This is a genomic window from Arcobacter rhizosphaerae (assembly GCF_049472155.1).
Classification (GTDB): Bacteria; Campylobacterota; Campylobacteria; order Campylobacterales; family Arcobacteraceae; genus Arcobacter_B.
Genome location: NZ_JBMOVW010000003.1, coordinates 173014 through 230684, shown reverse-complemented (window position 1 = coordinate 230684; position 57671 = coordinate 173014). Strand labels below are relative to the sequence as shown.

55 protein-coding genes (2 of these 55 only partly in view) are annotated in these 57671 nt (G+C 28.3%); 19 read left to right on the top strand and 36 right to left on the bottom strand.

What is annotated here, in order from left to right:
* The 4 genes in view from ACH5BH_RS07035 to ACH5BH_RS07020 are tightly spaced (at most 11 nt apart) and all read right to left on the bottom strand, a layout consistent with a single transcriptional unit that may run on beyond the window.
* Positions 1 to 223, bottom strand: partial view of a low molecular weight protein-tyrosine-phosphatase gene (locus tag ACH5BH_RS07035; RefSeq protein WP_423297891.1) — the beginning only. The gene continues 227 nt to the left of window position 1, outside the view; 223 of the gene's 450 nt are visible here — the first part of the coding sequence; it begins with the start codon at positions 221 to 223; its stop codon lies off the left edge, out of view.
* Positions 216 to 941, bottom strand: coding sequence for a carbon-nitrogen hydrolase family protein (locus ACH5BH_RS07030; RefSeq protein WP_423297890.1), 726 nt, complete (start codon positions 939 to 941; stop codon positions 216 to 218). Before ACH5BH_RS07030 ends, ACH5BH_RS07035 begins: the two co-directional genes overlap by 8 nt.
* Complete coding sequence (locus tag ACH5BH_RS07025) at positions 916 to 2325, bottom strand: phosphomannomutase/phosphoglucomutase (RefSeq protein WP_423297889.1); 1410 nt, start codon at positions 2323 to 2325, stop codon at positions 916 to 918. The genes ACH5BH_RS07030 and ACH5BH_RS07025 overlap by 26 nt, the downstream gene beginning before the upstream one ends.
* Positions 2326 to 2336: 11 nt before the next feature.
* Positions 2337 to 2870, bottom strand: coding sequence for a methylated-DNA--[protein]-cysteine S-methyltransferase (locus ACH5BH_RS07020; RefSeq protein ID WP_404305084.1), 534 nt, complete (start codon positions 2868 to 2870; stop codon positions 2337 to 2339).
* 41 nt (positions 2871 to 2911) lie between these two features.
* Here ACH5BH_RS07020 and ACH5BH_RS07015 point away from each other — a divergent pair, with 41 nt between their 5' ends.
* Both ACH5BH_RS07015 and ACH5BH_RS07010 read left to right on the top strand, forming a co-directional pair.
* The gene (locus tag ACH5BH_RS07015; RefSeq protein ID WP_423297888.1) at positions 2912 to 3592 is read left to right on the top strand and encodes a response regulator; all 681 of its coding nucleotides are present in this window, start codon (positions 2912 to 2914) and stop codon (positions 3590 to 3592) included.
* Positions 3585 to 4895, top strand: a complete 1311-nt coding sequence (locus ACH5BH_RS07010) for an ATP-binding protein (RefSeq protein ID WP_423297887.1) — start codon at positions 3585 to 3587, stop codon at positions 4893 to 4895. The genes ACH5BH_RS07015 and ACH5BH_RS07010 overlap by 8 nt, the downstream gene beginning before the upstream one ends.
* A 155-nt stretch (positions 4896 to 5050) precedes the next feature.
* Here ACH5BH_RS07010 and ACH5BH_RS07005 read toward each other — a convergent pair whose 3' ends face one another.
* On the bottom strand, positions 5051 to 5335 hold the full coding sequence (locus tag ACH5BH_RS07005) for a hypothetical protein (protein ID WP_423297886.1): 285 nt from the start codon (positions 5333 to 5335) through the stop codon (positions 5051 to 5053).
* 245 nt (positions 5336 to 5580) lie between these two features.
* A complete protein-coding gene (gene ccoG / locus ACH5BH_RS07000; RefSeq protein ID WP_423297885.1) occupies positions 5581 to 6930 on the bottom strand; it encodes a cytochrome c oxidase accessory protein CcoG in 1350 nt (449 codons plus the stop codon).
* Positions 6931 to 7046: 116 nt separating this feature from the next.
* On the opposite strand from ccoG, the gene ACH5BH_RS06995 reads away from it, so the two are divergent.
* A complete protein-coding gene (locus ACH5BH_RS06995) occupies positions 7047 to 7676 on the top strand; it encodes a LysE family translocator (protein ID WP_404305072.1) in 630 nt (209 codons plus the stop codon).
* Between the two features lie 3 nt (positions 7677 to 7679).
* A complete protein-coding gene (locus ACH5BH_RS06990; protein WP_404305070.1) occupies positions 7680 to 8081 on the top strand; it encodes a c-type cytochrome in 402 nt (133 codons plus the stop codon).
* A gap of 34 nt (positions 8082 to 8115) precedes the next feature.
* On the opposite strand, the gene ACH5BH_RS06985 is transcribed toward ACH5BH_RS06990, so the two are convergent.
* The 3 genes from ACH5BH_RS06985 to ACH5BH_RS06975 are packed head-to-tail and all read right to left on the bottom strand — an operon-like array spanning position 8116 to position 10724.
* Entirely contained in the window at positions 8116 to 8442 is a 327-nt protein-coding gene (locus ACH5BH_RS06985; protein ID WP_423297884.1) for a putative quinol monooxygenase, read from the bottom strand.
* Positions 8442 to 9674, bottom strand: a complete 1233-nt coding sequence (locus tag ACH5BH_RS06980) for a glutamate-5-semialdehyde dehydrogenase (protein WP_404305067.1) — start codon at positions 9672 to 9674, stop codon at positions 8442 to 8444. Before ACH5BH_RS06980 ends, ACH5BH_RS06985 begins: the two co-directional genes overlap by 1 nt.
* A gap of 60 nt (positions 9675 to 9734) precedes the next feature.
* Complete coding sequence (locus ACH5BH_RS06975; RefSeq protein ID WP_423297883.1) at positions 9735 to 10724, bottom strand: YhdH/YhfP family quinone oxidoreductase; 990 nt, start codon at positions 10722 to 10724, stop codon at positions 9735 to 9737.
* Positions 10725 to 10835: 111 nt separating this feature from the next.
* Here ACH5BH_RS06975 and ACH5BH_RS06970 point away from each other — a divergent pair, with 111 nt between their 5' ends.
* The 5 genes from ACH5BH_RS06970 to ACH5BH_RS06950 all read left to right on the top strand — a co-directional run bounded on the left by ACH5BH_RS06970 (position 10836) and on the right by ACH5BH_RS06950 (position 20549).
* Complete coding sequence (locus ACH5BH_RS06970; protein WP_423297882.1) at positions 10836 to 11189, top strand: winged helix-turn-helix transcriptional regulator; 354 nt, start codon at positions 10836 to 10838, stop codon at positions 11187 to 11189.
* Between the two features lie 77 nt (positions 11190 to 11266).
* Positions 11267 to 16282 carry an MBG domain-containing protein gene (locus ACH5BH_RS06965; protein ID WP_423297881.1) on the top strand — a complete coding sequence of 1672 codons (5016 nt, stop codon included), beginning with the start codon at positions 11267 to 11269 and terminating at the stop codon, positions 16280 to 16282.
* A gap of 22 nt (positions 16283 to 16304) precedes the next feature.
* A complete protein-coding gene (locus tag ACH5BH_RS06960) occupies positions 16305 to 17948 on the top strand; it encodes a ShlB/FhaC/HecB family hemolysin secretion/activation protein (RefSeq protein ID WP_423297880.1) in 1644 nt (547 codons plus the stop codon).
* Between the two features lie 55 nt (positions 17949 to 18003).
* The gene (locus ACH5BH_RS06955) at positions 18004 to 18681 is read left to right on the top strand and encodes a response regulator transcription factor (protein WP_423297879.1); all 678 of its coding nucleotides are present in this window, start codon (positions 18004 to 18006) and stop codon (positions 18679 to 18681) included.
* Positions 18678 to 20549: a 7TM diverse intracellular signaling domain-containing protein gene (locus ACH5BH_RS06950; protein WP_423297878.1), complete on the top strand. Its 1872-nt coding sequence runs from the start codon at positions 18678 to 18680 to the stop codon at positions 20547 to 20549. The genes ACH5BH_RS06955 and ACH5BH_RS06950 overlap by 4 nt, the downstream gene beginning before the upstream one ends.
* Here ACH5BH_RS06950 and ACH5BH_RS06945 read toward each other — a convergent pair.
* The 11 genes from ACH5BH_RS06945 to ACH5BH_RS06895 all read right to left on the bottom strand — a co-directional run bounded on the left by ACH5BH_RS06945 (position 20530) and on the right by ACH5BH_RS06895 (position 32453).
* A complete protein-coding gene (locus ACH5BH_RS06945; RefSeq protein WP_423297877.1) occupies positions 20530 to 21222 on the bottom strand; it encodes an ABC transporter permease in 693 nt (230 codons plus the stop codon). The two genes, ACH5BH_RS06950 and ACH5BH_RS06945, sit on opposite strands and share 20 nt — an antisense overlap.
* 20 nt (positions 21223 to 21242) lie before the next feature.
* Positions 21243 to 21641 carry an ExbD/TolR family protein gene (locus ACH5BH_RS06940; protein WP_423297876.1) on the bottom strand — a complete coding sequence of 133 codons (399 nt, stop codon included), beginning with the start codon at positions 21639 to 21641 and terminating at the stop codon, positions 21243 to 21245.
* Positions 21625 to 22164, bottom strand: coding sequence for a MotA/TolQ/ExbB proton channel family protein (locus ACH5BH_RS06935; RefSeq protein ID WP_423297875.1), 540 nt, complete (start codon positions 22162 to 22164; stop codon positions 21625 to 21627). The genes ACH5BH_RS06940 and ACH5BH_RS06935 overlap by 17 nt, the downstream gene beginning before the upstream one ends.
* Positions 22165 to 22173: 9 nt before the next feature.
* Positions 22174 to 22887, bottom strand: a complete 714-nt coding sequence (locus tag ACH5BH_RS06930) for a TonB family protein (protein WP_423297874.1) — start codon at positions 22885 to 22887, stop codon at positions 22174 to 22176.
* 58 nt (positions 22888 to 22945) lie between these two features.
* Positions 22946 to 23839: an NAD(P)H-dependent glycerol-3-phosphate dehydrogenase gene (locus tag ACH5BH_RS06925; protein WP_423297873.1), complete on the bottom strand. Its 894-nt coding sequence runs from the start codon at positions 23837 to 23839 to the stop codon at positions 22946 to 22948.
* A gap of 11 nt (positions 23840 to 23850) precedes the next feature.
* Positions 23851 to 25278 (bottom strand): Asp-tRNA(Asn)/Glu-tRNA(Gln) amidotransferase subunit GatB, encoded by a 1428-nt coding sequence (gene gatB / locus ACH5BH_RS06920; RefSeq protein ID WP_423297946.1) that lies wholly within the window; start codon positions 25276 to 25278, stop codon positions 23851 to 23853.
* Positions 25279 to 25328: 50 nt separating this feature from the next.
* Positions 25329 to 26153: a peptidylprolyl isomerase gene (locus ACH5BH_RS06915; RefSeq protein WP_423297872.1), complete on the bottom strand. Its 825-nt coding sequence runs from the start codon at positions 26151 to 26153 to the stop codon at positions 25329 to 25331.
* A gap of 71 nt (positions 26154 to 26224) precedes the next feature.
* Positions 26225 to 29065, bottom strand: coding sequence for an FAD-binding and (Fe-S)-binding domain-containing protein (locus ACH5BH_RS06910; RefSeq protein ID WP_423297871.1), 2841 nt, complete (start codon positions 29063 to 29065; stop codon positions 26225 to 26227).
* Positions 29066 to 29287: 222 nt separating this feature from the next.
* On the bottom strand, positions 29288 to 30661 hold the full coding sequence (locus tag ACH5BH_RS06905) for a TRAP transporter large permease (RefSeq protein WP_404305045.1): 1374 nt from the start codon (positions 30659 to 30661) through the stop codon (positions 29288 to 29290).
* The gene (locus ACH5BH_RS06900; RefSeq protein ID WP_423297870.1) at positions 30658 to 31254 is read right to left on the bottom strand and encodes a TRAP transporter small permease subunit; all 597 of its coding nucleotides are present in this window, start codon (positions 31252 to 31254) and stop codon (positions 30658 to 30660) included. Before ACH5BH_RS06900 ends, ACH5BH_RS06905 begins: the two co-directional genes overlap by 4 nt.
* A 125-nt stretch (positions 31255 to 31379) precedes the next feature.
* Entirely contained in the window at positions 31380 to 32453 is a 1074-nt protein-coding gene (locus tag ACH5BH_RS06895; RefSeq protein ID WP_404305041.1) for a TRAP transporter substrate-binding protein, read from the bottom strand.
* 195 nt (positions 32454 to 32648) lie between these two features.
* Between ACH5BH_RS06895 and ACH5BH_RS06890 the strand changes: the two genes are divergently transcribed.
* Positions 32649 to 33167, top strand: coding sequence for a GNAT family N-acetyltransferase (locus ACH5BH_RS06890; RefSeq protein ID WP_423297869.1), 519 nt, complete (start codon positions 32649 to 32651; stop codon positions 33165 to 33167).
* Here the strand turns inward: ACH5BH_RS06890 and ACH5BH_RS06885 are convergent.
* The 7 genes from ACH5BH_RS06885 to ACH5BH_RS06855 all read right to left on the bottom strand — a co-directional run bounded on the left by ACH5BH_RS06885 (position 33164) and on the right by ACH5BH_RS06855 (position 39856).
* On the bottom strand, positions 33164 to 33814 hold the full coding sequence (locus ACH5BH_RS06885) for a response regulator transcription factor (protein ID WP_404305038.1): 651 nt from the start codon (positions 33812 to 33814) through the stop codon (positions 33164 to 33166). The genes ACH5BH_RS06890 and ACH5BH_RS06885 overlap by 4 nt on opposite strands.
* A 2-nt stretch (positions 33815 to 33816) precedes the next feature.
* On the bottom strand, positions 33817 to 36009 hold the full coding sequence (locus ACH5BH_RS06880; RefSeq protein ID WP_404305036.1) for a sensor histidine kinase: 2193 nt from the start codon (positions 36007 to 36009) through the stop codon (positions 33817 to 33819).
* Positions 36010 to 36037: 28 nt separating this feature from the next.
* A complete protein-coding gene (locus ACH5BH_RS06875; RefSeq protein ID WP_423297868.1) occupies positions 36038 to 36628 on the bottom strand; it encodes a LutC/YkgG family protein in 591 nt (196 codons plus the stop codon).
* Positions 36621 to 37991 (bottom strand): lactate utilization protein B, encoded by a 1371-nt coding sequence (locus ACH5BH_RS06870; protein WP_423297867.1) that lies wholly within the window; start codon positions 37989 to 37991, stop codon positions 36621 to 36623. The genes ACH5BH_RS06875 and ACH5BH_RS06870 overlap by 8 nt, the downstream gene beginning before the upstream one ends.
* Positions 37988 to 38737, bottom strand: a complete 750-nt coding sequence (locus tag ACH5BH_RS06865; protein WP_423297866.1) for a (Fe-S)-binding protein — start codon at positions 38735 to 38737, stop codon at positions 37988 to 37990. The genes ACH5BH_RS06870 and ACH5BH_RS06865 overlap by 4 nt, the downstream gene beginning before the upstream one ends.
* A gap of 80 nt (positions 38738 to 38817) precedes the next feature.
* The gene (locus ACH5BH_RS06860; RefSeq protein WP_490372059.1) at positions 38818 to 39156 is read right to left on the bottom strand and encodes a hypothetical protein; all 339 of its coding nucleotides are present in this window, start codon (positions 39154 to 39156) and stop codon (positions 38818 to 38820) included.
* A gap of 259 nt (positions 39157 to 39415) precedes the next feature.
* The gene (locus ACH5BH_RS06855; protein WP_404305028.1) at positions 39416 to 39856 is read right to left on the bottom strand and encodes a deoxycytidylate deaminase; all 441 of its coding nucleotides are present in this window, start codon (positions 39854 to 39856) and stop codon (positions 39416 to 39418) included.
* A gap of 171 nt (positions 39857 to 40027) precedes the next feature.
* Between ACH5BH_RS06855 and accB the strand changes: the two genes are divergently transcribed.
* From accB to ACH5BH_RS06840, 3 genes are all read left to right on the top strand, one after another.
* Positions 40028 to 40489, top strand: a complete 462-nt coding sequence (accB, locus tag ACH5BH_RS06850; RefSeq protein ID WP_423297865.1) for an acetyl-CoA carboxylase biotin carboxyl carrier protein — start codon at positions 40028 to 40030, stop codon at positions 40487 to 40489.
* Positions 40490 to 40502: 13 nt separating this feature from the next.
* Positions 40503 to 41855: an acetyl-CoA carboxylase biotin carboxylase subunit gene (locus ACH5BH_RS06845; protein WP_423297864.1), complete on the top strand. Its 1353-nt coding sequence runs from the start codon at positions 40503 to 40505 to the stop codon at positions 41853 to 41855.
* A 247-nt stretch (positions 41856 to 42102) separates the two neighbouring features.
* Positions 42103 to 43608: a DEAD/DEAH box helicase gene (locus ACH5BH_RS06840; RefSeq protein ID WP_423297863.1), complete on the top strand. Its 1506-nt coding sequence runs from the start codon at positions 42103 to 42105 to the stop codon at positions 43606 to 43608.
* Between the two features lie 12 nt (positions 43609 to 43620).
* On the opposite strand, the gene ACH5BH_RS06835 is transcribed toward ACH5BH_RS06840, so the two are convergent.
* A complete protein-coding gene (locus tag ACH5BH_RS06835) occupies positions 43621 to 43836 on the bottom strand; it encodes a hypothetical protein (RefSeq protein WP_404305020.1) in 216 nt (71 codons plus the stop codon).
* 238 nt (positions 43837 to 44074) lie between these two features.
* On the opposite strand from ACH5BH_RS06835, the gene ACH5BH_RS06830 reads away from it, so the two are divergent.
* Positions 44075 to 45676 carry an inorganic phosphate transporter gene (locus ACH5BH_RS06830; protein WP_404305018.1) on the top strand — a complete coding sequence of 534 codons (1602 nt, stop codon included), beginning with the start codon at positions 44075 to 44077 and terminating at the stop codon, positions 45674 to 45676.
* Between the two features lie 9 nt (positions 45677 to 45685).
* Here ACH5BH_RS06830 and ACH5BH_RS06825 read toward each other — a convergent pair whose 3' ends face one another.
* Entirely contained in the window at positions 45686 to 46069 is a 384-nt protein-coding gene (locus ACH5BH_RS06825; protein ID WP_423297862.1) for a response regulator, read from the bottom strand.
* Positions 46070 to 46100: 31 nt separating this feature from the next.
* Between ACH5BH_RS06825 and ACH5BH_RS06820 the strand changes: the two genes are divergently transcribed.
* The 5 genes from ACH5BH_RS06820 (at position 46101) to ACH5BH_RS06800 (ending at position 50962) form a co-directional block, all read left to right on the top strand.
* Positions 46101 to 47051, top strand: a complete 951-nt coding sequence (locus tag ACH5BH_RS06820) for an AEC family transporter (RefSeq protein WP_423297861.1) — start codon at positions 46101 to 46103, stop codon at positions 47049 to 47051.
* A gap of 1 nt (position 47052) precedes the next feature.
* Positions 47053 to 48843 (top strand): asparagine synthase (glutamine-hydrolyzing), encoded by a 1791-nt coding sequence (asnB, locus tag ACH5BH_RS06815; protein WP_423297860.1) that lies wholly within the window; start codon positions 47053 to 47055, stop codon positions 48841 to 48843.
* Between the two features lie 53 nt (positions 48844 to 48896).
* Positions 48897 to 49199, top strand: a complete 303-nt coding sequence (locus tag ACH5BH_RS06810; protein ID WP_404305006.1) for a hypothetical protein — start codon at positions 48897 to 48899, stop codon at positions 49197 to 49199.
* A complete protein-coding gene (gene bluB, locus ACH5BH_RS06805) occupies positions 49199 to 49822 on the top strand; it encodes a 5,6-dimethylbenzimidazole synthase (RefSeq protein WP_423297859.1) in 624 nt (207 codons plus the stop codon). The genes ACH5BH_RS06810 and bluB overlap by 1 nt, the downstream gene beginning before the upstream one ends.
* 72 nt (positions 49823 to 49894) lie before the next feature.
* Positions 49895 to 50962, top strand: coding sequence for a TRAP transporter substrate-binding protein (locus tag ACH5BH_RS06800; protein ID WP_423297858.1), 1068 nt, complete (start codon positions 49895 to 49897; stop codon positions 50960 to 50962).
* A gap of 34 nt (positions 50963 to 50996) precedes the next feature.
* Here ACH5BH_RS06800 and ACH5BH_RS06795 read toward each other — a convergent pair whose 3' ends face one another.
* The 7 genes from ACH5BH_RS06795 to ACH5BH_RS06765 form a co-directional block, all read right to left on the bottom strand.
* Positions 50997 to 51731, bottom strand: coding sequence for a succinate dehydrogenase/fumarate reductase iron-sulfur subunit (locus ACH5BH_RS06795; RefSeq protein ID WP_423297857.1), 735 nt, complete (start codon positions 51729 to 51731; stop codon positions 50997 to 50999).
* Positions 51728 to 53329 carry an FAD-dependent oxidoreductase gene (locus tag ACH5BH_RS06790; RefSeq protein ID WP_423297856.1) on the bottom strand — a complete coding sequence of 534 codons (1602 nt, stop codon included), beginning with the start codon at positions 53327 to 53329 and terminating at the stop codon, positions 51728 to 51730. Before ACH5BH_RS06790 ends, ACH5BH_RS06795 begins: the two co-directional genes overlap by 4 nt.
* 1 nt (position 53330) lies before the next feature.
* Positions 53331 to 53738: a hypothetical protein gene (locus tag ACH5BH_RS06785; protein ID WP_423297855.1), complete on the bottom strand. Its 408-nt coding sequence runs from the start codon at positions 53736 to 53738 to the stop codon at positions 53331 to 53333.
* 165 nt (positions 53739 to 53903) lie between these two features.
* Complete coding sequence (locus tag ACH5BH_RS06780; protein ID WP_404304994.1) at positions 53904 to 55301, bottom strand: PhoH family protein; 1398 nt, start codon at positions 55299 to 55301, stop codon at positions 53904 to 53906.
* Positions 55301 to 55825 carry a protoporphyrinogen oxidase HemJ gene (hemJ, locus tag ACH5BH_RS06775; RefSeq protein WP_404304992.1) on the bottom strand — a complete coding sequence of 175 codons (525 nt, stop codon included), beginning with the start codon at positions 55823 to 55825 and terminating at the stop codon, positions 55301 to 55303. The genes ACH5BH_RS06780 and hemJ overlap by 1 nt, the downstream gene beginning before the upstream one ends.
* A 2-nt stretch (positions 55826 to 55827) precedes the next feature.
* The gene (locus tag ACH5BH_RS06770) at positions 55828 to 57012 is read right to left on the bottom strand and encodes a replication-associated recombination protein A (RefSeq protein WP_423297854.1); all 1185 of its coding nucleotides are present in this window, start codon (positions 57010 to 57012) and stop codon (positions 55828 to 55830) included.
* Positions 56993 to 57671: the 3' portion of a pseudouridine synthase gene (locus ACH5BH_RS06765; RefSeq protein WP_404304988.1), read on the bottom strand. It continues 146 nt past the right edge of the window; 679 of the gene's 825 nt are visible here — the last part of the coding sequence; its start codon lies beyond the right edge, outside the window — the gene reads right to left on this strand; it ends in the stop codon at positions 56993 to 56995. The genes ACH5BH_RS06770 and ACH5BH_RS06765 overlap by 20 nt, the downstream gene beginning before the upstream one ends.

Sequence of the window (57671 nt, the reverse complement as noted above, 5' to 3'; positions counted from 1 at the left end):
CTTGTTGTGCTCTTTGTTTTGAAATATCAAGACCATTTTGTTTACAAACTTTTATAGAGTTTTCACAAGGAGGCTCACCTATGTGCCAATCACCTGTTCCTGCACTTTGAACGTTTAAATCTAAATTGTTTTGTTTTACGTATCTTTGCCCTACTCCTTGAGCTATTGGAGATCTACAGATATTTCCAAGACAAACAAAGATAATTGATTTTATATTACTCATTTTCATCTAATCCTATATTTATATATTTTCTAACTTTTTTTATTTCACTTAAATTGGCATTTACTTTGATAATCTCTTTATCATCATCTTTTAATACATTTCCAAAAGGTGAGATAATAGCACTTCCCTTTGCCATATTATCATCTGCACTGTTACTTGCTATTACAAAACATTGATTTACAAGTGCAAGGGATTTTGAGATAGTTTCATAGTGGTCTTTTCTTTTAAGACCCCACATAGCTGGATTTAAAATAATATCAGCACCTTTTACTTTTTCCCAAAGTTGTGGAAATCTAAGCTCAAAGCAAATCAAAGTGGCTACTTTTAAACCATTTATATCAAGGATTTTTATATTTTCTTCTTTTCCTGCTTCAAAATGCTCTAGTTCATTTCCTAAAGGGAAAAGTTTTACTTTTGATTGAGTATGTAAAATCTCTTGATTATGGAATACATATAAAGTGTTGTAGAATTTATCATTTATTTTAGTGATAAATGTTAAGGCTATAGTTTTGTTAATAGCTAGTTCTTTTATCTCTTTTATAGCTTTTATACTAAATTGTGAGGCTTCCTCCATTCTATCATAACAAAATCCACTAAGAACTATCTCTGGTGCTAAAATAATAGAGTTTTCTTCACATTGTAAAATCAAACTTTTTAAATGCTCTAAATTCTTTTGAAAAGTTTCACTTGTTTTAACTTGGAGTGTAATTAAGTTCATCTAATACCTCTTTTATTAAATTCTCAACTGCTGTTTGGTAGCTAATAGCTGTAGCATGAGATGTAGCTTCATATTTTGTAACTATTTTGGGTTCAGTATTTGAAGCCCTTACTAATGCCCATCCATACTCAAATACTATTCTAATACCATCAACTTTTATGATGTCTTTTATTATAGGAAAACCTCTTTGAGGTTTCTTTATTTTTTGTTTTAGTTTCTTAATTAAATCAAATTTTATATCTTCTTTTATAAACATTTCTATATTAGCACTTGTATAAACACCTGGAAGTTTTTGTATCTCTTTATCAAGATTTACACCTTTAAATACAAGTTCTAATACCCTAAGTGTTGCATAAATAGCATCATCATAACCATAATATCTGTCATTAAAGAATATATGTCCAGATACTTCTGCTGCTAAGTCTGCATTTAGCTCTTTTAGTTTTAATCTAAGATTTGAGTAACCTGTTTTATCCATAATAGTTTTACCATGGTTGTTTATTTCATCAAAAATATTTTGAGAATATGTAACCTCTCCTATAATCACAGGGTTTTTCATAGTTTTTGAGAAAAGATAAGCTAAGGTATCTCCTTTTATATTATGCTTTTGAGTAAGAACTGCAATTCTATCTGCATCTCCATCATAAGCAAAGCCAAGGTTGGTATCTTTTTTTAGAAGTTTTTTTAAACTAGCTAAGTTTTTCTCCTTTGATGGATCTGGATGATGGTTTGGAAAGTTTCCATCTGGGATGGTATGAAGTGCTTTGTATTTTAAATCAAGTCTATCAAGTATCTTACAAATAACAGTGTTAGCAACGCCATTTCCACAATCTATGGCAAACTTTTCTTTAAAGCCTTGTAGGTGTGAAAACTGTTTAACCATATAATCTACATACAACTTTCTTGCATTGATTTTTTCATAACTTAAATCTTTTTTGATTTTAATATCGGGATTCTTTTTGATTTGTTTATAAACTTTTATTAAATCATCTGCAAAAAAAGGTTCATTGTTTACTGTAATTTTAAAACCATTATATTTTTTAGCATTATGACTTCCTGTAATCATAATAGAAGCATTTGGTTTTATCTTTTGTTTTTTTATCTTAAAAGTTTGAAAAGACGCAAAGTAGTTAACTCCAGTTGCGACTAAGCCACAGTTTAAAACTCTACAGCCAGAAGCATTAAGACCACTAATCAAAGAGTTAAAAAGCATTTTTGAATGCTTTCTTATATCATACCCTACTACGACATAGGCATTTTCACAGCTTTTTTTTTGTATTTGTAAACCTAAATGATAAGCTATAAGTTTTGTATTTTCTTTTGTAAGTTGCTTATTTACAACTCCTCTAATATCATACTGTCTAAAAATATTTTTATCTATCAATTCTTCACTTCTTAATAATTTTTCTTTTCTAAATTAAGTAAAAACTCTTTTTTACTATCTCCACCTGCATAGATATTTGAAATACCCTCTTCTTTCATCACTCTATGACAAGGAACTATAATATTTAGCATATTTTGAGCACATGGGCTTTCTAGTGCTTTTTTAGATTTAAGACCTTCTATTTGTGAAGCTATTTGTTCAAAAGTAGCAGTTTTTCCATAGGGAATCTTTAGAAGTTCTTTCCAAACTTGTACTTGAAAGTTTGTACCAACTAATTGCATAGGTAATTCAAAACATTCTCTTTTGTTGTTAAAGTACTCTTCAAGTTGTACTCTTAGCATATCAAAATATTCACAATTTGATGGGATAACATCCACATCAAAACTTTTTTTTAATGTATCTATTCTAGCTTCAATATTAAAAGGTGTGAAGTAACATAACATCACAATACCTTTTTTTGAAGCTGCTGCAAACATTTGTCCTAATGGCGTATCAATCGTTGTTGTTAAAATAATCTCTTTAGATTGTGTTTTATATTCTCTCATAGTTGGATTTTATCATAAAGAAATTAAGATATAATACAAATATGCAAAATATTGATACTAAAAATATAAAAGTTTTATTTGTAGAAGATGATGATATAGCAAGACAAAATGGTGTTGAGTATTTAGAAAACTATTTTGATTTTGTATTTGAAGCTTCTAATGCTTTAGAGGCTTTAAAGCTTTATGAAAAAGAACAACCTCATATTATAATTACTGATATTCAAATGCCAAAGCTAAATGGTTTAGAGTTTATACAAAAAATAAGAAAAAAAGATAAGAAAGTACAAGTTATAGTAATCTCTGCTTTTTGTGATAAAGACTATTTATTTAAGGCTATTGAGTTACAGCTTGTGAAGTATTTAGTAAAGCCTATAGATGATAAGAAGTTTGATGAGGCACTTAGTCTTTGTATAAATGCTTTAAATGATGACATGTCAAATATAATAAAGCTAGATGAACACTATAGTTTTGATACGTTTAATTTGAGTTTATTTAAAGATGATGAGCTTATAAAGTTAAGAGCTAAAGAGCTTGATTTTATTTTTTTACTTCTTAAAAATAAAAATAGATATGTAACTTATAATGAGATTGAAAACTATGTTTGGAAAGATGACTCTATGAGTAAAGATGCTTTAAAAACTTTAGTAAAAAATCTAAAGACAAAAATCCCTAAAGAGTTTATCTCAAATCAATGGGGTGTGGGTTATAAAATAGATGTATGATTTAGCTCTTGTTTTAACTTATGGTATAACTTTTGGTATTGTTTTGATGACAATAGTTTATACTTTGATTAGGTATATATATTCAAGAGAAATATTTTATATAAGTTACTGCATAATGCAAGTAGCTTCTTTAGTGTTTATAGTAGCTTATAGTGCTTTGTTTGAAATAAGTGTTTTTATTCAAGAGTTAGCTTTAGTTATTGCTAGTTTAAGTGCTTTGGTTTTTGCTATAAACTTTTATGAAGGTAAGTTTTTACCAAGTATCACAAATTATAAAGAGCTTTTATTAAATACCTTTTTATTAAATATAGTTATTCTTACAGCTTTTTATCATTATATGCTTTTTGAGTATTTGCCTTATACTATTATTTATGCTGTTTTATTTATATCAGTGATTTTTAATTTAAAGCAAGGTTTTAAACCAACTTTAGTTTATGTTTTAGGTTGGTCAGTTTTTTGTTTAATCCTTTTTGTAGGAGACTTTAAAGGCTTTTATACTACAAATGGCTATATGGATTTAGTTTTAGTAGCTTTTGCTATTGAAGCTGTTTTATTTACTATGTCTGTGGCATATAGATATAATAGTTTGAAATTACAAAGTAGAAACTATGAAGAAATGCTTTTTCAGCAATCAAAACTTGCCAAAACAGGACAGATGCTTCAAAATATTACCCATCAGTTTAGACAACCTTTAAATAATATTTCTTATATTTTAATGAACCTAAAAAAAAGATATGAAAACAATAGGTTGGATGAAGAGTTTTTTTATAAAAAAACACAGCAAGCAAATGAACAATTACAATATCTATCAAAAACAATAGAAGATTTTAGAGACTTTTATACTCCTTCAAAAAATAAAGAAAACTTTTTTGTAAAAGATGCAATACAAAAAGCTATAACTATAATAGAGCCAGATTTAAAAAAACACAATATTCAATTAGATTTTACTATAAAATCAAATGAAAATATGCAAGTTTTTGGTATTTCAAATGAATTGTCACAAGTGATTTTATCTCTTTTAACTAATTCAAAAGATGAACTTATCAACTTAGAAGAACCAAAAATCAATTTAGAACTTGTTTTATCAAGTGCTGAGGTAGTAATAAAAATAGCTGATAATGCAGGGGGTATAAAAAATATAAATAAAATTTTTGAACCTTATTATACTACAAAAGATAAAGGCTTAGGTATAGGTCTTTATTTAGTAAAGCAAATAATAGAAGATAGTTTTGAGGGAAAAATAGAAGTAGTAAACGAAAAAGAGGGAGCTTTATTTACCCTCTTTTTGGAAAAAGCAAATTAGTTCTTTTCTTTGAAAAAATATATTCATCAATGATTTTAAAAAAAGGTGAGAACTTCTGTAGTGTTTATTGAGCTTAGCTATATTTTGAGAAGATAGATTGAATTTTGTTAGTTCGCGTATCAATCATATAAAAGATACTAAAAAAAGAAGTTAAATTAATTATCTTCTCTTTTCTCATTGATTTTTTCTTTATGTTTTTTTTCCATTTTTTTTGAAAAACAGTAAAGTAAAACTAAAATAAATTTATATACATTTAATAAATATAAAAAACTTAATAATAAAACAAGTATCACTGTAAAATCATCATCTCTTGATTCTATAAATGTTGCAATAAAATAAATCACAAATGGAAATATGATTAATACCATTAAATAAAACTTCTTTTTATTACAATACATTTTTTCATCTTTTTTTATTGCTCTTAATATTTCATCAGACATTATCTTCATTCTCCCTTATTTTTATCGAAATATATAATTGATAAAACATTAGTTTTTATAATTATCATAATTAAGGAACCCCACCAGTAAGAGTATAATTTAAATTATTTGCTTAATTATAATTACTTAATGATTAATTAATAATTAAATTATTGAATGATATTTTTATTGATTTTTTGTCTTAAAATATTTTAAAAGTGATTTAAAAAATATTCTAAGACTATTTATTCCTATAATATATTAAATTAATTCTTTTCTTTAAAAAGTGAGTTTCTAGGATAAATAAAAGATAATTCTTTTGTTTGTTTTGCTTCTTTATTTTCTAGAGCTGTGATATTTAACTTTATATTTAAAGCAGTGTCTTTTTTATCAGAGATAAAAAGTCTCTTTTTAGTCTCTAAAATCACAACTTTTTTTACTCTTTTATTTGCTTCTAGTTTAAAAGGTTTAAATCTCTTAATATAAAAGTTTTCATCTTCTGCTTCAAGATTAAATGTATAAGCTTTATCACTAGTATTATGGAAAGTAAATATATAATTATTTGAAACTTTTCCTTCATCTTTTATGCTATATAGTTTTGTAGTTTTATTTATGTTTACTAAAAAATACTCTTTCGTTGATGCAAAAGAAGCAGTTAGTACAATACATAAAAGTAAAGAAATAAAATATGCCATATTTCTTTTAGAGAAGATTGATGTTTCTTTCTTTTTTATTACTTCATTTGTACTCCCCCAATTAATAAGTGATTTTTTACCCATTTTACCCATAACAGTATCACAAGCATCACTACATTCTAAACAGTTGATACATTCAACTTGTAAACCTTTCCTAATATCAATATGTGTAGGACAGACTTTAACACAGGCTTCACAAGTAGTACATTCATCGTTTTTATCAAGTTCTTTCATTTTAAAAATAGATTTAACATTGTTTTTGTAGATATCTCCACCTCTATTTGTATCATAAACAACTTGTTTTGTATCATCATCATAAAGTACTGATTGAATTCTTGAATAAGGACATACATATACACAGAAGTTCTCTTTCATAAACACTATATCATAGATTAAGAACATGGCAATACTTAGAATAAACATTATTAATATAGAGTGATTTATAGGATCTAGTAAATATGTAAAGAAATCTTCAGGTGGAACAAAATACCACATAAAGTTAGATGCAGCAACTAAAGATAAGACCCCCCAAATAAAAATAGCTAGATATTTTTTAAATTGATTTGATTTTTTTGAATAGTCAATATCTTTTTGCTTATTTTTATGTCTTCTTAATCCTAGTAGTTTTGTTTCAATTAAGTCTCTATATATAACTCTAAAAATTGTTTGAGGACAGCCCCAACCACACCATAATCTGCCAAAGATAGATGTAATAGCAAAAATACCTATGAATAAAAACATTAATAAAAATGGCATTATATAAAGCTCATTTACATTAAAAGCAAATCCCATAAAATGAAATTGCATTTTTTCAAAAGATAAAAGCAATAAGTGGTTACCATTAATTTTAATAAATGGCAAAATAAAAACAACAATACTTATAATAGAATAAGTAAGATATCTTTTATTTGTATATTTCATAAAAACTCCTTTTAAAAAATTTTATTAGGAATTGGTGTTCATTTGGTGGTATAAAAAACTTTTTTCCATTATTTAGATATAATTTCACATTAATTTTATAAAGCAAGGCTTTTTTTATGATAGAAATAACAGAAATTTATATGTTTATAGTAGCTTCATTTTTACTTTGTTTAGCACCAGGTCCTGATAATATTTATGTGCTAACACAAGGTATGACAAGAAGTAAGAAAGCCGCGATTGTTACTACTTTAGGTTTAGCAACAGGTCTTATTATCCATACATCTGCTGCTGCTTTAGGAATATCAGTTATTTTCCAAACTTCAGAACTTGCTTTTAATATTGTGAAGTTTGTAGGTGCTGCTTATTTACTTTATATTGCATATCAAGCCTTTAAATATAGAAATGAAAAACTTGATTTAAGTATTCAAAACTCTACAAAAGAGCTTAAAAAGCTTTATTTTAAAGGTTTTATTATGAATATTTTAAATCCAAAAGTATCTATTTTCTTTTTAGCTTTTCTTCCTCAGTTTGTAAATACACAAGCAGGGAATATACCTATGCAAATGCTACTTTTAGGTGCTATTTTTATGGCATTAACTATAATTGTTTTTTCAAGTATTGGAATAGCTGGGAATTTATTAAGTAAAAGACTTATGGAAAATCCAAGTATTGTAAAGTATATGAATATTTTAACTTCTATTGTTTTAGTTTCTTTAGGAATTAAACTAGCTTTATCTCAAAGGTAAAAAATGAGGATTTTAGTAGTATCACTAGTTTTACTTTCCTTTGCTTTTTCCCTTTCTCTAAAAGAAGAAATAGAAAAGTGTTCATCTTTTGAAGGCTCAAAAAAAAGATTAGCTTGTTATGATAAAATAGCAAAAGACATAAAACCTTCTTCTGAATTTATAACTCAAGGATATATGCTTGTTGAAGATTGTAAGACCTGTCATGGTAAAAAGTGGAATGTTTCAACAGATGGAGAAAGATTAGTAAAAGATATGAGTGAAAAAGAGATTGAAACACTACTTTTTGCATATAAAAATAAACAAATTAAATCTTTAGCAATGAATTATCAGATGAGTAAATATACAAAAGAACAAATAAAACAAATATCAAAATATATTAGTTATGAGATTATGACTTCAAAATAAGAAACTACAAAGTTTTGTAGTTTCTTGTTTTTATTTAATTTACTTCATCCGTATAAACACATACATTGAAATCTTCTACTAAACCATTAGGATTTACGCAGTGAGTTTCAAAAAATTCTGTGATGTATGATTTTTGACAATGCTCTTCAAAAGCTTCAGTTGAAGCCCAAATTTCATTAAAAACTATAGGAAAAGATTTTCCCATAGCATTTGGATGTTCAAAATGTTTTGTAACTATGTATTGAATACATCCATCTTCTCTTGTAGTTTTAGGCTCTAAAGCTTGTAAAACTTCGATTAGTTCTTTGTCTTTTCCCTCTTTTGCTTTAAATGAAGCAACACAATATACTTTTTTTGACATTATCTTGTTTGTCCTTGTCCATAAATTTTGTACTTAAATGTAGTTAAGTCATTTATACCCATTGGCCCTCTTGAGTGAAGTTTATTTGTAGAAATACCAACTTCAGCCCCTAGTCCAAAAGCTCCACCATCCGTAAATCTTGTACTCGCATTTGCATATACACAAGCTGCGTCTACATTATCTAAAAATTTATTTACAACACTATAATTTTCACTTAAAATAGCTTCTGAATGACCAGAACCATATTTCGCAATATGTGATATAGCTTCATCTACATTTTCAACTACCTTAATATTTAAAATATTTGCTAAATATTCTGTATCATAATCTTCATGTGTAGCACACTGAATATCAAGATGTTTAACAGTCTCTTTACACCCTTTAAGTTCAGTTCCATACTCCATAAATGCGTCATAAAGTCCAGGTAAAATATAAGGAGCAATTTCTTGATGAACTAGTAGTGTTTCCATGGCATTACAAACACCTGGTCTTTGAACCTTGGCATTTAGTGCAATATCAATAATTCTATTATGAGCAGCGTCTTTATCAATATAAATATGGCAAAGTCCCTTATCATGTTTGATTACAGGAACTGATGAGTTTTCACTTACATATCTTATAAGTGTTTCTCCACCTCTTGGTACGATTAAATCTACATATTTATCTTGTTTGATAAGTTTAGCTACACCTTCTCTACTTGAATCAGGAAGTAATGAAACAGCTTGTTCAGGTAGTTTATTTTTTGCTAATACTTGTCTTAAAACATTTGCAATAGCTTTATTTGAATATTGAGCTTCTTTACCACCTTTTAAAACACAAACATTTCCACTTTTAAAACAAAGTGCTGCTGTGTCAGATGTAACATTTGGTCTACTTTCATAAATAATCCCAATTACACCAATTGGAATTGATACTTTTTGAATGTTAAGTCCATCTTCTGTAACCCATCCATCAAGCATTCTTCCTACTGGTTCTTTTTGTGAGGCAATTTGTCTAATCGCCTCTGCCATTGCTTCAACTCTCTCTCCTGTAAGAAGAAGTCTGTCAAGTAAGGCTTCACTTAAATCATTCATATTTGCTTCATGCATATCTTTTCTATTGTGATCTACGATATAATCACAATGTGCCATTAATGCATCAGCCATTTCATTTAGTACTTTATTTTTTGTTTTTGTACTAAGGTTCGCAATAGTTCGGCTAGCTTTTTTAGCCTCTTCTAAAAATTGTTGCATTATATATCCCTATACTTTATTTTATTAGCGATATTATAGCAAATTTTACTATTAATTATTTTAATTACTAATTTTAACTACGTATCTTCCTACAGCTTTCCCTTCAAGTAACTGTTCATAGGCTTTTTTTATTTCATCTAAATTTATTTCATTTGTTATATTTTTTAGATTTTCAATTTTCCATTTACTAGCTAGTTTTTCCCAAGCTGCTTGTTTTTTCTCTAATTTACACTCAACAGAGTCTATACCAATAAGTCTAACACCTCTTAAAATAAATGGGAATACATTTGTATTTAACTCATGAGAAGATGTAAGTCCACAACAAGTAGCAACACCATCATATTTGATAAGTTTTAAAGCGTTTGCTAAAACTTCACCACCAACAGTATCCACAACACCTGCATATTTTTCACCTAAAAGAGGTCTTTTTGAGCTTTCTTCATTAAAATCATCTCTTAATATAACTTCACTAGCACCAATTCTTTTTAAATAATCAACTTTTTCTGATTTACCTGAAATAGCAACTACTTTATACCCCGCTTTACTTAAAATAGATACAGCAATAGATCCAACTCCACCAGTTGCTCCTGTAACTAAAATAGAGCCACTTTCTGCTTTAATGCCATTATCAATTAATTCATTGATTGAAAGTGCTGCTGTAAGACCTGCTGTACCAAATGTCATAATATCTTTATCTGAAATTGAATCAGGTGTTCTAGCAACCCAAGAAGCTGGTACTTTTGCATATTGTGCGTGTCCACCATCTGTATTCATTCCTAAGTCATAACCAGTTACAAGTACTCTTTCTCCTGCTTTAAAAATTGGAGATTTTGATTCATGAATTTCTCCAGCTAAATCAATACCTGTAATATGTGGAAAGTTTCTTGTAACTCCTGGATTTCCAACTGAACTTAATGCATCTTTATAGTTTAATGACGAATAATTAACCTTAATAATTACTTCATTATCTTCACATTTTGGCATAGACACTTCTCTAAGTTCTGTACTAAACTCTTTATCTGCTATTTTTTCTACAACTAATGCTTTCATGTATTAATCCTTAGTTTTGATATTTTTAAAAGTTTAGCTAAAATATATCTAAAGAGCAAGAACTAACAAAAAAGATAGGTACTTACTAAAAAGATACTATGGAGTATTAGAATGACTAAAAAAATAGATAAAAATATAGAACAAAGTATTGATAAGTGCCCAGTAGAAACGGCACTTGATGTACTTGCAGGAAAATGGAAAATCTTAATTTTGTGGTACTTAAGAAGTGAGAAAAAAAGATTTAATGAATTACAAAAACTTCTTCCAAGAACAACACAAAAGATGTTAATTCAAAAATTAAGAGAATTAGAAGAGGATGGAATAGTTCATAGAGAAGTCTATCCAGTGGTTCCTCCAAAGGTTGAATACTCTTTGACCAAATATGGAGAGAGCTTAAAACCTATTTTAAAACAGATGTATTTATGGGGTGAGATACATAAGGAAAAATTTGAAAAAAATAAATAATTAAGTTTCACGTTGACTTTCATTTGACTTTACAAAGATAAAATCTAGCTAAAAATAATAATTAGTGAGGATTTTATATGAAGAGGTTATTTGATTTTAGTTCACGATTTAGAATATTAAAAGGTGGAAAGATAAGCTTAGTAGTAAGTGCCATGATTAGTAGTACTACTTTAAGCTTTGCAGCTCCAAGTGGAGGAGTTGTAACAAGCGGAAATGCTTCTATCTCTCAAAGTGGCAATATCACAAATATTGTCCAAGACTCTCAAAAAGCCAGTATTAACTGGAAAGACTTTTCAATAAATAAAGATGAAATAGTAAATTTTAAACAGCCAAATGTAAATAGTATCACTTTAAACAGAGTTATTGGAAATGAAAAATCTGTAATTAATGGAGCATTAAATGCAAATGGTCAGGTTTGGATTTTAAACTCAAATGGTGTTCTATTTGGTAAAAATGCAAAGATAAACACATCAGGTCTTTTAGCAACTACAAAAGAGCTTTCAGATCAAGATTTCCAAGCTGGAAACTTTACTTTCAAAGGTGACTCAAATCAATCTGTAATAAACTTAGGTGAAATAGATATTTCAGACTCTGGATATGCAACACTTCTAGCTAATAGCGTTTCAAATGAAGGAGTTATAAAAGCTATAAAAGGAAGTGTGAGATTAGTGGGAGCAAAAGAAGTAACTATTAATTTCAATGGAAACTCTTTAGTAGATTTAACTGTAAATAAAGGAGTTTTAGACTCTCTTGTGGAAAATAAAGGAGCGGTTTATGCTGATGGTGGAGAGATTTATTTCACAACAAATGCAGTAAATGAACTTTTAAAAGGTGTTGTAAATAATGAAGGTATTGCAGAAGCTAACTCATTAGATGGAATCACAGGATATATAGAAATGTTTGCCCATGGTGGAGAGGCTAAAATATCAGGAGAGATTACAGCAAAAGATGGGTTTGTAGAGACATCAGCAAAAAAAGTAGATATTGATTCAGATACAAAAGTAAAAGCTGATAAATGGTTGATTGATCCTACAAATATAACAATAAATGACTCTACAGCTTATGAAACTTCTTTAAATAGTGGAACTGATGTAGAGATACAAACAGATTCAAATGGTAACGATGAAGGAAATATCTATGTTGAAGATGAAATCACTTGGGATAGTGAAAGTAAGTTAACTTTAAATGCACATAATGATATTTTCATAAATAAGTCTATAACTGCTACAAATGAAAATGGTAAGTTAGCTTTACACTATGGGCAAGGTGGCCAAAATGCTGATAATACATCTAAATATTATATTGGGAAGAATGGGAAAGTAAATTTATCAGCCGGACAGAACTTCTTTACTAAGCTAGGTAATGATGTAAGTCAAACTGAATGGATAGTTATAACTCTTGATAATTTAGCAACGGCAATTGGAAATGGAGGTCTAAGTTCTAATTATACTTTAGGTAGTGATTTGGATTTAAGTTTTATTCCTAATTGGGTTCCAATTGGTAGTCAAGATACTCGATTTACTGGAAAATTTGATGGATTAGGCCATACTATTTCAAATTTAAATATAGATCGTGAAGGTGATTCTAATATTGGTTTTTTTGGTTATTTAGATAATGCAGTAGTAAGAAATATTGCTTTAACAAATGCTAATATTTCAGGAAATTCAAATGTAGGTATTCTTGTAGGTTCAGCTTATAATTCAAATATACTAGAACAAGTATATACATCAGGAACTATAAAAGCTAAAATGTCAATCTTAGGAGGAATAGCTGGAATTTTAAGTTCTAATTCTACATTAAAAAATTCTTATTCTGAAGCAAGTGTTTCTGGAGAAAAGAACTTTGTAGGGGGTCTTGTTGGGATAAATCAAGGAACTATAATTAATTCATATTTTAATGGAACAGTAAGTGGTGGAAGTTATACAACATCGGCTACAATTGAAGATGATAGCTTGCCATGTTCTCAATATCCAAACAGTTGTGGAGATAAAATTTATTATTCAAAAGTTGGTGGTCTAATTGGTAGTAATTTGGGAACTATAAATAATAGTTTTTATAATAGTACGAAAGAGTCTGAAGGTAATAGCATGTATGCTAAAACAGAAGAAGAATTGCAGAATAAAAATACTTTTTACAACTGGGATAAAAACATTTGGGGACTTGGAAAGGATATTGAAGGTTATGGTATAGGAGTATTTCCTTTCTTAAAAGGTATTATTTCTTTAGAAGATATAACAGTAAGTAGTAAACTTTTTGAAAGTGGATTTGGTACAGAAGATAATCCTTATGCTATTACTGATTGGAAACAGCTTTTTAATATCAATCATGGTGGGGTTTTAAGTGAAAACTATTATTTTAGTCTTTTAAATGATTTAAACAATAAAACTAGTTATTACTCAGATTTAGCAAGTCAAAATGCAAATGATGGAAAAGGTTGGGCTATAATAGGTTCAACAAGTCTGTTTACAGGTACTTTTGATGGTAAAGGTCATACGATTGATAACCTTTATATAAATAGACCGGATGAAGCTATGGTAGGTTTATTTAGAATGGTTGATAGTTCAAATATAAGAAATGTTGGATTAACAAATGCTTATGTTAAAGGAGACCAAATTACAGGGGGTTTAATAGGTCATTCTATAAATTCTACTACTGAAAATGTCTTTGTTGAAGGAACTATCGAAGGAGGTATGGGTGTAGGTGGAATAATAGGATTCTTAGAGAAAAGGATTGAATCAGATGATGACTATAATGTGGTTACTTTAAAAAACAGTTACTCAAAAGGAGTAGTTAAAGGTAATGATTATGTAGGTGGTTTAGTTGGTGCTATGAAGAACGAGAGAATTTTAACAAGTTTTTCAGAAGCAAAGGTTGAGACAGAAAGTGAAAATAGAGGTGGAATAGTTGGAGCTCAAATCTTAACTGATGGTGATGAGGGAGAAAATAAAAATATCTTACAAGATGTTTTTTATAATAAAGAGTTAAATCCAGGTATGAATGATGAAGAAGCCTTTGGTAAGACTACAAAAGAGTTACAAAAAGTAGGTACTTTTACAAACTGGAATATTGTAGAAGATAAAACACTTGGAAAAGTTGCTCCTAAACTTTCATGGCAGTTTGATGAAGATGGTAAGTATCAAACAGTTTGGGTTGTAGGAAAAGGTATTACAACTTTAAACTATAATTTACAAAATCTTCAAAAAGAGTACAAAGGTAGTGATTATTTATTAAATAATCTTTATTTAGCACAATCTATTTTTGGTCAAGATGGAGCAGGTTTAGTTCTTGGTGAAGATTATCAGTTTATAAAAGGTGAAAGTGTTGTAACTTCATTTAAAAATGCAGGAACATACGATGGTATTTCTATTAAGCTTTTAAATAATGAAGATTTTGAGTTAGGAATTGATAATACAAATGGTAAATTAATAATCACACCAAAAGCAATAACAGTAAGTGCGAATGATTTAGAAAAAGTATATGGACAAAATGACTCAGAGTTAACATATAAAACAGATGGATTAGTAGGAAATGATACATTAGCAGGAAGCCTAGTAAGACAAAGTGGAGAGAATGTAGGAGCTTACACAATTTCACAAGGAAGTTTAGCAAACTCAAACTACACAATAACATTTGAAAATGGGACATATAAAATCACACCAAAAGCAATAACAGTAAGTGCGAATGATTTAGAAAAAGTATATGGACAAAAAGATGCGCAGTTAACATATAAAACAGATGGATTAGTAGGAAATGATACATTAGCAGGAAGCCTAGTAAGACAAAGTGGAGAGAATGTAGGAGCTTACACAATTTCACAAGGAAGTTTAGCAAACTCAAACTACACAATAACATTTGAAAATGGGACATATAAAATCACACCAAAAGCAATAACAGTAAGTGCGAATGATTTAGAAAAAGTATATGGACAAAAAGATGCGCAGTTAACATATAAAACAGATGGATTAGTAGGAAATGATACATTAGCAGGAAGCCTAGTAAGACAAAGTGGAGAGAATGTAGGAGCTTACACAATTTCACAAGGAAGTTTAGCAAACTCAAACTACACAATAACATTTGAAAATGGGACATATAAAATCACACCAAAAGCAATAACGGTAAGTGCAAATGATTTAGAAAAAGTATATGGACAAAAAGACGCGCAGTTAACATATAAAACAGATGGATTAGTAGGAGATGATACATTAGCAGGAAGCTTAGTAAGACAAAGTGGAGAGAATGTAGGAAATTACACAATTTCACAAGGAAGTTTAGCAAACTCAAACTACACAATAACATTTGAAAATGGGACATATAAAATCACACCAAAAGCAATAACGGTAAGTGCAAATGATTTAGAAAAAGTATATGGACAAAAAGACGCGCAGTTAACATATAAAACAGATGGATTAGTAGGAGATGATACATTAGCAGGAAGCTTAGTAAGACAAAGTGGAGAGAATGTAGGAAATTACACAATTTCACAAGGAAGTTTAGCAAACTCAAACTACACAATAACATTTGAAAATGGGACATATAAAATCACACCAAAAGCAATAACGGTAAGTGCAAATGATTTAGAAAAAGTTGTAGGTAAATTAGACCCTGAACTTTCTTATATTGTTAAAGGTTTATTAGAAGGGGATACTCTTAAAGGAAAACTAATTAGAGAAAAAGGTCAGGACATTGGAGTATATGAAATCTCATTAGGAAATTTATCAAATAAGAATTATAAGATAGATTTTAATTCTGGAAAGCTTATTATAAAAAGAGATAAAACCCTTGATAAGGTAGTAACAGTAATTGAAAATAAAAAAGTAGTTAAATTAGACTCTAATATTCAAGTAGTAAAAACAGTAAAACCAGTTGTAAATAACTCTTTAAATAATAGATTAGTTTCAAAACCAATCGAGGGGCAAGCTACAAAAAGAGTTACTTTAAGTCAAGCAAAACAGATGCAACAAGATGCAACAGGACAAAATGTAGAAGAAGTAAAAGTTCCTCTATCAAGAAGTTCTATTATTGAGTTAGTTGACGGTGGGGTATTACTTCCTGTAGATGTTGAACAAGAATTCTACATAGCAGATGAAATATAAGAATATAATAGGAATAAATAGAATGAAAAAAATAAATATAATTGCATTATCATTAATTACATCAGTATCTTTACAAGCAGCCAATATCCCAAATATTGGTGATGCTTTAAAGCAGGTAACTCCACCTAAAATTCAAGAACAAAATGTAGAACTTCCAAAGTTAGAGCAAAAGCAAGATATAAAAAAAATATTAAAAGATGGTAAAAAAGTTTTAATAAAAGAGATAAAACTTGAAGGTAATATTCACTTAGATAATAAAGAATTCGAGGAACTTTTAAAGCCTCATAAAAATGTAAAACTTAGTTTTGCAGATATTCAAGAAATATCTAGTGAAATTACAAAGATATATAGAAAAAGTGGTTATTTTGTTGCAAGGGCTTATATCCCTCAACAAAATATCTTCAAGCAAGATAGAGTTTTAAAAATAGGAGTTATTGAAGGAAATTATGGCAAGTTCAATTTAGAAAATAATTCATTGGTAAAAGACTCTATTTTACAAGCAAATTTAGATGATATAAAAGATAAAAATATTGTTTCAACTGATACTTTAGAGCGAGCTATGCTTATTATAAATGCTACGCCTGGTTCTGTTGTAAATAAAGCTGAAGTAAGACCCGGAGAGAAGTTAGGTACAAGTGATTTTATTATTGGAACTGCTGCAACAAATAGATATTCAGGGTATATTCTAGCAGATAATTATGGTTCTCAATACACAGGTGAACATAGGCTTATGGCAGGAGTTGATATAAACTCTCCCTTTAAGATAGGAGATAAGATTACAGCATTTGCTCTTACATCTCAAAATACAGGTCTTTTAAATGGAAGAATTTCATATGATTTCCCTTTAAATCAAAATGGTTTAAGGGGTGAAGTAAGTGTTTCTAAAACCTCTTATGAATTAGGAGATTCATACAAAGACTTAGATGCAATTGGTTCATCAAATAGTGTTTCTTTAAAAATTTCATATCCATATATAAAGTCAAGACTTGAAAATCTTGATGTTTATTTTGAAGTTTCATACAATGATATGTTAGATGAAATAAAAGCAACTTCAACTAAAACAGATAAAGAATCAACAGTTGGAAAAGTAGGTTTAGACTATACAAAAGATTTAGTTTTATTTACTAAAAATGCACAAAGTAAAGCTTCAATGTCTTTAACTTTTGGGGATTTAGATGATAAAGAAAATGAATATACAGATGGAAATTTCAAAAAAATAAATATTGAATTAGGACAAGACTTTCAGTTAAATAGAGCTTTAAGATGGGAAAACTCTTTGCAATATCAACATGCATTAAAAAATAAGAATTTAGACGGAAGTGAAGATTTAAGTATTGGTGGAGCTAATGGGGTTAAGTTTTACCCAAGTGGTGAACAAAGTGCTGAAAATGGGTATATTTTTAATACAGAGTTAATTTATAATCTTCCTACATACAAAGCTTTAAGCTCAAAGGTTAGTGCTTTTTATGATGTTGCAAGAGTTTATGAAAATATAAATATTTCTGGGGATAAATCAAATACATATCAAGATGTAGGTTTAGGATACTATGCTACTTATAAAAGTTTCTTTTTAAATACACATTTATCAAAAGGTATAGGATATAAAGTACAGTCTCAAAATAAATATGAAAATAGATTTATGTTCCAAGCAGGATTTGCCTTTTAATTTAAATAATAAATAATCATTAATTAGGTATTATTTGCAAAAAAATAGGCTAAAAGTGAGAAATATTACTACTTTTCTAAATGTTTTAATTGTTGAAGATGATTTAGAGATTCAATCAAATCTGTTTGAAGCTTTAAATCTTATCTTCAACAAGGTTTATATTGCAAATAATGGCTTAAAAGCATTAGAAATACATGACAAAAAAGATATAGATATTATCATAAGTGATTATGTAATGCCTCAAATGGATGCTTATGAGTTTATAAATATTTTAAGACAAAAGCAAGATGATACACCTGTTATTATTTTAAGTAGTTTTATGGATATAGAAAAGCTTCAAAAGTGTATACCTCTTAACTTAATCCACTTTTTAGAAAAGCCTGTTGCTTTTGATAGACTAATAGAGCAAATAGATGTTGCTATTAAGAAGATGAAAACAATCTCTTATAAATTATCAGAGGGCCTTATTTATGATAAAAAAAGTGAAATTCTAATTTGTGATAACAATAAAATTGAATTAACATCTTATGAATCTAGGGTCTTAGAGTTATTAGTGAAAAATAAAAATCATATTCTTTCTTTTGATATTATTATTGATAATATTCAACAAATAACAGATGATAGAGCAGTTGATAAAACAACCATAAAAAATATTGTTTATAGACTTAGAAAAAAGATGTGTAAAGAGTTGATTTTGGTTCATAGAAATTTAGGTTATTCCTTAAATATATGAAAAAAATCATTTTAATTTATTTATTTTTTATTTCTGTACTATTTTCTCATGAGATTGTTTTAAACAATAATTCTAATAAAATATTACATTCAAATGATAGTGATATATATATTACAAATGACTCAACACTTACAGTACAAGAGGTAAGAAATAAAGAGTTTAAAACTATTGAAAAAACAAACTTTCCAAGATCAAGTAATATAATTTGGACGAAATATAAACTTAAAAATAGTTCTAAATTAGATAAAAAACTATTTTTAAGAAATTCAAGAGCAGGGATTGATTTTATAGATGTTTATATTTTCAAAGATAATGTACTTATAAAAACCTTTCTTTTAGGTGATTTGCGTAAGCAAGATGATATGCAATTTATATCAAGAAAAAGTGTATTTAGCTTTAATTTTTTTAAAAATAGTGAATATGAACTTATTTTTAAATATAGAAGTTTAGGAGCACTTTCAAATAAGTGGGAAATTTTTGATGAAAGAGAGTTCTTTATTCAAGAAGGTTATGAAAATGTAATTTGGGGCTTGGTAAGTGGCTTAGTCTTATCTATAATTGTTTATAATCTAATGTTCTTTATAAATACCAAAAATTATGCTTTTTTATTTTATATTTTTGCTTCTTTTTCTTCATTGGGCTATATTTTATCTTCAAATGGTATTTTTTATCAGTTAAACTTAGGAATAAACCTTTATTTAATTACTATTTCAACATGGCTTTTTGCGTATTGTTTTTTAATATTTACTTTTTTATTCATAATAAACTTTTTTAATGAACGAAAAGATTCAATTACTTATAAAATCATTTTAGCGGTACTTGCTGTACAAGTTATCATCATTATTTTACTTTCTATTGGTTTTTATGACAATACATATCATTATACTTTTGCAAAATTAGACTATATTGCTTTATTATCAACTTTTCTGATTTTAGTATTCGCTTTGATTGAATATATTAGAAAAAAAGTCTCTGCAATCTATTTTTTAGTAGGTCAAGCTATATATATTACTTGTTTTACTTATTTTACTTTAGAGTTAATAGGACTAATCGCACCATTTAATTATTCTTGGGTAATACTTCCAATTGGAATCTCTTTTGAAATTTTATTTATTTCTATTGCTTTAAACAGTAAGTTAAAAATTGTAGAAAAAGAAAAAGAGAAAATGAAAGAGCATTATTTAGAGCAATCTAGATTTATAAATGCAGGAAAAACTGTATCATATATCGTTCATCAATTAAAACACCCTATAGCTCAACTAGGAAGCCAGATAAATCTTATTGAAGCGGTATACTTACTTGATAGAAAGAATTTAGTTGAAACTATAGAGAAGAAAATGCCATCATTAAAGGCTAGTTTAGATTATATAAATGATGTAAGTCATAGTGTATCAACACTTTTTATCAATCCTAATGGAAAAGAGAGTTTTAGTTTAAAAAAGCAGATTGATACACTTTTGCTTTTACAAAAAGATAAAATACAAAACTATAAAATAGATATTCACGAAGAGTATAAGCTTGAGGATATATATACATTTAGAGGTACTTTTTCAAATGTATTTATGGTTATCTTAGAAAATGCAATTTATGAGCTGAAAACTAAAGATTATGAGAAGTTTATTAGAATTAATAGTTACAAACTTGCAGATTTTGTTTATATTACTATAGCTGATAATGCTGGAGGTATTCCTAATCTTAAAAAAGTTTTTGATGATGACTATTCAAAAAAAGACTCCGATGGAAGTGGAATTGGTTTATCTTTAGCAAAAGTATTAACTCAAAAAAAACTAGAAGGTGATTTAAGTGTTATAAATACTAAGTTTGGAGCAAAGTTTACTATTAGAATACCTATAAAAACTTTTTCTTAAGAATAAAGTACATAATTATACTAAGTCCTGTTCCTGATAATATCATTGACATTATCATAATTTGATATCTAACAGCAATTAATGGGTCAACTCCTGATAGGATTTGACCTGTCATCATTCCAGGTAATGATACTAATCCTACTGCTAATAGTGAGTTGATTTGGGGTATCATTGAAGCTTTAAAAGCATCTTTTCTTGAACTTACAAAATCTTTTGTTCTTTTAAAATCACTTTCAAATCTCTCAATAGCCAAAGATAGGCCATTCATGTTGTTTGCAAAGACCATTCCTGCTAATGGTATTACATACTGTGGTTCGTATATATTTTCTAACTGTAGTACAAAATATAGTATTAAAATAAGATGTATTAAACTTGAAATTGTAGATGAAATAAATACATTGATATATTCATTTCTTGTCTTATTTTTTATATTTCTGATACATATCCAAGTTGAAATTATTAGCATAAAAGAAATAACTATTATCCCCATATAGATATGTTTATTTTCAAAAAGTACTAAAAGTAAATACCCAATTGCTAATAGTTGTATAACCATTCTAATAGTTGCATATAGAATCTCAGTTTGATTGCCAACCCAAGATTTATAAAAATACCAAACTACAACAAGAGGTAAAAGTAAATACAATAAGTTTATTAAAGGAATTGTTTGCATAAACTTATTGTAGAAGAACTTTACTTTTTATCTTCTTTTGTAACTAAAAGAAGATTTGATAATGAGAGTTTATTTAGTAAGTCAAGTAGTTTTACAACTCTTTCATATTTTACTTCTTTATCAATTCTAACTATTAAAGCTCTTTTTTTATCTATGACTTTTAAAGACTTTTCTAGTTGTAAAAAATCAGTTTCTTTACTATTGTAAGCTAATTTATCTTTTGTAATCTCTATTACAACTTCTTCTTTTTTTACAATTTGTGAACTACTTTGTGAAGCAGGAAGGCTAAGGTTCAAAATAGTTTCATTTTTTTTGAATTCACTTGCTACAATAAAAAAGATTAGAAGTAAAAACACCACATCAATTAGTGGTGTTAAATCCATCGAGATTAATTCTCTTTTTTTAACTAATCTTCTCACGAGTTATCCTATGTACGATTAAAGACTCATATTTAGCTTCTAGCTTAGTAAAAGCACCTTGAAGGTAGTTGTATCCTATGTAGTGTGGAAGTGCAACAATAAGCCCTCCTACAGTTGTAATAAGTGCTAAGGAAATACCTGAAGCAAAAGAGTTAGCTCCACTTGAAAAACCAGTTGCTGCTATAGTTTCAAAAGATGAAAGTACACCTATTACAGTTCCTAAAAGCCCTAAAATAGGAGCAATAGTAGCTATAATTTTGATTGTATTCATACCACTTTCACAAGAAAGTAAATATTTAGAGGCTTTGTTGTATATCTCATCTTCTAAGTGAATAAAGGCTATTGAGTGTTCTTTTTGAACTTCATTGAAGATATTTGTTACTATTTTTTGTGCTCTTCTTTTTTCAACTTGAAGCTGAATAAACTTCCAAAGTAAAATAGTAAGACCTACTATATTTAAAAATACTAAAATATACATAACATAGCCACCTAGATGGATATATTCAATTAGTGAGTGTTGCATGGGCTTTCCTTATTGTATTTTAAACTCTATTGGTATTGTAATATCCATATAAGCTACATTTATTTTTTTATAAAAAGGAATAAATGAGCTGGTAGATATTATGGCATCTAAAGCAGCTTTATCTAGTCTTTTTTTCTTACTTGATTTAGATATTTTTATATTGATAAAGTTTCCATTTTTTAAAACTCTAAAAGATATAGTTGATATCCCTTGTTCCTTTAATCTTTTTGATATTCTTGGATAATGCTTATTTTCATTTATTTTAGCTCTTAAGGCATATAAATATTGTGTTTTTAGTTTATTTTGTTCTTCTTTTATTTTTTGTTTATTTACTTGCTTTTGAGGATTTACTATTTTTTTTGTTTGTTTAATAGGTTCTTTTTTTACTATTTTCTCTATAGGTTTTTTAAGTGTTTTTTTAGGTTTTTGAATTTTTTTCTTAACTTTCTTTATTTTTGATTTTTTCTTTATAGTTTTCTTTTTAAGGGGAATTTTTTTAATAGCTTCTTTTTTAATTATTTGTTTTTGTATAGTTTTTTCAATAATTGTTTCAGGTTTTGGCATAACTTTCTGTATTTGAGCCATTTGGAGTTTTACTTTATGCTCTTTTATAATTTTTTGTTTGATGGGTATTGTTTTATTTTGTGGTATTTCCATACTAAATAAATAGTAATGAATCGCACTTATTGATAAAAAAGATATTATAAGTAGTTGTAAGTTCATGATTGCCGTTTTTCTTTTTTGATTAGGCATATTTTAGTAAAGAAGTGTTAAAAAACTATTAATTACTTAATAAGTCTTTTAAACTATCTAAGGGATTTTTCCCATCAAGTACTAGTTTCACTTCCTTTGCTATTGGTGTATAGATTTCATGTTTTTCTGATAGGTTATAAATAGCTTCACTTGTTTTAACACCCTCAGCTACTTCCCCAAGCTCTTCTAAAATAGTCTCTAAACTTTTATTTTCAGCAAGACCAAGTCCTACTCTAAAGTTTCTACTCATAGTAGAACTAGCAGTTAAAAACAAATCCCCTGCTCCACTTAGACCCACAAAAGAAGATTTTTTAGCTCCAAAGTGTTTACCAAATCTTTGCATTTCTACTAAACCTCTTGAGATTAGTGAGGCTTGTGCATTTTTTCCAAGATTTAAACCTTCACAAATACCACTAGCAATAGCAAGTACATTTTTATAAGCTCCTGCAACTTCAGCACCTATTACATCATTACTGTAGTATGTTTTTATAAAGTTAGGAAAAAATGGCTCAAACTCATCATAAAGCTCTTTTGAAGATGAGTTTAAAACTAAAGCACAAGGAAGACCTTTTATAACTTCAGCTGCAAAAGATGGCCCTGAGATAAATCCTATGTTTTGTTCTGGTACAAAATCTGCATAAATCTCATTTAGAAACTCTCCTGAGCTTGCTTCTATACCTTTTGATGCCACTAAAATTTTGTGCTTATTGAATTTGAAATTATCTTTTAACCAAGCTCTAATTTCTTGAGCTGGTATTGCAATTACAAGATAGTCACACTTCAAAGCAGTATCTAAATCAACAAAGTTTTTTATATCTCTTTTTGTTCTTGATGTGATTAAACACTGTTGTTTTTGAGATAGTGCAAAGTGTAAGGCTTGACCCCATTTACCTGCACCAATTACTGCTATTGAACCTTTCATCTCTACCTTTCTTACGATAATCTTTGCTTTAATAGCTCATTTACTTTTTGTGGGTTTGCACTACCTTTTGAAGCTTTCATAGTTTGTCCTACAAAGAATCCAAATAGTTTATCTTTTCCACTTTTGTATTGTTCTACTTTATCTTGATTAGCTGCTAGAATTCCATCAATGATTTCTAAAATAGCTCCATCATCAGATACTTGTTTTAATCCAAGTTCATCAATTACTGCATCTATTTCACTTTCAGGTTTTTCCATTAGGAAATCAAGAACTTCTTTTGCAGCTTTTCCTGAGATTGTTCCATCTTCAATTGCTTTTACAATTTGAGCTAATTTTTTAGCTTGTACAGGAGAAGTTTCTAGTGTCATTCCTTCACTAAATCTTGCAGGTAATTCAACTGTTAGCCATGTAGCTGCTGTTTTACCTGTAATTCCTTCTTTCATCATTTCATCAAAGAAGTTTGCAGTCTCTAAGTTTGCAGTAATAACTGATGCATCATACTCTTTGATACCAAAGTCATTTACAAATCTAGCTTTTTTCTCATCTGGAAGTTCTGGAATTTGTGTATATTTTTCCATGATTTCATCTGTAATAATTACAGGTAAAAGGTCTGGGTCTGGGAAATATCTATAATCAGCTGCGTCTTCTTTCCCTCTCATAGATCTAGTTTCACCTTTTTCAGGGTCAAATAGTCTTGTTTCTTGTACTATTTCAGTGTCATGTATTCCATCTTCCCACGCTTCAATATGTCTATTTACTTCATATCTGATCGCTTTTTCGATGAATTTAAATGAGTTCATGTTTTTGATTTCACATCTTGTATATAACTTATCATCACCTTTTGGTCTAATAGATACATTTACATCTGCTCTAAATGAACCTTCTTGCATATTTGCATCACTTATACCTAAATATCTTACAATTGAGTGAAGTTTTTTAAGGTATAAAATAGCTTCTTCTGCACTTCTCATATCTGGTTCAGATACGATTTCAAGAAGTGGAGTTCCAGCTCTATTTAAATCAACATGAGATTCATTTCCTTCATGAATACTTTTACCTGCATCATTTTCTAAGTGAGCTCTTGTAACACCAATAGTTTTAGAAGTTCCATCCTCAAAATCAATAACTAACTCACCAAGTCCTACAACGGGTACTTCAAATTGAGAGATTTGGTATCCATTTGGTAAATCTGGATAGAAGTAATTTTTTCTATTGAAAATTGATTTTTGATTAATCTGTGATTTTAAAGCAGTTCCTAGCATAATTGCTTTATGTACAGCTTCTTTATTTAATACAGGAAGTGCTCCTGGAAGTCCTAAACAAGTTGGACATACATTAGTATTTGGTTCTTCTCCAAAACTTGTTGCACAAGAACAAAATAGTTTACTTTTTGTATTTAACTGAGCGTGTACTTCTAAACCAATAATTACTTCAAACATATCTGACATAAGTTTTTATCCTTTTAATTTTTTCCTATTTTATTTGCTATTTATCTAACTATTTTTATATTTGCAGTTAGTCTTTCTTTTTCAAAATAGTCTTTTAAGTATTTTTTTTCTCTAACTTTCATAACATCATTAAAGATTTTTCCTTTTACAATCTCAAAATCTAAAATAGCAGTACCTTTTTTATCTGACACATAAAGAGTGTTGTAAGCTCTATTTGCCGTAAAAATAGGTGTAAAGCTTTTTTCTTTAGTTTTATTTAAAAGAAATTGCATTTGTGGATTAAGTTTTGTACTTTCTAAACTTAAAGTTCTTCTTGATACTTCATTTGATACTAATAAAGGGTTTTTAATAGTATTTAATAAAGCATTTTTACTTTTTGATGAGTATTGTGTTACTTCTATTGTTTTTGCTGTTGTAAACTGCTTTTTATTGTTTTCATAGTAGATTTTTAAATCTTCTTCTGTAGCAATTTTTAATTGACCTCTTACTAGTTTATCAATTAATTTTTGTCTAATTACTGCTTTTTTAGCTTCATTTTCAAAAACATCATAATCTCTATATTGTTGTCTAATAATAGATTTAAATGAGTAGACATCCATACCATTTGTAGATGCTAATTTTTCTATATAATTATTTACATCAAATACATCTGCTGTGATATTGTGTTTTTTTACTAATTGTTCAAATAGTATTTCATCAATAAGGTCATTTACAGCTTTATTTTTCGATACATTTTTTTGAACCATTGTTTTATCTATATCATAAAGAGTTATAGGCTCACCATTTACTGTAATTGCGACAGCATTAATAACTCCAGCAAAACTTAGTGTTGAACCCAATAATAGGGATAATAAAAGTTTATACATTAAAAATCCTTTTTAATAAAACAGACATTTTACCAAAAAAATGGTAAATATCTGTTTTGACTAAAAAAAGATTATGAATTTTTAGCAGTTGTTACTTTATTTATAAGATAGAAAATTGAATTATAATCAAGCCCTGATTCATCACTTAATCCAATTTCACAAGTTTTAGAAGTTGAAAATGCCATTTTAGCACCAGCTGTTTGGACTTTTAAGTTTCTTAGAGCAGATTTATTTAATTCAGGGAAGTTAAATCCTCTATCTCCTGCGAATCCACAACATTGTACATCAGCTGGAATTATTACATTTGTAGAACATAAATTTGCTAACTCTTTAAACTTACCTTCTAATCCCATTTTTCTTGAACTACAAGTTGTATGGATAGTAATTGGTTCATCAATTGGCGTAAATTCTAGGTCTTTTGCTAAGAATTCTAGTGCAAACTCAATTGGTTCATAAATATCAATTTTATTTTCAAAGCTTTCCATCATTTTTTTAGTACATGGACTTGTATCACAAAGTACTGGATAAGTTCCATTTTTACTTGCTTTATTTAAAGCTTTTTCTAGTTCTTGAGATTTTTGTTTTGAAGCATCATTGAAACCTTTTGAACTAAATGGCATACCACAACATAAGTTTCCTAAGTTTTCTGGGAAGATTATTTCGTAGTCTGCTTTTTGAAGTAATTCAACAGTTGTATCAAATAACTCTTTTTCTTCTTTTGATACAGAGCTTCTTCCCATAGTTCTATTTATACATGAAGGGAAATATACTACTTTTTTATCTCTTGCTTTTTGCTCAAATTTAGTATCTATCGTAATTGCTTTTGGCATAGATGTTGTCCATTTAGCACTTTTACCTTTAGTCCAATCTCTAATTGTATTGGTAATACTTTCCATGCTAGAAGTACCAACTAATTTGTGCATTAAATTTGCCCCATGAAGTCCTACTTTCATCCCTGTAAGAGTTGTTGAAAAATTATTTGCTACAAAATTAGCAACACCATTTGCTCTTGGGCTGTTTTGTTCTGCTCTTAGATATTTTGTTAGACTTCCTGTATCAATTTTTACAGGACAGGCACTAGAACATAAAGAACAAGTTGCACAAGTCTCAATACCATCATATTGATAAAGATCTAAATACTCTTGAGCTTCTTCATCTTCACCAGCTCTTTTTAATTGAGATATTTCTCTATTTATTACAATTCTTTGTCTTGGAGTTAATGTTAAATCATTTGAAGGACAAGTAGGTTCACAGAATCCACACTCGATACATTTATCAACAAGATCGTTTGTTGCAGGCATTGCTTTTAGATTTTTTAAGTGGGCTTGGGCATCATCATTGATGATTACACCTGGGTTTAATAGACCTTTTGGATCAAATAAGTCTTTGATTCTTTTCATCATTGAATAAGCAGTTCTTCCCCACTCTACTTCAATAAATGCAGCCATATTTCTACCTGTTCCGTGTTCAGCTTTTAAGCTTCCTTGGTATTTTACAGCAACTGAATCAACTACATCATTCATAAATTCATCATATCTTTTTACTTCTCTTTCATCGCTGAAATCTTGTGTAAATACGAAGTGGAAGTTCCCTTCAAGTGCATGTCCAAAGATTAAAGCCTCTTTGTATCCATGTTTTTTAAATAAAGCTTGAAGTTCTAATGTAGCCTCAGCAAGGCTTTCAATAGGATATGCAACATCTTCAATAATAACAGTTGTTCCCACTTTTCTTACAGCACCAACAGCAGGGAATAAACCTTTTCTAATTTTCCAATATAGTGTATATTCAGCTACATCTTTTGTAAAGTAAATATCTCTTACAACATCAAACTCTTCTAAAAGCTCTTCTAATTGTGAGATCTGAACATCAAGTTCTTTGTCATTTATAGCTCTTGTTTCAACTAATAATGCTGTTACGTTCTCATCAAAATCTTTAATAAAATCAGGCATTGCAGGATCATTTTCAATAGAGGCAAGACCTGCTCTATCCATAAGTTCAACTGCATCTACAACTATAGTTTTTGCATCTCTTGCTAATTTTAGTTTTGTAACTGCATTACAGGCTTCTTTTACATCTTTGAAGTAAATTAAAGCACTAGCTTTATCTTTTAAATCTTCAACTGTATAGTAAGTTATTTCTTCAATAAAGGCTAGTGTACCTTCACTACCAATAATTAAGTGTTGTAAAATTTCAAATTCATCATCAAAGTCAACAAGTGAATTGATTGAGTAACCACATGTATTTTTGATTTTAAACTTTTTCTTGATTAAAGTAGTTAATTCTTTATCATCTTTTGTTTCTTGAGCGATATTTTTTAAACCTGCTAAAAATTCTGCATGGGATTTTCTAAAGGCTTCTTTACTCTCTTCACAAGCTGTATCAAGTCTTGCACCATCTACAAAAATAAGCTTCATTGATTTTAATGTTTTGTATGAGTTTTGAGAAATACCACAACACATACCAGAAGCATTATTAGCCGCAATACCACCAATCATAGCTGCATTAATAGAAGCTGGATCTGGACCAATCTTTTTACCAAATGGTGCAAGTAAATTGTTAGTTTGAGCTCCTGTAAGTGCTGGTTGTAATGAAATTTCAGTTTTATCATCTGAAATTCTAAAATCAGAGAATTTTCTTGATGTAATGATTAAGATTGAATCAGAAATTGCTTGTCCAGAAAGAGAAGTTCCTGCTGCTCTAAAAGTTACACTTAAATTCATTTGATTTGCTAAAGTTACTATACTATGAACTTCGTCTGCATTATCTGTTTTAATAACAATTTTAGGAATTAACCTATAAAAAGAGGCATCTGTTCCATACGCTAAAGTATGTAGTTTATCTGTAAAGATGTTTTCTTTTTTAATTTGAGTACTAATTTGATTATAAAAATCTTGATATTTACCTTCTAACATTTTATATCCTTTTATATTTAATATTATAATTTTTTTTGAAAAGGATGTCTACTATTCTAGTCTAGGTACTGTATATATTCTTTGTTGTGGATCATAAATAAAGCTAAACATTTTATCTCTTGCTTTATATATAATATTTGAAATTAGTTTTTTTAAATCTTTTCTCATAGGTTAACTCCTACATTAAAAAGTAAAAGCCAAGGCTTTTACTCTTAATAATCCTTAACTATTTGGATTAATACCAAATACTTCTGGGTAGAATGCAACTAATAATAGTACAATTATTTGAATTGCAATAAACGGTATAACACCTTTATAAATCTGAATTGTTCTAACTGTTGCAGGAGCAACTCCTTTTAAGTAGAACAATGAGAAACCAAATGGCGGTGTTAAGAATGACGTTTGTAAGTTCATAGCAATTAAAATTGCGAACCATACAGGGTTGATATCTAAATTCATAGCAATTGGAACTAGAATAGGAACAATAATGTATGAAATCTCAACAAAATCAATAAAGAATCCTAAAATTAAAATTGCAATCATAGTAAAGATAATGAATCCCCACTTTTCATCTCCTGGTAAGCTTAACATAAAGTGTTCAACTAATTCTTCTCCACCTGTGTATGAGAATACCATTGAGAATGCTGTAGCACCAATTAAGATACCAAATACCATAGATGTAATTTTTACAGACTCTAATGAAGCCTCTTTTACCATGCCAACAGAGAATGTTTTATAAAGTAAAGATAAACCAACTGCACCTAAACAACCAACTGCTGCTGATTCAGTAGGTGTTGCTACACCTGCAAAAATTGAACCAAGTACTAATAAAATTAGAGTTAATGATGGAATGATATCAATTAAAGCTCTAACAACTTGTTTACCTTTTGAACCTCTTGATGGATCAGGTGGAATAGCAGGTGCTGTTTCTTTGTTGATAAATGCTAAGATAACAATATATAAAATATATGCTCCAACAAGTGCAAGACCTGGCCATACAGCTGCTTTAAATAAATCTCCTACTGGAACTTGGAATACATCACCTAAAATAATTAATACAATTGAAGGAGGAATAATCTGTCCTAAAGTTCCTGATGCACAAATAGTACCACAGGCAAGTGGAACATTATATTTATATTTCATCATTACAGGAAGTGAAATAACACCCATAGCAACAACAGAAGCTCCAACAACACCAGTAGAAGCTGCAAGTAATGCACCAACTAATACAGTAGAAATAGCAACTCCACCTCTAATTTCACCAAATAAGAATCCCATAGATTCTAATAATCTTTCAGCAAGTCCTGTTTTTTGTAAAACAATACCCATGAAAATAAACATTGGAACAGCCATAAGAATTGTATTTTGCATAATTGACATAATTCTAAATGGCATAAAATCAAACATTGCTATACCTTCATCAATCCCTTCTGCAAGTAAAGGCATAAGCTCTGCACCCTCATCTGCATAAGACATTATCTCATAAACACCTGCAATAAGTCCAAATACTACAGATACAGCTGCGAAAGTAAATGCTACTGGAAATCCAAGAAGAAGCATAAACAATGCAGTAAAGAACATTATAATACCAATCATTTTTTATCTCCTTCTTCGATATTGTGTTTGTGGTCTTGAATATCTTGTCTTAAGTGATCAATTTCACTTTTTAAACCACTTTCGTTATATTGGTGTAAACCTTTGTAAATATTTAGATTCTTAAAAAAGAAACCAATAGATGTAATAATTAGTAAGAAAAATGATAATGGAATCAATGATTTTACTATCCATCTATTTGTTAATCCACCTGGATCACCACTTTGCTCATTTGATGTATAAGCTTCAATTACATAATCAATTGAGCCAATACCAATTAGTAAAGCAATTGGTAAAATAAAAGTAAACACCCCAACCATATTAATAATGGCTTTTTTCTTATCAGTTAATCTATCATAAATTAAGTCAACTCTAACGTGACCATCTTCTTTTAAAGTATATGAAATACCTAAAAGAATAATTACCGAGAATAGATGCCATTCCATCTCTTGCATTGCGATACTTCCAGTATTAAAGAAATATCTCATAATTACATCATAGAATACATTTAATATCATAAGCACCATAGTAAATGCAGTAATATATCCTATAATATCGGCAAATTTATCAAATGCCTTTTCTATTTTTAACAGCATAAAAATCCTTTTGAAATTACAAATAAGTCAAATAAACATAAACTTATGAATATATTTACAAGACCTATTAAACTTGTGAATCTTGAAGATTATAACTCCCAAGAAAGGGAGTTATAACATATATCTTATAAGTTGTCTTTTAAGTATAAGTAATCTGACATTTTAGTCCATTCTCTAGCTTTCTTTTGGTAAGCTGCTTGAGAATCTAAAATCTCTTTTAATAATGGATTATTTTTTGTTTTCTCAGCTATTAATTCTTTGTTTGTTTTTTTCATAGCGTCCATTACTGGTTTTGGGAAAGTTTTGATTTTGATGTTTGGGAAATCTTTTTCAATTTTTGCCCATGCTTCAGCACTCATGTGATAGTTTTGAATATACATATCATAAGCACTTACTCTCATTGCTGTAACTAAGATTTGTTGTAAATCTTTTGGTAACTTTTTGAACTTTCTTTCATTTACAAGATATTGTAAATCTAAACCTGGTTCATGCCATCCTGTGTAGTAGTATGGTGCAATTTTGTTGAATCCCATTTTGATGTCCATTCCAGGTCCAACCCATTCAAGTGCATCAATAGTACCTCTTTCAAGTGAAGTATATAATTCACCTGGAGCAATATTTGTAACAGTTAATCCTAATTTTGCCATAACTTCACCAGCAAACCCAGGAATTCTCATTTTAAGACCTTTTAAGTCATCAACAGTATTAATTTCTTTTCTAAACCATCCACCCATTTGGTTTCCAGTTGATCCACCAGGGAATGATAATACTTTATGTTTTTTATAAACTTTTTTCATAAGTTCCATTCCACCACCGTGGTAGAACCATGCATATTGTTCAGGTGTAGTCATACCAAATGGCATTGTACTAAATGGTAAAGTATTGATATCTTTACCTTTCCAATAATATGAAGCTGAGTGACCCATATCATATTGACCACCTTTAACCATATCTAAAATACCAAGTGCGGCTTTATGTTTATTAGAAGCGTCAACTCTGATTACTAATCTTCCATCTGACATTTCTTTAACCATTTTAGCCATATTTTTTGGTGCATCAATAAATGGTGTAAGTGTTGAACCCCAAGTAGTAGCAAGCTTCCACTTGTACACTTTCTCTTTTGCTACAGCAGCTGTACTTAAACCTGCAACAAGTGCAGAAGTTAAAAGTAATTTTGTTGTGTTTTTTAACATCATCATTCTCTCCTTTGATTTGTTATGTTTAAATTCTAACTTTTAGAAATGATAATGATATGATATTTTTACTGATAAAATGTATTTTTTATGTATGAAATCAGCCTAAAATTTTTAATTTATATAAATATAACGTCTTAAATTATGGTTTAACTCTTATTTGGATAAAGTACGTAAAATTTGATTAAATAGGTAATTAGAATGGATTTAAAAATAATTGATATCAAAGATAAGGATTTATTTACAAAAGCTTGGAGTCTTTATGAAAACTCTTTTCCTAGTATTGAAAAGAGAAGTTTGTTAGAGCAAGAGACTTTAATGAATAATAAAAAATATAAACCTTTAGCTTTTATTGAAGATGATATCATCATAGCTATTTTATTTTATTGGGATTTTAAACCTTATAGTTATATAGAACATTTTGCAGTAAATGATAAATTAAGAGGAATGTCTTATGGTTCAAAAATTTTAGAGATCTTTTTACAAGATAAAAAAGATGTTATTCTTGAGATTGAGTTAATAAGTGATGAAATTAGCCATAAAAGGCTAAAGTTCTATGAAAAATTTGATTTTAAAATAAATGAATTTAAGCACTATCAAGTACCTTTTAGGAAAAATCAAAAGGATTTAGAGTTATTACTTTTATCTTATAAAAGAAAACTTTCTTTTGATGAATATAAAAAATTATATTCGCAAATGAAAGAGTCTCTTTCTTTTTAGTTTGATTCTACTTTGAAGATATATCCTGTGTCAACTACAGTTTGGATATAGTCTTTTTGTAGAATTTTTCTAAGACGTCTTATTAAACTTCTTATTGATTCTAATGAAGCAAAACTTCCTTCCCAAACATAATTTTCAATACTTTCATAAGATAAGACTTGATTTTTTTTAGTTAAGAAAAGATTCATTAAAAGTCGCTCTTTTTTTGTTAACCTATTTTCTTCTCCATCAATTACAACTGTAGAAGATTTATAGTCAAAATAACAGTCTTTATCAAAATGTAAATAATCGTCTTGAATGTTACATAACTTCTCAATTTTTATCTCTAGTTCATCTATAAAAAATGGTTTTTTTAGATAATCATTACAGCCAAAGTCATAAGACTCTTTTATTACATCAAGTTCAACACTTGCTGAAATGATTATTACTGGAATAGTTTCATAAAATTCTCTAATTCTTTTTAGAATCTTTATTCCATCAACATTTGGGACATTTATATCTAAAATAAAACAGCTATAGCCATCAGTTATTTTTTCATAAGCTTCAGCTCCATCAATATAAGCTTCAACTGTATAGCCCTTTAGTTTTAATCTTTTTTTGATTGTTTCATTTAGTTTTTTATTATCTTCTAAAAGTAAAATTCTCATTTTTATACCTTTTTATGTGGAAGTTTTATGGTGAAAACAACGTTACCATGGTCATTTTTTACTGTGATTGAACCTCTCATTTTATCTTCTACTATAACTTTAGCCATATATAGTCCAATGCCAGTTCCATCTTCTTTTGTTGTGAAATATGGTTCGAAAATAGAGTTAATAATCTTATCTTCAATTTCTCCACCATCATCTAGTATCTCTATTATATTATAATTTTTATCTCTTTGAATATTAATTTCAATATTACCTTTTTTATTATGAGAGATATTGTTTTCCATGATTTTATTTTTAGCATTATTTATTAAATTTAATAAAACTTGTTTAAATTCATTTTCATATCCATAAATTAAAAGTTCTTCATTTTTATTTTTATAGTTAAATGTCATATTTATATTTGAGTAAAAAATTTGTTTTCCTATAATTTCATTTATCTCATTTAACGCTTTTGAAATAGAGAAGAGTTTTTTCTTTGTAGAGGGTTTTAAGAAGTTTCTAAAATCATTTAAAGTTCTTGACATATATTTTATTTGAATCATAGAGTCATTTACAAAATCTTTTACATCAACATCTTTAAGTTCATTTAAAAGATATGAAGTTTGAATATCTTGAACTTGAGCTGATAACTCTATTAGAGGTTCATTCCATTGATGGGCAATTGCTGCGACCATATCTCCCATTTCAGCTAATTTACTTTGTTGTATTAAAAACTGTTTTTGTTGTACTCTTTCAGTAATGTCATCCATAATACAAACAATCCCACCAACACTTCCATCAATATTTTTATATACTGCTTTATTTAAAATAATGTGTTTCATATTATTTGATGGTGTATAAAAGGTAAATTCAGAAGTACTTGTACAAAAAGTTTGCATTAACTCTTGGTCTATTTTTGTGTTTTTTAAAGCAATTTCATAAGGGAAAAAATCAAAAGCACTTTTTCCTATAACTTCATTTCTATCTTTACTAACTAAATTAGCAAAAGCTATATTACAACCAAGAAATTTTCCTTCAACATTCTTGTAATATATAGGGTTAGGGATAGTATCAAGAAGAACTTTATCAAATTCAAGTTGATTTGATAAAGCAAGTTCAAGTTTTTTTCTTCTTTTAATATTTGCTCTTAGAATCAGAACAATAATACTTAAAATCATAATTATAATTACAGCAAACACTATAAACTTTATAAATTTTCTATATACTGTATTTGGTTCATTTATGATGATATAATCACTTAAATAGTTGTCTACTTCAATATCAAACTTTTCTAACTCTTTAAAATCAAACATATATCTATTTGGAGACTTATCTATAATAGGAATATCTTGTATTTTTTTTCCATTTAAAACATCAATAGCCATTTTTGAAACGGATTCACCTTGTGCTATAGCAGAGGTTAAAAGTCCACCTACAATTCCATAATTTAAATAGAAATCCCATAGTCCATATATAGGAACTTTACTAGCTTCTTTTATTTGTAAAAAACTTTGTTTATATGTAAAATATTTACCTGTAGTATCTTTGAAGAGAAGTACAAATAAAATAACATCATTTTTACCTAATTTTGAAACTTTATTTTTTAAATTCTCTATTTCCATTTTATCTACGTATTCAATTTTAAAATCTTTTTTATATTTTTTGATAATAGGTCTAAGATCTCTTTTTACAGCTAGACCTGTCTTTGATCTATCATTTATAATAAGAAGTTTGTTTATATTTGGATGTAAATCTTTTATAAGTTCAAAGTTTTTTTCTAAATCTACTTGCTCAACTACTCCTGTCATATATTTTTTCATATTGTTTTCATCAAGTAAGGCTTTATCAAAATTGTTAATACCACAAAAAAGTACAGGTAAATTTTCAAAAAGATAATTATGGTATCTTATAGTAAAATCAAAGGCATTATTATCACTTGCTATGATTAAATCAAAGGTTCTAGTTTTAAATCTTTCCTTATACAAAGCAGCTAATTTATCTAAATAAACAGGATCAGCTATATGTTTTGTGTCCATATAAACAGTTGTAAGTTCTATATTTTTATTTTTTGAAAACTCTTTTTCTATAGTTTTTGAAATATCATCACTCCAAACATACCCCTTATGATATGAATGAAGTAATAAGACTTCTTTTGTATTATTTGCATATAAAAAGTTTATTATTAGTAAGCTAAATAGTATAATTTTTTTCATTTAAATATTCCTCTATTTAGCTATTATATCAAGATTTAGTAAAAATTACATATCCAGATTTTGGACCATGTGCACCAATTACAAGTGATTGTTCAATATCAGCTGTTTTAGAAGGCCCTGAAATAAACACCCCATAACCACTATCTTCAAAATTGATTTTAGTGTATGCTTCATGCATATTATTTAAAATATCTTTTTCATCTAAGACAGTTACAATATTTTGAGCTATAAAGTATAAGGCTCTATGTCTATTTTCTTCATTTTTCATCCAAACTGCTCCATTTTCGGCAATTGCGAAGTTGCCTTTTACTACAGCTAAATCAATATCTTTTAATTTGTGTGGATCATCTTGTTCATTTGAATCAAAATTTTTAAGTGAGAAGTTTTCAATATTTGAAGCTATGATTTTTTCATTGGGATAAAGTTCATTTATTGTTTTTTCTAAATCTTTTTTATTAATTAACAAAGCTTTCCCACCCACTGATTCAATCATAGTAGAAAATTTTTCAAACTTATCTTCAAAAGTAATACCAAAGTTTTCATAAGAGTTTGGAAGTTCAACATTTTCAACTACATTATTTTTTCTAATACTATTTAGAATTTTTTCTTTACTAGTCATCTAATTCTCCTTGTTCAAACATTTCTTTAAAACTTTTTTCTGGCATTTTTGGTAAATCTCTTTGTCTTCCCCATACATTTGCTTTATTATAAATAAGTGAATTTGGAAGTTTTGGAACAATTTTTCTAGCCATTTTCCCTGCAAAATCAAATAGTTTTGGTTTACTCATAAGCCATGCAGTAACTTTCATAGCCATTTTTTTCTTTGGGTCAATAAGTTTCATTTCACTTAAATCTTGTCTTCTTGCATAAAGTTGTGAATCTAAGTCGATTTTAGCAGGACAAACATGAGAACATGACCCACATAATGTACAAGCAAAAGGTAAACTATTGTGTTTTTCTGGCTCTTTTACAGAACCTAAAATTGATCCAATTGGTCCAGGAATAGTATATTCATAAGAGTGCCCTCCACTTCTTCTATAAACAGGACAAGTATTCATACAAGCCCCACATCTAATACAGTTTAGAGCTTTTTTATATTTTGTAGAACTTAAAAACTCACTTCTTTTATTATCTACAATAATTATGTGCATTTCTCCACCTTCAACAGGACCATGGAAGTGTGAAGTATAAGAAGTAATAGGTTGCCCTGTAGCACTTCTTGCAAGTAATCTTGTAAATACTGATAAATCCTCTAATCTTGGAATAATTTTTTCCATTCCCATAGAAGCAATATGAAATTTAGGAACAGAAGCACCCATATCAGCATTTCCTTCATTTGTACAAACAACAACCCCACCTGTATTAGCAATAGCAAAGTTTACACCTGTCATACCAGCATCAGCTGTTAGGAAATCTTCTCTTAAACTTGCTCTTGCTGCTCTTGTTAGATAAGTTGGGTCATCATTTCCTTTTTCAGTACCTAATTTTTCATGGAAAGTATCAGAAACATCCATTTTCTTTAGGTGAATTGCGGGTAATACGATGTGTGAAGGAGGTTCATTTCTTAACTGAACAATTCTCTCACCTAAGTCTGTATCAATTACTTCAATTCCCTTTGCTTCTAAAAAAGGGTTTAAGTGACACTCTTCTGTTAGCATTGATTTAGATTTTACTAACTTTTTTACACCTTTTTCTTTTAGAAGTTTGTATGCAATTTCATTGTGCTCTTGCGCATCAGATGCCCAGTGAACAGTAATACCTTTGGCATTTGCATTTTTTTCAAATTCTAAAAGGTATTTATCAAGATTTGCCATTGTATGAGTTTTTATTTGATTAGCATATTCTCTTAATTGTTCCCATTCAGGAATAGATTTAGAAGCTAAGTCTCTTTTTGCTCTTACAAACCATAAAGCTTCATCATGCCAGTGCATTCTTTCATCATTAGCCACGAACTCTTTTGCATTTTGTGGATGTGTACTCATAGTTCTTCTCCTGCTAAAATTTGTGTAATATGCATTACTTTAATTGGATAGTTATTTCTATTAATTAGACCATCTATATGCATAAGACATGACATATCAGCACCTGTCATAACTCTAGCGTCTGAATCTAAATGATCTTTAATTCTATCTTTACCCATAGCAACTGATACATCTTCTTCTGCAACACTAAACGTACCACCAAAACCACAGCATTCATCTTTTCTTTTTAATTCTACTAGTTCTATGTCTTTTACTGTGTTTAATATATTTTCAAGTTTTGAATTATAAGGAACATTAAGTTCACTTGCAGTTCCAAGTTTTAAAGCTCTATGTCCATGACATGAGTTATGAAGTCCTACTTTATGTGCAAAAGATACATCAATTTTTAAGTTTTCTATACCTATTACATCATGTAAAAATTCACATACTTCATAAATAGAAGCTTTTACTTTATTATAGTCGGAGTCATTGTTAAAAAATGGTGCATAATGTTCTTTTACCATTGATACACATGAACCACTAGGTGCTACAATATAATCGTAGTTTTTGAAGTTTTTTATAAATTGTTTTGCTAATGTTTCTATATCTTTTGAGCAACCAGAGTTTGCCATAGGCTGTCCACAGCAAGTTTGACTCATTGGGTACTCAATCTCTAAACCTTGTTTTTTTAATATTTTATATGTTGCTTTACAAATGTCTGGATATAACTCATTCATAAAACATGGAATAAATAGACCAACTTTCATACATACTCCTTTGTTGTTATAAGATAATTTTATAGTTTACGTATGAAATATATATGATATTTTGCATTTTACTTAACTAATTAGTCAAGTAATTTTTTTAAGTATACACTTATATCATTATCTAAGTAACCATTTTGTACTTTTATTTCACAAGGTAATGTCTTACAAAATTCGATAACTTCGCTATAATCAACATCATTTAGAGTATCTTTTTTTAAAAAGTTAAAAATAAAACCTTTATTTGAATTGTTAAAACACTTATTAATAAAGATTAAAATCTCTTCTTTTGTTAATATATTTAAAGCTCCACTACAAATATAATAATCTTTTGCTATTAATGTATCTTCTAAGATATTAGTTACTTTTAGTTCAATCTCAGCTAGTCTTTTTTTTGCTAAATGAATCATCTGCTCTTCCATATCTAATCCTATATACTCTTTAGGAATGATATCATTTTTAAAAAGATAAACATATAATTCTGCAAAGCCACATCCTGCATCTACAAGAGTACTTTGTTTAATATCATCAATTATAAAAGATATTAGAATTTCAAATCTTTTATATTGTGTATATTTTGATTGCCAATGTACAGCTTGATGACTGATTCCATATTTTTTTATAACATGATTATAAAAAGAATGATTGTATTTACTTCCTATTTTGTATTTACTATTCCAACTAATTTTTTACTACCTTCTCTATTATGACATTGTTATCTTTGATAAATTTAGATACAACTTCTGAGTTTGTGTGTTCATAAGCTCTATCATAAACTATTCTTTTAATCCCTGCTGCTATTAAGTTTTTAGAACATTCACTACATGGTTCTAATGTTACATATATAGTTGCACCTTCTATTGAAATACCTTTTCTTGCAGCCCAAATAAGAGCATTCATCTCAGCATGAATTTCATAAGTTTTTGACCAGTCATGGTGATCTTTTGTATATTCACCCTTCCAATGATCACTACAGTTTGTATAACCTGTTGGAGTACCATTATAACCTGTTGATAGAATTCTTCCATCTTTTACGATAACAGCTCCAACTTGTTTTGAAACACATTTTGAAGCACTTGCTATTTCATGGGCTATGTTTATAAATGTTTGATCATTTAGCATTTTATTCCTATAATTTTTTTAAAATTATAGCAAATTATATTGAATAATATAAAATCAATAAAAAAATCAGTTCTTTTTCTTAAACGAAGCTTTTATTATATGTTAAAAATATACTTATAATCTATTTTTTGCTAAGATATTTAAAAAATTTGACGAATTAAAAGGCTAATTATGGATTTTAAAGAAATAAAAGAACTAATAAGAGTATTTGATAAGAGTGAACTTAACAAACTTAAAGTAAAAGAAGGTGAGTTTGAAATTGCAATGCAAAAAGGTTTCGAATCTAATACTGTTGTTACTTCAACTGAGCCAGTTTACACACAAGCTGCACCTGTTGCTGCTCCTGCTGCTACACCTGCACCTGTTGCTGCTGAAGCTACAAGTAATATTTCAGGTGAAACTATTAAATCACCAATGGTAGGAACATTCTATGCTTCTCCATCTCCTGAAGCACCAACATTTGTTAAGGTTGGAGATACAGTTAAAAAAGGTCAAACTTTATGTATTTTAGAAGCTATGAAAATTATGAATGAAGTTGAAGCTGAATATGATTGTAAAATTATTGATATTTTAGTTAAAGATGGTGATCCTGTAGAATATGATATGCCAATTTTTGTTGTTGAAAAAGCGTAGTAAGAGCTAAGACATGGCAGAAATTAAAAAAATATTAATCGCTAATAGAGGTGAAATAGTTCAAAGAGCTATTAGAACTATTAGAGAAATGGGTAAAAAATCTGTTGCTGTTTATTCTGCTGGAGATAAAAATGCTTCATATTTAAAACATGCAGACGAAGCAGTATGTATTGGTGGTGCAAAATCATCTGACTCATATTTAAATATTCCTGCAATTATTACAGCTGCAGAAATGACTGGATGTGATGCAATTTTCCCTGGTTATGGTTTCTTATCTGAAAACCAAGACTTTGTAGAAATTTGTAAACTTCATGGTATTAAATTTATTGGGCCTTCTACTGATGTAATGGAGAAAATGGCTGATAAATCTAAAGCTAAAGAAGAAATGATTAAAGCTGGTGTTCCAGTTGTACCTGGTTCTGATGGTGCTGTACATACACTTGAAGAAGCTAGAAAAGTAGCTGCTGAAATTGGTTATCCTATTATGGCTAAAGCATCTGCTGGTGGTGGTGGAAGAGGAATGAGACTTATTACAAATGAGTCTGAATTCGACCAATTATTTATGGCTGCATCATCAGAAGCATTAGCTGCATTTGGTGATGGTACTATGTATTTAGAGAGATTTATTAACAACCCAAGACATATTGAAGTTCAAGTTGTTGGAGATTCTCATGGTAATGCTATTCATATTGGTGAGAGAGATTGTTCTTTACAAAGAAGACACCAAAAAGTTATTGAAGAGTCACCTGCAATTTTATTAAATGATGAAACGAGAGCTCATTTACATAATGTTGCTGTAAAAGCTACTAAATATTTAAAATATGAAGGTGCTGGTACTTTTGAATTCTTAGCAGATGATAAACAAAATATTTATTTCATGGAAATGAATACTAGACTTCAAGTCGAACACCCTGTATCTGAAATGGTATCAGGAATTGATATTATTGAATTAATGATTAAAGTTGCAGAAGGTGCAGAATTACCTCCTCAAGAAAAAATCAAATTCAGAGGTCATGCTATTGAAGTTAGAATTACTGCTGAAGATCCTAACTCATTCCTTCCTTGTCCAGGAAAAGTTACTCAATGGTTTGTACCAGGTGGAAGAAATGTAAGAGTTGATTCTCATGTATATACAAACTATGTTGTACCACCTCATTATGATTCAATGATTGGTAAACTAATTGTTTGGGGAAGAGATAGAAATAAAGCAATTAATATTATGAAAAGAGCTTTAAATGAGTTTGAAGTAGAAGGAATTAAAACAACTATTCCATTCCACCAAAAAATGATGGAAAATGAAGATTTCATCTCAAATAACTATGATACTAAGTATCTTGAAGGTTACAAAAGCTTAGACGATATCTAAATTAAAAGGAGCAAAAAAAGCTCCTTTTTTTCTTTAAAGCTTAAATTTATATAAAATTAAGTATAATGAGTGAAATTATACACATTTTATATACCCTATTAATTCTTTTGTACGAAAAGAATATTATAATAAGCTGACCTACTCACAAAAGAACAACACATTATTACAAATGTTTATGTTAAATTTTATTGAGAAGATAAATATATAAACCTGTGTATCAATTTTATAAATTATACTAAGGTAACGAATGACATTTAACGAATTTAATTTCAAAGAAGATTTACAAAAGGCGATAGACAATGCTGGTTTTCAAGAGCCAAGTCCTATTCAAGAAAAAGCAATTCCTGTAGTTTTAAGCGGTAAGGATATTGTAGGACAAGCTCAAACTGGTACTGGTAAAACTGCAGCTTTTGGTCTTCCAATATTAAATATGATGAAGTGTGATGGTTCGGTTGAAGCAGTTATAATAGTTCCAACAAGAGAACTTGCGATGCAAGTTTCTGATGAAATTTTTAGGTTTGGAAAATTTTTAGGTATTAATACAGCAACTGTTTATGGTGGACAATCATATTCAAGACAATTAAAACACATTGCAAATGCAAGTGTAATTATTGCGACACCAGGTAGATTTTTAGATTTATTAAGAGACAAGAAAATAGATATTAAACCATCTTATGTAGTTTTAGATGAAGCTGATGAGATGTTAGATATGGGATTCTTAGATGACATTAAAGAGATTTTCACTTTTATGCCAGCTTCAAGACAAACAGTTCTTTTCTCTGCTACTATGCCTACAGCAATTAAAAATCTAGCTAAAACAATTTTAGTTGAGCCTGAGTTTATTACTATTACAAAAAAAGAAGTAACTAACTCTAAAATTACTCAAACATATTATGTAGTTGATGAGCATGAAAGAGATGATGCTTTAATTAGACTATTTGATTTTAAAAACCCAGATAAATCAATTATTTTTTGTAGAACAAAAAAAGAAGTTGATAGATTATCTACATTTTTAGTATCTCAAGGATATATGGCTAAGGGGCTTCATGGTGATATGGAGCAAAGACAAAGAGAAGAAGCTATTAGAGCTTTTAAAACATCTAAATTAGAGATTCTAATCGCAACAGATGTTGCAGCAAGAGGACTTGATGTAAGTGATGTAACTCACGTATTTAACTATCATTTACCATTTGATTCTGAGTCTTATGTACATAGAATTGGTAGAACAGGTAGAGCAGGAAAAGAAGGTATGGCAGTTTCAATTGTAACTCCACACGAATTTAGAATGCTTCAAAAAATTGAAAAAACTACTGGTTCTAAACTTGAAGGTAAACAAGTTCCAAATATCTCTTCTGTAAAAGAGAAAAAAGTAACTGATTTAAAACAAAAGATTACAAATCAAGATGTTAAAGATCATGCTTTACAACTTGTTGAAGATTTAAAAGAAGAGTTCGATATTTCAACTATTGCATTCAAATTAGCTTCAATGATTTCAGAATCTACTTATGTTAAAGGTAATAACAAAATTGGTAAATCTGAGAATGATATTGAAAGATTAATTCAAAGAGCTAAAAATAGTAGTGGTTCTGATAGAAGAGGTGGAAATAGAAACTCAAGAGGTGGACACAGAGGTGGATCAAGAAATGGTTCAAGAGGTGGAAGCAACGGAAGAAGAGATTCTAGAAGTAGAGACTCAAGAGGTTCAAGAGGCGGAAACTCAAGTGGTGGAAGTAGAAATAGAAGAAGAGATTAATCTCTTCTTTTATTAATTGTTATAATAGCTTTTTAGAGCTTTCTTAGCTTTTTTATAAGCTGCTTTAGTATCTTTACCAAATCCTCTAAATACACCATCTTTATTAAAAAACTCAATCATATCAAGCTTTTCTCTAGTTTTAACTTTCACTACTCTAAAGATGTCAAATTCATTTTGTATTTTTTCAATATTTGGAAGATCATTTTTTGAAAGAATTGTAACTTTCATATTGTCTCCTTTATGTATATTGTCTATATTTTATGACTATTATACATAAAAGAAGTATATTTGTCAAATGAAATGTAACATATAAAAGAATAAGTATTTAAAAGAATTTAGAAAAAAACAAAGAATATAATATAGAGAAATGGCTTAAGTTAAGTATTTTAGTCATAATAACTTTAAGTTTACTTAAATAATAAGTAAGGAAGTATCCATTAAAATATTAGTCTTATTAAGCTACAAAATGGTTACAAAAAGGGTTACTTTGGATATTAAGACAATCGATTCATTTGACAAGGCAGCAGAAAAAACGCTTCCTGGTTTCGCAAAATTGTCCCTAGCACTTCTATTTATGCTAGTGGTTTTTCTTTGGTCATATACTTCACATGGGGATATGCCTAATAATACGTTTTTAATTATTGGTGCAGTATTTGGAGCTTATATGGCTATGAATATTGGTGCAAATGATGTTGCGAATAATGTTGGACCTGCTGTTGGTTCAAAAGCAATGACTTTAATGTGGGCAATTGTTATAGCTGCAATATTCGAAGCAATGGGAGCTTTAATAGCAGGTGGAGATGTTGTAAAAACGATTAAAAAAGGTATTATTGATCCAGCTTTAATATCAAATCCAGATATTTTTATCTGGGCAATGACAGCGGCTTTATTATCTGCTGCAATATGGCTTAACTTTGCTACTTCTGTAGGAGCTCCTGTATCAACAACTCATTCAATTGTAGGTGGTGTAATGGGTGCTGGTATTGCTGCTGCTGGTTTTGCTATTGTTTCTTGGGGAACTATGGGAAAAATTGCCGCTTCTTGGGTTATTTCACCTGTTCTTGGTGGAATTATTGCAGCAACTTTTCTTTATATAATAAAGACCAAGATAGTCTATAAAAAAGATATGATTGAAGCCTCACAAAAAATTGTTCCTTATTTAGTTGCAATTATGTCTTGGGCTTTTTCAACTTACCTTATCTTAAAAGGTGTTAAAAAAATCATTAAACTTGATTTTATAACAGCAGCTTCAATTGGTTTAGTAATTGCTGTTATTGTTTATATATTAGTAAAACCACTTATTTTAAAAGCCTCACAAAAGTTATCAAATGATAGAGATAGCGTAAATTCACTATTTACAATTCCTTTAATTTTTGCGGCTGCTCTACTTTCTTTTGCACATGGTGCAAATGATGTGGCAAATGCAATTGGGCCATTAGCTGCGATTAATGATGCAGTTATGAATTCAGGAATTTCTACAAAGGTTGATATTCCATTTTGGGTTATGGCAGTTGGAGCTATAGGTATTGCTATAGGACTTGCTTTATATGGACCAAGACTTATTAAAACAGTTGGTTCTGAAATCACTGAACTTGATCAGATGAGAGCTTATTCTATTGCTATGGCAGCTGCTATTACTGTTATTATTGCTTCTCAATTAGGACTTCCTGTATCTTCAACACATATTGCAGTTGGTGGTGTATTTGGGGTTGGTTTCTTAAGAGAGTATTTAGATAATCATGAAACAAGAGCTTTACAAAATCTTAGAAAAAAATTTAAAAAGCATAAAAAAGAGTTAGATTCTATGACAAAAGAGTTAGAACAACTTGAATCATTAGAAAAGAAGTCTAAATCTGATTATGTAAGAATTGTTGAATTATATAAAGGTTTAGAAGAGAAACAAGAGATTGTAAAACAAGAAAAAAGAGATGTAAAACAAGCAAAAAGTACAAAATATGTAAAAAGAGATGCAGTTAAAAAAATAGTTGCAGCTTGGATTATTACAGTGCCAGCGGCAGGTATTTTATCAGCAGGTATTTTCTTTATGATTAAAGGTATTATGGGATAAATTTTTATCCTATAATATCACTTCTTCTATTGCATCTATTAAATCTTTTATTTCAATAGGTTTTCTTAAATATAAAGTAAATAAATTATTAGCTTCATTTAACATATTATCATCATCTGAATAAGCTGATACACCAATTATTGGAGTATTAAAGTTTGTATCACTTTTTAACTCTTTGCTCATTTGAATACCTGTTAAAATTGGCATATTAATATCTGTTACAATAGCATGGATTTTTTCAGAATTTTTACTAAAAAGTTGTAAGCCTTCTTCCCCATTGTTTGCTGTAAGGACATTTTCAAATACTACATTTAGTAAAGAAGCTGTTTGTTCTCTAATAAATTGATCATCTTCAATATATAAAACTGTTTTGTTTTTTAAATTTTCGTACATTCTAAAAATATAGCTAAGATTATATTACATTATGATAAAATTCAAAAAAAGATTAGGATATAAAATCGAAGCATTAGTATCTGTCGCAACTATTTATATATTTATCATTATTGGTTTTACCTTTAAAAGAGTTTTTAAAAGTGATGTAAATGAAAGAAGTTTTGTTCTATTAAATTTATATTTTCTTCAGCCCATTCTTATTTTTTGGGGACTTACAAGAGCACCAATAAATGATGAGTTTATAATCTCACCTTTTATTTACTTTATAGCAATTTTTATTACAATGGGAATTGCTTTTTTCTATTCTTTACGAATGTTTAGAAATGATTATCAAGATAAATCAATTTTTATGGCATCTGCACTTGTTGGTAATACAGGAAATCTTGGTATACCATTAGGAATAGCTTTATTTGGTGAGGCTAGTGTGCCTTATACTTCTATTTTGAATATTGCAAATATTTTCTATATTTATATATTTTCTGTGTATTTTTTTGCAGGAGATAAGTTTAAATTTATTGATGCTTTAAAAGAGATATTTAAAATACCTGCTATTTGGTTTGCTGTTGCTGCTTTGGCTTTTAATTATTATGGTTTTGAATTAAGTAATAACTTTGATAAAGTGTTTACTATGGGGGCTTATGCTGCAATAGTTATGCAACTTGTAATTTTTGGTATATTTATGTCTCAAGTTAAAATAAAAACTGCAAATTGGAAATTATCACTAAATATAACTCTTTTTAAGCATATAATCTTGCCTATAATTGGATTATACATTATTTTATTATTTAAAATAGATTCTTTTGTTTCTGCCATTATATTTTTAGAACTTATTGTACCTCTTGCAGTGAATAATGTGAATTTATCGGCTTTATATAATTGTAAACCAATAGATACAACTTTTTCTGTTTTAGTTAGCTCGTCTTTCTTTGTACTTTTAATGTATTTTTATATTTTAATTATAAATAGTTTTTTTGGATTGTAATATGTGTGGAATTTTAGGAACAAATTTTTTAAGTAATAATTTCTCATCTTCCTTGAAGATGTTAAATAACAGAGGGCCAGATTATCAAAGCTCTATAAAAATTGAAGATAAAGAGTTTGGACATACAAGACTTGCTATTATTGATTTAGACGAAGAAGCAAATCAACCTATGGTTTTTGATGATATTGTTTTAGTTTTTAATGGTGAGATTTATAACTATAAACAACTTATACTTGATGAGCAATTAGAGTGTAAAACAAAAAGTGATAGTGAAGTTTTAATAAGACTGTATCAAAAATATGAGTTTGATTTTTTAAATAAGCTAAATGGTATGTTTGCTTTTACTTTATATGATATAAAAAAGAATAGATATTTTTGTGCTAGGGATAGATATGGAAAAAAACCATTTTTCTATTACTTCAAAGATAATAAGTTTATTTTTTCTTCTTCTATTAAATCTGTAGTAAATTTACTTGATTCCAAACCAAAACTAAACAAAGTAGCACTTTCAAAATATATGCAATACTTTGTCTCTTTTGGTGAAGATACTTTCTTTCAGGACATTTTTAAACTTGAAGCTTCAACATATATGGTTTATGAGCCAAATAAAGCCCATGAACTTAAAAAGAAGCGTTTCTATAAGATAAACACTTATAAAGCTGTAAAAGACGAAAATGAGGCTTTAAAGAAGATTGAAGAGCTTTTATTTAATTCTATTGAGTCAAGACTTACATCTGATGTTGAAGTTGCTTCACTTTTAAGTGGTGGAATTGATAGTTCACTAGTATCTGCGCTTTACACTAAAATCTCTGGAAAGAAGATCAATACTTTTTCTGTTGGTTACAATGAGTATAAAAACTATTGTGAATTAGATTATGCAAAAATCACAGCTGATTATATTGGCTCAAATCACAATCCAGTTGAAATATCTAAAAAAGATTTTATTGAATACTTTGAAGATAGTTTAGAAGCTTTAGAAGAGCCACATGGTGATTCTGCTGCAATTCCTTTAAATATATTAACTAAAAAGATTCATCAAAGTGGAATAAAAACTGTTTTATCAGGTGAAGGAAGTGATGAGATTTTTTTAGGTTATGATAATTATGCAAAATTTTTAAAATATTATAGTTTTGAAAAAACATTATCAATTGAGCAAAACGAGTTTTTAGATGATATTATTGGTGCATTGCAAAATAATACTAAAGAGAGTGAATATTTAAGAAGAATAGTTAAAAAACAAAATCTTTATAACTCTTTTGGGGAAATTTATACAGATATTCAAAAAAAGAGACTTTTTAAAAAAGTTCCAACTTTTAAAAATGAAAAAGCAAAAAAAGATCCAGTTGATTGGATGAGTTATATTGACTTGAAAATTTGGCTTGGAGAAAGCTTGCTTTCAAAAGTTGATAGAATCTCAATGAGAAACTCTTTGGAAGTTCGAACACCATTTTTAGATTTTAATTTAGTAAACTATATGTTTAGTATTGATTCAGATATTAAAGTTGGAAATACAAACAAATATTTACTTAAGAAAATTGCTTCAAAATATATACCTGAACAAATTATCAATAGAACTAAAAAAGGTTTTAATTCTCCTTTTAATGAATGGCTAAATCAAGAGTATGGAAACTCAATATTAGAGACTATACTTGATGTAAATAAACATACAAAGCTTTTTAATGATGAGTATGTAAAGCATATTTATGAGTTATCTAAACAAAGAAAATTTAAACAACATCTTTATTCACTTTATGTTTTTTCTTTATGGTATAAAAAAGAGTTTTTATCTTAAGATAAAAAATTGTAAAATCTTCATGTAAAGAAAATGATATAAAAGAGGATAGTATGACAGTATTAATACCTGTTGATAATAAAAGTAGACATGAATGTACTATCGCATCTATGGAAGAAAATAAAGCTTGGGCTTTTATTTCTTTAGATGAAGGTAAAATCACTGATGTTGAGTTTTATGATAGAAGAGAAGATATTTTAGAATGGATAGATGCTGTAGTTGTAATAAATGAGCAAGAATATGTTTGGCCTTTTATGGATGAAGGTATTATTGCTTTAATTGCTCCAACACAAAAAAGTATAGATGAGATTGTAGAAGCCTTTTTATTTAAAGACTTACACGATTTTACAGTTTAATGAATTTTACTAAAAAAGAGCAAAAAACTCTTAAAAAAATTATTGCCTCAAGACGTGATGTTAGAGGTAATAGTTTTACTTCAAAAAAGATCTCACAAAAAAAATTAAAAAAAATATTAGAAGCTGCAATACAAGCTCCGTCTGTTGGTTATTCTCAACCTTGGAAATTTGTAATTGTGAAAGATAAACAAAAACGTAAAGTATATAAACATTTTAAAAAGTCTTTTGAAAAAAGCAAAAAGAAGTTTAAAAAAAGACCTATATACAATTCACTTAAACTTGAGGGAATAAAAGAGTCAAATATAAATATAGCTGTTTATTATAAAAAACCAAAAGAGAATATTTTGGGACAAACTTATATGAAAAAAACTGGTGAATACTCTGTTGTATGTGCTATTTTAAATATGTGGCTTACTGCAAGAGCTTTAAATATTGGTATGGGTTGGGTTTCTATTTTAAAACCTAATAAGATAAATAAAATATTTAATATTGATAAAAGTGAATATAAATTTATTGGATATTTATGTTTTGGGTATGTTAAAGAATTTTATAAAGAGCCAGAACTAAAAACAATAAAGTGGAATAAAACAAATAAAATTAAAGATTGTCTTCTTCATAACTGATACTATCACATAAGCTAAATGATACTGCTATAAATATATAATTCCAAACAAATTTTATATATAGGAGTATTTATGAAAAAATTAATCGGAAAACTAGGTGTAACATCTGTAATACTTATTGCAATGTCAATGTCAGCGCAAGCAAAAGAAAAAACATATAAATTAAAGATGGCTACAACATGGGGTAAAAGTGCAACTCCACTAATTGATACTGCACACAATCTATCTAACCTTGCAAAAGAAATGTCAAACGGAAGACTTATAATAAAAGTTGATTCAGCAAATAAACATAAAGCGCCACTTGGTGTACTTGATATGGTTAAAGGTGGACAATATGATATGGGTCATACAGCTTCTTATTATTGGAAAGGTAAAGATATAAACACTTTACCGTTTACTTCAATGCCTTTTGGATTAACTGCACCTGAACAATATGCTTGGTTCTATTATGGTGGTGGTTTAGAGTTAATGCAAAAAGTTTATGCAAAACATAATATTTTATCATTTCCTGGAGGAAATACAGGTGTACAAATGGGTGGTTTCTTTAGAAAAGAGATTAATACACTTGATGACTTAAAAGGTTTAAAAATGAGAATTCCTGGATTTGCAGGAGAAGTTATGGCTAAATTAGGTGTTCAAGTAACTAATATTGCACCAGGTGAATTATATACTTCATTAGGTAGAAAAACAATTGATGCTTTAGAATGGGTTGGACCATCAATGGATATTAAAATGGGATTTCATAAAATTGCTCCTTATTACTACACAGGTTGGCATGAGCCAGCATCAGAATTACAAGTTATTGTAAATAAGAAAAGGTTTAATAAACTACCAAAAGATTTACAAGTTATCTTAACTACAGCTATTAGAGTTAGTGCTTATGATATGTATATTCAAAACTATGATATGAATACAACTGCTTGGGATAAGATGAAAAAAGAACAACCAAATATAAAAGTTAGAACTTTCCCAAAAGAAGTTATGAATGCTATGAAAAAAGCAAACCATGATTTAAGAGAAGAGATGTCTTCAAAAAATCCTTTATTAAAAGAAGTATTAGATTCACAAGACGCTTATATGAAAAAAGCTAGAGAGTGGACTAAGATGTCAGACTATTTATATTTAAAAGATAATTTATAATATCAATTTAAGAGCAGTTTTCTGCTCTTAAATACTAAAAACTTCCATTAGGATCAAATCCGAAATCATTACTATCAAATCCCATATTATTATCAAAAGTATTCATATATGGATTACTGTATCCTTTTTGAATAGATATATTTTGAAGTTGCATAATATCCATTTTAGGATCTATACCTTGAGGGCAAACAAAAGTACAAGCACTGCATAAAGTACAATCCCATATACCATTTGTTTGTATATTGTTTATTATCTCTTCATTCTGCCCTTTTTTGTCATTTTCATATCTTAGTGCTCTTGTTAATGCAAAAGGCCCTAGAAACTCTTTATTTACATCATAAACAGGACATGAACTATAACAGGCATTACATAAAATACAATTGCTTTGTATATCAATCTTTAATACATCTTTTTGAGTTAAAGTAAGATTTTCTTTTTTTTGTTTTATTGGACTATTTGTTTTTTTAATTAACAATGTTTCATGTGAAACATCTACAATTAAATCTTTAATAACTTTTGAATTTTTTAAAGGTTCAATTAAATCTCCATCTTTAAGTGTAGTTCTACAAGCAAGTTTTTCTATGCCATTTACTCTAATGGCACACGAGCCACAAACTCCACTTTTACAACCACATCTATATGCTAAGCTAGAGTCTTGATTTTTTTTTATTTCTTCTAATGCTTTTAATAAATTATCTTGTTCTACTTTAAACTCTTTTATTTGGTCTTTCTGTTCTAATTGTGTGAATTTCCTAATATTTATCTTCATATTATATCCTCAAAACTACAAGATATTTCTTTATTAAACATTTTAATTATCGAGGGTTTTTGGTATTTAGATTCTTTATTTTTGTAATCATTTCTAAAATGAGCACCCCTACTTTCTTTTCTATTCAAAGAACTTAAACATAAAGCTTGTGCTATAAGAAGTGAATTTTCAAGTTCAAAATATTCAACAAGATTTTTATTATAGATTTTTGATTTATCTTCAATAGAAACTCTATTTAGAACTATTTTCATATTATCTAATTCCTCTTTTAGCTCTTTTAACATATCCTCATTTTTAAATAAACCAGCTTTCTCAATCAAAAGATTACCTAACTTATCTTTTAATTCGTATACATTGTTTAGAGATTTATCTCTTGATAGAAGAAGTTGAATTTTTATTTCAAGTTCTTTTACTTGATTATCAAAATTAATTTCTTCCTTATTTATATTTTTTGAAGCATTTATCCCTGCTATTTTTCCAAAAGTTACTATTTCTAAAAGAGAATTCCCACCTAGTCTATTTGCTCCATGAATATCTGCTTGTGCACATTCTCCACAAGCATATAAGGATTTAATTGATGTTTTACAATTCAAATCTGTCTTTATCCCACCCATACTATAATGAGCTGCTGGAACTATAGGTAAAAGTTGATTTTTTATATCAATATTTGAAAACTCTTTGGCTAATCTTATTTCTTGTGGAAGTAATTCTTCTAATTTATTTTTATCAATGTGTCTTAAATCAAGATATACTTCTTCATTTTTTACAGTTCTTTTATATATTTCTCTTGCTATTTCATCTCTTGTTGATAATTCATTAATAAATCTATTTTTATTTTTATCTAGTAAATATCCACCCTCACCTCTAGCACTTTCACTTATAAGAATATTACTTGATTTAAGTGTTGTTGGATGAAACTGAATAAACTCTATATTGGATAAATTTGCACCTGCTTTAAATGCTAATGCAACTCCATCAGCTGTAGTTGAAAGAGAATTTGTAGTATAGTTTTTATAAATCCCTGCATATCCACCTGTTGCTAATACTGTATTATTTGATATGAATTGTTTAACTTTACCATCAACTATATCATAAGCTAAACACCCATAACACTCATTTTTTACAACAAGTAAGTCAAGAACTTGATGCTCATTAAAAAACTTTATGTCATTAGATATACATTGATCATAAAGAGTATGTACTATTTTAAGTCCTGTATAGTCACTACTATAACAAGTTCTAATTTTTGAAGTACCACCAAATTTTCTTTGTGCAATTTGATTTTTAGAGTTTCTAGTAAAAGGTACTCCTATTGAATCTAACCAGTTAATAGTCTCTTTTGCTTTCTCACACATAAAAGATATATTTTTTTTACTAGCAATTTCATAAGAACCTTTATATGTATCTTCGATATGTTGTTTTACACTATCATCATCTTCATATAAAACTGCATTTATCCCACCTTGAGCTTGAACTGTTTGACAATGTGTTGGAAGTGTTTTTGTTATTACTGCTACGTTTGCACCGTTTTTTTTAGCATTTAATGCTGCCGTTAAGCCAGCTGCCCCTGCTCCTATTATTAGTACATCATAAATCATACTATTCCCAAAAATCTTTTAAAGCTTCTTGTTTTTGATTTGACTCAATTTTCTTTTCTAAATCCATATCTAGTTTATCAATTTGGGCTAATGCTTTTTCTAGTTCATCACTAGATATCTCTTCTTCTTTTTTGTTTTTTAGAATATTGTTATCACTCTCTTTATTAGGTTGAGGAATTTGATTCTTTTTTTCTTTTAATTTTTTATTCTCTTTTTGAAGTCTTTCATAATCTTCTATAATTGTTTCATACTTATCAAAATCAAGTAGAATAAAACTTGGTTTGCCATCTCTTAGAATTACTGCTTTTTCTATCTCATTATTTGATAATTTATCAAAAACCATTTTACTTTTTCTAATAAGTTCTGTAGATGAAAACATTTCTTTTGATGTGTATTGTAATAAGTTCATTATAACTCCTATACATATAATAATATGTATTATAACACAAGTTACAGTACTTAATATATTTTCTTTTTTACTTAGATATTTCTTTTTTTATTTTTGAATAATAGTAACATTAGAGCTTTTAAGATGTATTAAAAATTGTTTTTCAATACATCTTAGAGAAGTTTTTTATTTATTTGAAAAGATTTGCTCTGCCCATTCAGTAATTGGCCCTCTAAGGACTTTTTCTAGTTTTATAGCAAAAGTGTTAACTAAACTATTTTCTTTGCTTGTAGCCTTTAATAGAGTCGTTAATGAGTTAGTATATTTATTCACATAGAAGTTATCGATTTGTTTATTAGAACCTAATACAACAACTTTACATGTATTATCAACTCTTGATAGTACCATTTGCATTGTTTTATTTGACATATTTTGTGCTTCATCAATAATAACAAATGAGTTTGTAAGTGTTCTACCTCTCATCTCTCCTACCCACATAGTTTCTATACTATAATTTGTAATCATTTGCTCAATTCTTGTTGTAACTTCATTTTCATCTAATTCAGGTGTATTTTCAGGATTCTTTTTTGATTTCTTTTTTTTATAATCTGTTCTAATTATATATTCTAAACTATCCATTAAAGGATGATTATATATTTTAAATTTTTCCTCAAATCCAGGAAGATAACCAACATCTTCACCCTTATCTAGTGATTCAATTGAGTTTCTTATATAAATGATTTTTTGATAATTTTTTTGTCTTACAAGTTTTAAAGCTGCACTTAATGCCAATAGTGTTTTCCCTGAACCTGCTTTTGCCTCAATTATTAAGATATTATAAAAGTGATTTAATAAAGCACTTGAAAAGAACAATTGTTCTTTATTCAATGGTGTAATTATTTGATTTCTTACTTCACCTTCATCTAAAAGTCTAATTCTTTTATTTTGAATAGTAGCTAATATAACTTGATCAGAGTCTTTTATTTTAAAACAGTAAGAGTAGTTATGTACTTGGTATTCTTTATCAAATTTAGTAATTTCTTCATTATCAAGTTCTTCTTGTTGATTAAAGTCTATTGATATTTCTTTAATAAAATTAAAGTCAAAATCTCCATTTTGAGAAGCTGTAAGCGAGTCTGTTTTTATATCAAGAGATATAGCTCTTGTTCTAGCCATTATATCAAGTGATATAAATTCTATATCTTGATCATAATATTTTTTAGCAAAAGAAGCTACTTCAAGTATTTTTCTATCATTTATTATATTTAAAGAAGTACTATTTGATTTCACATCATAAATATCTTTTGAGATGATATCAATTATAGTATTTTTATTGATTGTTATTCTTATAATTTTATATAAGTCTTCACTTTTAGAATAGTTAATTGAAGAGTTTTCTAATATTCTTGCAAATTCTCTTGCTTGAAAATTTATTTCATCAAAACCACTTTTTTTTGTATCAATTTCATCTAATACTGTTTCAGGTAAAACTATTAAATTTGTACCTTCTTGTGAAAGTTTGAAGATATTATTTGCATCTTCAAGTAAAATATTTGTATCTAGTATATAATATTTTTCAAACATTATTTAGCTTCTTTAGGAGTTTGTTTTAATACTTTATAAATTATAAACGCTCCTATTAAAAGAGTTATTACCGTAAATAATATAGAAAAAGTTTTTGTGATTACATATCCAACAATTAGTAAAGATAAAATTGTCGGTACTTCATTGTATGCTCTAAAAAAGTTACCACTTTTTTCAAATTTATCAACTTCTAAATCTTTTCTGTATTTTTCTAATGAAAAAGTATATAAAACAAGAAAGAATACAACTAATAATTTTGCGTGCATCCATCCCCCTGCTTCTGAAGATAGCAAGTAAGGGTTTAAATAAAGCATTATAGCACCACTAATTATAGAAGCCCACATTGCAGGTGCACCAATAACTTTGTATATTTTAAGTTCTTGAATTTTCACAACATCCGTAAAGTCTTTTTTATTTTTATGCTCTACATGGTAAACAAATAGTCTTGGAAGGTAGAATAACAATGCCATCCATGACATAACAGCCATTATATGAAAAGTTAGTACCCAACTATAGTATTGCATTTTTAGTCCTTATTTTTGATTTTATTTAGCCAATCATTTAAAGTTTTTTCAAAACCTATATTCAAACTTTCATATAAGGATAAGGGTTTATCTAAATATTGTTGTTCTACATATCCACCATAATCATGTGGATATTTGTAGCCTATATGTTGTGAATCTAAATGTTTTGGTATTTCAAGTATTTTACCATTTTTTACTTCATTAAGGGCTTTATTTATAGCCTTATAAGCACTATTTGACTTAGGTGAACTTGTTAAATATATAATACATTGACCTAACATAATTCTTGATTCTGGGTATCCTATTTTATTACAAGCATGCATTGTACTAACTGCTAAATTTAAAGCATTTGGATTAGCATTACCTATATCTTCACTAGCAAATATTACAAGTCTTCTTGTAATAAAATCAACGCTTTCTCCCCCATTTATAAGTCTAGCTAGATAATATAAAGCTGCATCAACATTTGAGCCTCTTATAGATTTAATCATAGCACTAGCTAAATCATAATGTGTATCTGATGAGGATACCCCGTCTCCTATTACATTTTCTCTTAACTGTTTTAGTAAATCGATATCTATATTTTTTGATACTTTATATGAAAAATTTAATAAAGTAAGCATTGCTCTTGCATCACCACTACTTGATGTAATTAAATACTCTTTAGCTTCTTTACTCAAAGTTATATCAACTTCATTAATAGCAATATCAAGTATTTTTATCATTTCATTTTTTGTAAAAGCTTTAAACTCATAAAGAAATGATCTTGATCTTATTGCATTTGTTAAAGTGAAAAATGGATTTTCAGTACTTGCTCCTATGATTATAGCATCATAGTTTTCCATAATTGGAAGTAAAACTTCTTGTTGATTTTTTGAAAGTCTATGTACTTCATCTATAAAAACCAAGGGTTTTATTAAAGCATTTTTATATCTATCAAATACTTTTCTTAAATCTTCAACCTTTATAGATGTAGCATTAAAGTAGTAATAATCAGTGTTGATTTCTTTTGCAATAATTTTTGCTAATGTAGTTTTTCCAGTTCCTGGTTTACCATAAAAGAATAAATGAGGAATATCTTTTTTTTTGATAAGTTTGTAAAGGGCTTTGTCTTTTGCTATTATATGAGATTGACCAACAAAAGTTTCAAGATTTGTTGGTCTTAGTTTATTTGCTAGATCTATCATCTTCGTTTAAAAAATGTCTTAGGTTTCTATACTCTTCTCTTGTTAAAAATCTTGATTTTCCTGTTGGTAAGTTATTTAATGAAATACCACCAAATTCTAATCTTTTTAAATCTAAAACATCTAGTCCAAAATGTCCAAAGAATCTTCTTAATTCTCTATTTTTACCTTCATTTATTACTACTTTTATTCTTGAAAAGTTTGACTCATTTCTTTGAATATCATAAGCTAAGAAAGGTTTAAAATTCATTTCTTTTATTTTAGAGTTTTTATGAGCACCTACACTGGCATCTTCTAATTCTAAGCCATTTTGCATAGCTTCTTCAACTTGTTTAGAAATTTCACCATTTACTTTGATTTTATATACTCTTTCTAAATTAGAGTGAACAAGTGCATTTAAAGCCTCTACAGAGTCCGTTAAAAGCAATAAACCTTCACTTGCATAGTCAAGTCTACCTACTGGTAAAAAGTGCTTATATTTTCTTCCTAGTGAATCAAATATAGTTTTTCTTCCTTGTGGATCATTTTTAGAAACAATCTCACCTTTAGGTTTGTTGTAAACAATTACAGTAATTAGTTTATCTTTTTCATGTTTAATATTTTGCTTACCTATTTGAACTTTATCAGTAGGTAAAACTTTTGTAGCTAAATTGCTTACTATT

Excerpts from the sequence above, each read along its gene's own strand:
- ACH5BH_RS07030 (WP_423297890.1), bottom strand. The coding sequence starts at position 941 with ATGAACTTAATTACACTCCAAGTTAAAACAAGTGAAACTTTTCAAAAG.
- ACH5BH_RS07020 (WP_404305084.1), bottom strand. The coding sequence starts at position 2,870 with ATGAGAGAATATAAAACACAATCTAAAGAGATTATTTTAACAACAACG.
- ACH5BH_RS07015 (WP_423297888.1), top strand. The coding sequence starts at position 2,912 with ATGCAAAATATTGATACTAAAAATATAAAAGTTTTATTTGTAGAAGAT.
- ACH5BH_RS07010 (WP_423297887.1), top strand. The coding sequence starts at position 3,585 with ATGTATGATTTAGCTCTTGTTTTAACTTATGGTATAACTTTTGGTATT.
- ACH5BH_RS07005 (WP_423297886.1), bottom strand. The coding sequence starts at position 5,335 with ATGTCTGATGAAATATTAAGAGCAATAAAAAAAGATGAAAAAATGTAT.
- ccoG (WP_423297885.1), bottom strand. The coding sequence starts at position 6,930 with ATGAAATATACAAATAAAAGATATCTTACTTATTCTATTATAAGTATT.
- ACH5BH_RS06995 (WP_404305072.1), top strand. The coding sequence starts at position 7,047 with ATGATAGAAATAACAGAAATTTATATGTTTATAGTAGCTTCATTTTTA.
- ACH5BH_RS06990 (WP_404305070.1), top strand. The coding sequence starts at position 7,680 with ATGAGGATTTTAGTAGTATCACTAGTTTTACTTTCCTTTGCTTTTTCC.
- ACH5BH_RS06985 (WP_423297884.1), bottom strand. The coding sequence starts at position 8,442 with ATGTCAAAAAAAGTATATTGTGTTGCTTCATTTAAAGCAAAAGAGGGA.
- ACH5BH_RS06980 (WP_404305067.1), bottom strand. The coding sequence starts at position 9,674 with ATGCAACAATTTTTAGAAGAGGCTAAAAAAGCTAGCCGAACTATTGCG.
- ACH5BH_RS06975 (WP_423297883.1), bottom strand. The coding sequence starts at position 10,724 with ATGAAAGCATTAGTTGTAGAAAAAATAGCAGATAAAGAGTTTAGTACA.
- ACH5BH_RS06970 (WP_423297882.1), top strand. The coding sequence starts at position 10,836 with ATGACTAAAAAAATAGATAAAAATATAGAACAAAGTATTGATAAGTGC.
- ACH5BH_RS06965 (WP_423297881.1), top strand. The coding sequence starts at position 11,267 with ATGAAGAGGTTATTTGATTTTAGTTCACGATTTAGAATATTAAAAGGT.
- ACH5BH_RS06960 (WP_423297880.1), top strand. The coding sequence starts at position 16,305 with ATGAAAAAAATAAATATAATTGCATTATCATTAATTACATCAGTATCT.
- ACH5BH_RS06950 (WP_423297878.1), top strand. The coding sequence starts at position 18,678 with ATGAAAAAAATCATTTTAATTTATTTATTTTTTATTTCTGTACTATTT.
- ACH5BH_RS06945 (WP_423297877.1), bottom strand. The coding sequence starts at position 21,222 with ATGCAAACAATTCCTTTAATAAACTTATTGTATTTACTTTTACCTCTT.
- ACH5BH_RS06935 (WP_423297875.1), bottom strand. The coding sequence starts at position 22,164 with ATGCAACACTCACTAATTGAATATATCCATCTAGGTGGCTATGTTATG.
- ACH5BH_RS06930 (WP_423297874.1), bottom strand. The coding sequence starts at position 22,887 with ATGAACTTACAACTACTTATAATATCTTTTTTATCAATAAGTGCGATT.
- ACH5BH_RS06925 (WP_423297873.1), bottom strand. The coding sequence starts at position 23,839 with ATGAAAGGTTCAATAGCAGTAATTGGTGCAGGTAAATGGGGTCAAGCC.
- gatB (WP_423297946.1), bottom strand. The coding sequence starts at position 25,278 with ATGTTTGAAGTAATTATTGGTTTAGAAGTACACGCTCAGTTAAATACA.
- ACH5BH_RS06915 (WP_423297872.1), bottom strand. The coding sequence starts at position 26,153 with ATGTATAAACTTTTATTATCCCTATTATTGGGTTCAACACTAAGTTTT.
- ACH5BH_RS06910 (WP_423297871.1), bottom strand. The coding sequence starts at position 29,065 with ATGTTAGAAGGTAAATATCAAGATTTTTATAATCAAATTAGTACTCAA.
- ACH5BH_RS06905 (WP_404305045.1), bottom strand. The coding sequence starts at position 30,661 with ATGATTGGTATTATAATGTTCTTTACTGCATTGTTTATGCTTCTTCTT.
- ACH5BH_RS06900 (WP_423297870.1), bottom strand. The coding sequence starts at position 31,254 with ATGCTGTTAAAAATAGAAAAGGCATTTGATAAATTTGCCGATATTATA.
- ACH5BH_RS06895 (WP_404305041.1), bottom strand. The coding sequence starts at position 32,453 with ATGATGATGTTAAAAAACACAACAAAATTACTTTTAACTTCTGCACTT.
- ACH5BH_RS06890 (WP_423297869.1), top strand. The coding sequence starts at position 32,649 with ATGGATTTAAAAATAATTGATATCAAAGATAAGGATTTATTTACAAAA.
- ACH5BH_RS06885 (WP_404305038.1), bottom strand. The coding sequence starts at position 33,814 with ATGAGAATTTTACTTTTAGAAGATAATAAAAAACTAAATGAAACAATC.
- ACH5BH_RS06880 (WP_404305036.1), bottom strand. The coding sequence starts at position 36,009 with ATGAAAAAAATTATACTATTTAGCTTACTAATAATAAACTTTTTATAT.
- ACH5BH_RS06875 (WP_423297868.1), bottom strand. The coding sequence starts at position 36,628 with ATGACTAGTAAAGAAAAAATTCTAAATAGTATTAGAAAAAATAATGTA.
- ACH5BH_RS06870 (WP_423297867.1), bottom strand. The coding sequence starts at position 37,991 with ATGAGTACACATCCACAAAATGCAAAAGAGTTCGTGGCTAATGATGAA.
- ACH5BH_RS06865 (WP_423297866.1), bottom strand. The coding sequence starts at position 38,737 with ATGAAAGTTGGTCTATTTATTCCATGTTTTATGAATGAGTTATATCCA.
- ACH5BH_RS06860 (WP_490372059.1), bottom strand. The coding sequence starts at position 39,156 with ATGGAAGAGCAGATGATTCATTTAGCAAAAAAAAGACTAGCTGAGATT.
- ACH5BH_RS06855 (WP_404305028.1), bottom strand. The coding sequence starts at position 39,856 with ATGCTAAATGATCAAACATTTATAAACATAGCCCATGAAATAGCAAGT.
- accB (WP_423297865.1), top strand. The coding sequence starts at position 40,028 with ATGGATTTTAAAGAAATAAAAGAACTAATAAGAGTATTTGATAAGAGT.
- ACH5BH_RS06845 (WP_423297864.1), top strand. The coding sequence starts at position 40,503 with ATGGCAGAAATTAAAAAAATATTAATCGCTAATAGAGGTGAAATAGTT.
- ACH5BH_RS06840 (WP_423297863.1), top strand. The coding sequence starts at position 42,103 with ATGACATTTAACGAATTTAATTTCAAAGAAGATTTACAAAAGGCGATA.
- ACH5BH_RS06835 (WP_404305020.1), bottom strand. The coding sequence starts at position 43,836 with ATGAAAGTTACAATTCTTTCAAAAAATGATCTTCCAAATATTGAAAAA.
- ACH5BH_RS06830 (WP_404305018.1), top strand. The coding sequence starts at position 44,075 with ATGGTTACAAAAAGGGTTACTTTGGATATTAAGACAATCGATTCATTT.
- ACH5BH_RS06825 (WP_423297862.1), bottom strand. The coding sequence starts at position 46,069 with ATGTACGAAAATTTAAAAAACAAAACAGTTTTATATATTGAAGATGAT.
- ACH5BH_RS06820 (WP_423297861.1), top strand. The coding sequence starts at position 46,101 with ATGATAAAATTCAAAAAAAGATTAGGATATAAAATCGAAGCATTAGTA.
- asnB (WP_423297860.1), top strand. The coding sequence starts at position 47,053 with ATGTGTGGAATTTTAGGAACAAATTTTTTAAGTAATAATTTCTCATCT.
- ACH5BH_RS06810 (WP_404305006.1), top strand. The coding sequence starts at position 48,897 with ATGACAGTATTAATACCTGTTGATAATAAAAGTAGACATGAATGTACT.
- bluB (WP_423297859.1), top strand. The coding sequence starts at position 49,199 with ATGAATTTTACTAAAAAAGAGCAAAAAACTCTTAAAAAAATTATTGCC.
- ACH5BH_RS06800 (WP_423297858.1), top strand. The coding sequence starts at position 49,895 with ATGAAAAAATTAATCGGAAAACTAGGTGTAACATCTGTAATACTTATT.
- ACH5BH_RS06795 (WP_423297857.1), bottom strand. The coding sequence starts at position 51,731 with ATGAAGATAAATATTAGGAAATTCACACAATTAGAACAGAAAGACCAA.
- ACH5BH_RS06790 (WP_423297856.1), bottom strand. The coding sequence starts at position 53,329 with ATGATTTATGATGTACTAATAATAGGAGCAGGGGCAGCTGGCTTAACG.
- ACH5BH_RS06785 (WP_423297855.1), bottom strand. The coding sequence starts at position 53,738 with ATGAACTTATTACAATACACATCAAAAGAAATGTTTTCATCTACAGAA.
- ACH5BH_RS06780 (WP_404304994.1), bottom strand. The coding sequence starts at position 55,301 with ATGTTTGAAAAATATTATATACTAGATACAAATATTTTACTTGAAGAT.
- hemJ (WP_404304992.1), bottom strand. The coding sequence starts at position 55,825 with ATGCAATACTATAGTTGGGTACTAACTTTTCATATAATGGCTGTTATG.
- ACH5BH_RS06770 (WP_423297854.1), bottom strand. The coding sequence starts at position 57,012 with ATGATAGATCTAGCAAATAAACTAAGACCAACAAATCTTGAAACTTTT.